This is a genomic window from Mesorhizobium sp. WSM4813, from assembly GCF_055811555.1.
The window spans coordinates 1-56237 of record NZ_JBVVQU010000040.1 but is presented as its reverse complement, the minus strand read 5'-3'; the positions used below and the strand labels follow the sequence as shown (position 1 = coordinate 56237).

Here is a 56237-nt window from a genome sequence, read left to right as displayed (position 1 = left end):
GGGCCGATCGCTCTCCATCAGCATCATCTGCTTCGCGCGGTCATAAACGGTGTCTGGTTGACGAAAAGACACGTGACTTTCCATCCCGATGGCGTCGATGCATTTATCTGGCCCCTTGCCGCCTGTAAGCTCGTTCAGCCTTTCAACAACGCTCTCCTCCAGGAAGTTGATGGTGATCGCGCCGCCCGCTCCGGCCATGGAAAGGCGTTCGGGCAGGCAATCTATGCCCACGACCTGCTTGGCACCGAGAAGAATGGCGCTGCGGATTGCCATCTGCCCCACCGGGCCACAGCCCCAGATCGCGACGGTATCGGAGGGCTCGATTTCGCACTGGACAGCAGCCTGCCAGCCAGTTGGCAATATGTCGCCAAGGAAGAGGACCTGCTCATCGGAGAGCCCGACCGGTACCTTGATGTGCGTTGCATCGGCAAATGGTACGCGAACATACTCAGCTTGTCCGCCCGGGTAACCGCCGGTCAGATGGGTATACCCAAACAGCCCAGCCGTCGTGTGACCGAACGCCTTGTCGGCGATGTTCTTGTTGCGGTTGGTACGCTCGCAGACCGAAAAGTTTCGGCGCTTGCACTGGTCACATTCCCCGCAAATGATGGTGAAGGGAACGACGATGCGGTCTCCCTTCCTAAGCGCGCCGTTTACCCCGGATCCAACTTCCACCACCTCACCCATCATTTCGTGGCCCATAATGTCGCCTGGCAGAATTGCCGGAATGAGGTTGTGATAGAGATGCAGGTCCGAGCCGCAGATCGCGCAGCTCGTCACCTTGACGATGACGTCGCGCGGGTCCTCGATTTCGGGATCTGTAACCTCATCGCAACGTATGTCTTCTTTTCCATGCCAAACCAGCGCTCGCATGCTTAATCTCCGATGAGGGGCCGGTTCGCGGCGCCGTAGCAGCTTCCGCGTCGACCCTCATTCGTGAACGGGGCCGCGGAACCACTGCTTCTTGCACGCAAGAGCCCGGCGCTTTCCTTCAGGCTGCGAATTAGCTCGGGTCCAACCCGCGAGGCAGCATCCATGTTCCCGCCTCCATTAAAAAAACTTAAGCCTGGCTTTTGAACGAGGGGGTGGTGGCCTGTCGGGCCGTCGAGAAGGTGGTGGCCGCCCTGCCGGACATAAAGGTCAAGGAAGCATCTACGTTTCCCGGCTTCGCCGTTGCGGTGGTGCATGGCGGCAGATGATCATTGACCAAGGCTATGGCCTTCGCAGCAACCGGGATGACACCCTCTAAGGTCAGCAGCACCACCATCTTCCAGGTCTCCTCGGTGTCGACGGCGATCTCGGCCACAGTGGCCGCCATCGCCATGACGAAGGATCACAGCTTCGGGCGACGCCACCATCGGCGAGCTCTTCGTTCCTCGCTCCGGCCTGCGTCCGGCGGCGGGCAGCGAGCTCGAGGATCTCGGTCCAGCGCAAGCAGATCGTCGTCCCGCGGCTGATTGGTCGGCTCGTGCTGATCTGGGGCTTTCCGCTGTCGCTGTGGCTGCCGAGAGACGCAGGGTTCGAGCGACGGAGTGAAGCCCTGGGCAAGTCCTTGGTCTATGGCGGGCGAGGGTTTCCAAGCACGTCCGGATCGGCGCGAAGACTCGATGCGGATGCATATCGCCAATGGTAGCGCCAACCCGTTTGATTGCCGATTTTGTGCCGGGATGCTTGGAGTCTAGCACGCCAACGGTGCATGAGCTTTTGGACAGCAACCGTCGAATGATTGCTGAGCCTGAGAACTTGGGGTCCATCTAATAGCGAGTCATTTGGCCAAGTCTAGCAACGGGCAATTGGAATGCCGACCACAGATGCCTAAGCCGCTATCGACCAGCCGCTGCCGTTTCGTCCCAGAAAGAATCCACAAAGCCGTAGCCCCCGGATTCGCGACTTGCTCAGGAAACCTCGCAATGCACGCATTGCTAGACAGTGCGGCACTCTATTCTCATGGCGCACGATCCGATCACACGCTGGGCAAGGCAACGGTTGCCGCTTTGCGACGTTGCTGAAAGCCGAGCGTCGGCAACTGTGCCGCCCAACGGAACACCGGGCGCGCCGCGGCCGTTTTGTCCCAGGATCGGAAGGTGAGATGTGGATAGAGTGACCTCCAATGCCGGAAAGGCTGAGCAGTGCGAACTTGCAACAGGAGGAGAAGCCGAACCGCCAGCTGCCGCGGTAGCTGCGGCATTGGTCAGCGCGTTGGAAACCACTCGAAATGGGGACATGCTCCATATCGCGAGTTCCGAACGCAGTGCCGCTGACATCACCCAGGCATTGCGCCACTTCCTCCCAGCAGCTGACATCCTGTATTTGCGGCCGTGGGATTGCCTGCCATACGACAGGGTGTGGCCCACTCGCGCCACTATGGGACGGCGGGTCAGCGTTGTTCATGCTGTTGCGGCCGCTACGAAAAGACCCCGCATCACGGTTACTTCGGTCGAATCTGCCGTGCAGAGGGTACCGCCTCCCTCGGTAATCGGCCAGGGTTTCGCCACCCTGCAGATTGGGCAAAAGGTGGACCCGAGGGCACTTCGGGAATTGGCTGAGAGAACTGGATATGTTGTCGACGATCGGGTCGATGAACCAGGCGAGATAGCCATCCGCGGCGATCTTATCGACGTTTTTCCTGCTGACCGTGATCGCCCTATTCGTGTTGTACTGGGTCCTGGCGGCACCATCTCCGAACTTAAGGCATACGACCAAATCACTCAACGAAGCGAGCGATCGCTGCACAGAGTCGTAGTTGGCCCGGCGTCCGAGCTTATGTTGGAATCCGGCAACGAGTTCGACCCTGCAGCGATGCGCACCATCCCGATGGAGGAGCGCCTGGTCTCGCTCTACTCCGACTTGCCGGCGCTCTTCGATGTCGCATCAACAGCTAACATCTGCTTCCTGGATGGATTGGAAGAAATTTCGCTCGCTCGCGTCTTGGACCTCATAGAGGAGGCGTGGCGCGGCAGGCGGCAAGTTTCCACGGTGGCACGGCCCGCGGCGAAACAATTTTATTTGTCGCGTGAGGAATGGGACGACTCGCTACGGGATCGCCAGTGCCTGCGTCTTAGGATCCCGGTTGGTCGAATTCCCAAATTCTTCCACCTGCCGCGAGCCGGGCACGAATTCGCCGAGTTCGCCCAGGCGCGCACAAGCTCGGGGTTTAGTGTGGTGGTCACGGGCGAAGCTTCGGAACTGCGCCGAGCAGAGCGGCTGCTCGACCGTAAGTTCGGTCGCAAGATGGACCCGGTCGCCGATTGGCCGCAAATCCTCTCTGTCGAAAGAGGCTCTCTTCTCAAGGCGGAATTCGATCTCACGGATGGCTTTGTCGACGGGCCATCCCGAATTGCAGTCGTTGCGGCAGCGGACATATTCGGCCCGTCATGGACTGCAAACGCGGACTCCGGCAACGGCATAGCCGAACCCGAACTGCGGCTCGGCGATCTGGTTGTCCATGAAGACCATGGCGTGGGCGTCCTTGCCGCGATCGAACAAATTGAAGTGGCTGGTCTGCAACAGGATGTTGTGAAGCTTGAATATCATGGTGGCGCTTCCTTGCTGGTTCCAGTGGAGGAGTTTGGCCGTATATGGCGCTATGGATCCGAGCCAGATGCGATAGCCTTGGACCGACTAGATGGTGAAGGCTGGAAGAAGCGGCGCAAGTCTGCAGTCCGCGAGATCGACAAGGTCGCCAAGCGGCTGGTCGCCATTGCGAAGGCCAGGTCCAGCCAGTCCGCCGAATTGATCAAGCCGCCGCGTGCCGACCTTGCTCGCTTCGCGGCGCGATTCCCTTACCCCGCGACCCCCGACCAAGCCGCCGCAATCCGAGCCGTGATGGATGACCTGTCCTCGGGCAAAACGATGAACCGGCTGGTCTGCGGCGACGTCGGCTTTGGAAAGACCGAGGTGGCGCTTCGGGCGTGTGCTGCGGCCGCGCTTTGTGGAAAGCAGGTTGCTATCGTTGCGCCTACCACCGTGCTCGCGCGTCAGCACTACGAGACGTTCTGCCGGCGTTTCGCAGGGTTCAACATCCAAGTTGCTCACCTGTCCAGGGTGGTCGGATCGACAGAGACAAGGAAAGTGAAGGATGGTCTGAGAAGCGGTAACATCGCAGTCGTCGTCGGGACCCATGCTATTGCGGCCAAAGGGGTGTCCTTTAGCCATCTCGGGCTGCTCGTAATCGACGAAGAGCATCGGTTCGGGGCCAAGCTGAAGCAATCACTGCGAGGCTTGGCGCCATGCCTCCACACGCTGACCATGAGCGCTACGCCGATACCCCGCACGCTTCAATTGGCGATGGCGGGCGTGCAGGAAGTCAGTGTCCTGAACACACCACCTGCCAAGCGGCGTCCGGTTCGCACCATCTTGGCTCCTTTCGATGCCGGTTCGGCCAAGGCTGCTCTATTGCGCGAATACCGCCGCGGAGGACAAAGCTTCTTTGTCGTACCACGCATAGATGACATCGAGACTGTCGTTGAACAACTGGGCAGGCTGGTTCCGCAGCTCTCGGTGAAAATCGCGCATGGCGAAATGAAAGGGCGTGAGCTGGACGAGGTAGTTGTCCGGTTCGCCGCAGGCGAAGGCGACATTTTGTTGGCCACTGACATCATCGAAAGCGGACTTGATATACCGCGGGCCAACACCATTCTCGTTTGGCGGGCCGACCGTTTCGGACTTGCACAACTCCACCAGCTTCGGGGTCGAGTAGGCAGAGGAAGGGTGCAAGGCATTGCACTTCTCTTGACCGAGCCCGGCAAGGAATTGGCTGAAGCCACAAGGTCCCGACTTTCGGCTCTTGTAGCTCTTGACCGGCTTGGCTCTGGCCTGGCCATCAGCCAAAGGGACCTCGACCTACGCGGCGCCGGCGATCTTTTCGGCGAAGAACAGGCGGGCCACGTCAAGCTCATCGGCGTCGGGCTCTATCATAGACTGCTCGAGCGTGCCTCATCGGTTGCTCGAGGCGGGCCCGGCTCTGACATGCACCTTCCAGACATCAACTTGCAGGCCGGAGGGTCATTTCCAGAAAGCTATGTGCGGGAGCCAGCCATACGCCTCAGCCTGTATTCGCGGTTGTTCCGCATCAGCACGCATCTAGACGTCAACGCATTTGCCGACGAGGTGGAGGATCGCTTTGGAGCCATGCCGAGCGAAGCGGCCACGCTGCTGGAGGTTAGCCGACTGCGAATAGATGCAGCGAAGTTAGGCTTGAGCCAGGTCGACGTAGGACCCGAAGCGATTGCGATCACCTTTCGCACAAAGGTCTCCGAATCAGTCCGGCAGAACATTTTAAGGCTGAACGGGTTCGAATTTCGGCGTGGCCGCTTGATCTGCAGGCCGTCAAACAAACCAGGTATCGCAAAACTCGAGGTTTTACGGAGCGTGATCGGTTCCATTCGCTCGGCACATTCGGCACGTGAGCTGAACGCGAGACCGATTACCGGTCAAAGCACAACCTGCAATGGCCCCTAGCGGTTCTCAAGCTCCCGGTCTGAGATTGAAGGCATCCGAGACGACCTGCCCCAGCGCTCTCAACGCGAGCCCTGTCGATTCTTGCCGCAGCCTGTATGCTCGCACGTAGGTGCCAAATGGTGCCCACACAGGCTCGAATTTCCCCGTCGACTGTTTTCCCGGGGGTAGGCATTCAACGCAGCCTACCACACCAACATCAACCAGCGGCGCAGCAGGTCTAGATAAACGTCGGTGAGGTCAGGTCCCGTAGGGAGGCTGTGGTGAGTGACAATTTCCCCAGATGACGCAATTGCGAGGCAATCCAGAGACCGTTTCGTAGCCTCCTCCTTGCAGACGTCTTGTGCCACCCACAACCAGGTCAACCACGGTGATGCCCTGTATCAGCCGGTCAGCGGACCTCCTTGCAGAACGGTTTTCAATTGCTTTGCAGCGGCTGTCAAAGCGTCGCGGTCATTCCCGGTGGCTTTTATTAGCTCGCGGACCTGCTCTGGCGTGATGCCGTTCTCGCGGGCGAAATGTTCCACCTCATAATGCTCGTCGACGGATACGCGGCTACGGTCGCGGAAATCACGCTTGGTCTTGTCGTCGGCCATTTCGTCCTCCTGCGGCTTCGATCAACGGCAACGCTGGCAAGTGACTTTCGTTGCGCCGGCGCGTCTGGGGAGGGCCGGTCATGACTACTTTGCCTCCTGGGGAAGGTTGTACGGCTGACGCCTATGGACATCTCTCAAGGGCGGATCATGGTGGGCAGATGGGGAGCGACTGACAGCGCGTTGGTCTAGGAATGCCAGAAAGGCACCGGTTGATGACAGCGAGCATGCTGACCACGTTGTCACCGAGGGATGGCAGGAACGTCATCAGATTTCGCAGGAACAATCGTCAATCGAGCGGGTTGGAGGGTCCGTTGGCGAAAACATGAAGGAGGACGAGATGAACATCATGAGAACGGCCATTGCGGCCGCTGCGGTCGGACTGATGGGCTCGATCGCACTTGCTCAGACGGCAAAGATATCGCCGCAGGAGTTCGCGACGATGGCGGCCAGCTCCGATTTGTCGGAAATCCGTTCAAGCGAGCTGGCGATGCAAAAGTCGCAAACAGCCGCCATCCAGGAGTTCGCGCAGATGATGATCAACGATCATACGAAAGCGTCCAAGGACCTGATGGCTGCCGCGCAGAAAGACGGCGTCACCGTCCCGGCTGAAATGACAAAGAAGCACGCCAGCAAGGTCGAGGCACTAAAGACCGCTGGCAACGAAGCTTTCGATGCAGCTTATATTGACGCTCAGGTGGCTGCTCATCAGGAAGCGCTTGCGCTGATGAGCTCCTATGCCGAAAGCGGAGACGCCGCGGCGTTAAAGGAACACACGCAGAAGACCGCTCCCATTGTCCAGAGGCATTTCGAGCACGCTCAGCAACTGGATAAGGCTAAGTGACACGGCCAAAGACGCGGCATGGGACTCTTCGGACCATGAAAAGGGATGTAGCGGGGTGGCCATGCTGGCCCCCTCGCTGCTGGTCGTCCGACATACAAACACGTCCGAGCCGAGCACCCGCCTAAGCGAAGTTCCACGCACGATTTGTCTTCTCTTCGCGATTCGATCTCTCTAGGCGTCGTTTAGCGGGAGCCAACGCTTTGCCCTCCTACACGAACGGGCGCATGAGATTCTGCCGCCAGGACCGATCGCCGCGTCCGGCGAGCAACTCGAGATAGGCCGTCCGGTTCGCAAGCGGAAGATCGGGCCGAACGGGCGAGACGAGTTCCGCCAGGCGCGCAATGCGCTCGCTTGTGCTCGGATGCGTCCGGAACCAGTGCAGCCACCGTGCCCCGCGCGAGTCGAAACGCTCCCAATCATCTCCCTGTATGGCTTCGATCCGTCGCAGAGCAAGGGCCAATGCCTGCGGATCGCCCGTGAGCTCCACGGCCCCTGCGTCGGCCAGGAACTCCCGCCGCCTTGAAAGCGAGAGCTGGAGAAGATCGCTAACAGTGGGCGAAAAGGTCAGGAGCAGAATGCCGAAGGGCGACAGAAACTCGCCCGTCGCCCAGAGCACCGGCAGCAGCGCGAAAAGCAGGAACAAGCCGACGCTTGACATCACCTGCGTCATGGCTCCAGCCGTCGCCGCGAGCCGCATGATGAAGATGTCGCCGTGGCGGATATGGGCGATCTCATGCGCCAGAACAGCAGCGAGTTCGCGCGGCGGCAGCGTCTGAAGGAGACCGCTGGTGACGGCGATGGCGGGATCTTGCCGATCGCCGGCAGCCATGGCCTGCAGGACGGGCGACGGCAGCAGGTGGAGAGTCGGCGCGCGAGGCAGGCCGGCGCGGCGCGCGAGCTCTGCGATTAGTATGACGAGTCCAGGATCGCTGTGCCGGTCCACGACGATGGCCCCATAGGCCTGCCGGAACAGGGCGCCGCCGGAGGTGGAGCCGACCAGGAGGGCGATACCGGACAGGATGAGGCCGAGAACGATGCCGTCCGACCCGCTGATCACGTACCCTGTCCATGCGGCGAGTGCCATAAGGCCGATGAGAATGATGACCGAATGAAGCCTGTTTAGCGCGCGCTGCTGCCTCAAGGCTTCGCTGTCAAGCAGGTACACTGTAGGACCGGGAGTTTGTTTTCGGCGCTGGCCCACTCTTCACCTCTTTTGCTGCGATTTCACAGCGCTCGTTTTCAGATCGAGCTTTGGACACAGTATAAAGCTCGGCACACCATTGCCCCTCCGATCGGAATGCGGATGCCAACAGACCGACAGTAAGGCGAGTACCACCCGGCCCTGGTTAAGCTAACGCGCAAGGAAGAGGATGCGAGATGGCAGGCAAAGATTGCGAGCAGTTCATCGACGATTCCGTCTACGCGGCGAACGTGGAGTCACGCGCGGAAGCGCTTGCAGTTTCGGTGCCATCCGGGGCGGGATGCGGATCGTCGAAGTGCGGCTGCTTCTGAAAATACAAATTCGACATAGGAGGGCGGCCTAGGAGCCCTCTTTTCTGAATCACTCGGCTAGCGCCTTGATAATCGGCGTGGACCATAGGATCAGTATGAACCCGATACCCGACCAAAGCATCACAGTATCCCAGTTGCGATAATCCCGGCGCATCTCAGGCGTCCCTGACAATACATCTATCTGTTACAGAATCCCGCGCTCAAAGCCAGATCCTCCGAAGTGCACGAAGGAGGGCTGTATCTGTCCCGCCGTCTGTACCGCCGGGTGACGCGCCCAGCAAAAAAGTTGGTGAAAGCTGGATCGAATTCAAGAGTTTCTGTTGCCGAGCAGTAGAAAAACCGCCGCCCCGTAGCCAGATAAGGCGCAATCACTTGCCGCCAAATCATGTTGCTCCTCCGAAGCCGCAGGCTCGCCCTCGTTTACTCCGCGACCTGTGTCGCCCTCCGCTGAAGCTCATGCAGGTGATTGAGCCGCCCGCTGGGCATGCGCTGCCGCGGCGAAGATGAAGCGGTTCTCGTTGCTGAGAATTTCGAGCCAGTTCGCAAGATAGCTTGCGTGGTCGTGCCTAGGCTCGAGCTCCGGAACGATGCCGAGAAAGCAACCGCCCAGATCGGCCAACGAGTTCTTCGTGGACCCTGAAGGAGGGATCCTTATGATAACGGGAGAGGTTGCGATCAAGCCGTTTCTCTGAGCGCAGGTTGCGTAAAGCCGCCGGCCAAGCGGGCGGCAAGCTGCGGCATAGTAAGGATTTGACGCGGTTTCGCCGTGGCGCGCGGCAGCGATTCTACGCATTCGAAACGCGAAGGGCCTTCGACGACGATGGTCCGGCGTTTCATCGAGTGCCCTTTGTTCCTCGAACGGGTAGTCGGGTATCGAAAATCTGGTCCGCGACCTCATTCCGTGCCCAAGCGACCCTTTTAGGCGCGCAATGTACATGTTGCCCCCGAACAAACACTATGAAGATTACAATGGCGCTCGTGATGAGCTCGGCTTTATTAGGGCAACGACGTCTGTGAAGAGGTTGGGCATCGCTGGAAGAAGCGGACTTATTTTGTATCGGCCGGTAGTCCGAGCTAAAAGGCTAGTGCTGCCTGAGCGCCACCGTCCTACGATTGAGTTCCAGGCTGCAATCTTATGCGACTTTCGCAGCACAGATAGAGAACATCTACTGTTGCGACCGCCCATGACATGGGCGTTGGACCGTGGATTGATCCCCAAGGCGGTCATTTGCACCAACGGAAAACGAGCACAACTATCCGAGCTCATGGATCGTCACGCTGGGAATAACTGCCTTGGCGATATCGCACGACCGGCACATCCTATCTCCCCAAACAGCTTGAAGACCTCCTCGGATAGGACGTGATCGAAGGATTCAATTAGATCGTCGGCGATAAAGGGCACAGAGGGTCCAACCGACTCGACTCGCTGTGGCTTTCGCCACATCATGTTCACGGGGGGCGCTTGGGGGATGGTATTCCGATTTCGAAAATCTGTAAGGATTGCGCCGGGAGTCCGGATAAATCTCAACGCGAAAAGTGCCAGCGTGCGGGTTGGACCGAAAGGGCTTGGATATACAGTTAGCACAACAGGCAAAAAGCGCCTCAGCACGAGCATCCCGGGCACCGGACTTTCTTATTCAGAGGTTGTTTCGTCGAAGCGACAGCCCGTGCCTCGCGCGCCGTCGCAATTAGTTGCTTCTCAAACTAAGCCGTCTTCGAAGGGCCCGCTCGCCCTTGTGCTACTCGCCATTGGCGCTGGACTGGTTTGGTGCAGCACGCCGTATAATGAAACCAAGATTACCGGAGAACGGTTATTAACCACCGGATTCGTGCAGCCGAATCTAAAGCCCGCGACAGTAGAACCGGACCCCCGGGCCTCCCAGGGTACAGACGCTTATGCCGGGCCCGCCCCTTCCGTTCAAAAGACACTTTATAGCACCGCAAATGTTCGCCTACGGACATCCCCATCGGCTGAGTCCCAGATTGTACTCACCGTCCCAGTTGGATCTGCAGTGTTGTCATCGAAGCGCGAAGGCTCTTGGCATCACGTTTCATACGGGAACTATTCGGGCTGGATTTTAGGCGATTATCTCGCGGAGCCTGGCACTGAACCAGCGGCAACTTCTTCGCCGGTAGCACCGCTGGTTTCAAGCGAACAGCCGGCCTCTGACAGCAACACAATCTCAGGCCGCGCGACCATCATCGACGGAGACACGATCGACATTGCCGGCACGCGCGTGCGTCTCAATAGCATCGATGCGCCTGAGAGTGCTCAGCTCTGCCGGAATTCAAAGGGCAAGAACTACCGCTGCGGCCAGTCTTCTGCGAAAGCGCTTGATGCCTGGCTGGCGAAATCCCGGCCCGTAACCTGCACATTCATAGATTGGGATCGCTACGGCCGCTTCGTCGGCGACTGCTATCGTTCCGACGGCACGGCGGTGGCAGGATGGCTGGTCACAGCCGGCCACGCAATGGACTGGCCGCAGCATTCGGGCGGCGCCTACGCTGGCCACCAGGACGAAGCTCGGCTGGCCAGGCGCGGGATCTGGCAAGGCGAGTTTCAGCCTCCTTGGGAATGGCGTGCCGCACAGCAGGCCCCTAAGCCTGAAACCACGAATCCAGTTCGACTGCTCTCCGGCTCATGCGACATCAAGGGCAACATCAGCAACAAGGGCGTTCGCATCTACCACCTCCCCGGCCAGCGTTTCTATGACGAGACAGTGATCAGCCCTGCCAAGGGTGAGCGAATGTTCTGTTCAGAAGATGAGGCGCGCGCGGATGGTTGGCGCCGGTCGAAAAGGTGACTATAGCTGCAACTTCGTTGGACTTTGTATAGTCCGAGCCGCTGCAGGTCGATGCTTTCAAGCGTAGCTATTCGCGACACAGGGTCTCAAGGCGAGCGCTGGTGTGGCGATAGGCGCACCACTTCCGTACAGCAGGCTCAACATATTCCAAACTTCTAGCAATGCGGTTCTGGCATGAGCTAATATAGTCGTTAATATGGTAAGTCTTTGTTCCGATCGTCTTGGACATTTGTCGTCCATGTACTCGTCAGCCCTGATGCAGTCACTTCCCTTTTTATCGGCGCTTATCCAATATGCGATAGTCCAACTTGGATTGGCCATTCTCTCCGAAAGTACAGGATAGACAGATAGATTTTTGATATCCGTGTCGTGCTGGTCGCTTCGTTGTCGCGCGGATTCTTCGGAGTGCACGAAGTAAGCGAGTGTTGCCACAAGCACAGCCCCGGCCACCACCACGCTTACCAGCAGCGAAAGAGCGATACCGAACTTCTCTTTCAGTCCATAGTAAGTAACGAACGCAGCGATGGCGGGAAACATGCCCACCGTTTTCGCCAGCACCAACGCAGCGATCCCCGGAAGAACCCAGCCGAATGATCCACCACCACTTTTCTTTGCTGTAGCGTTTATTGTCTTAGTATTTTTATCCACGATTCCCCTTAGTCTTGGAACGCTGTGACTGCTAAGCCCGCTTTCTCATGGCCGTATCCAGGCGGTCACTGCTTTCTCGTCTGACACGCCCATTTCGCCGATCCCTGAAACTTGGTTTCAGGGATACCAGATCGGCCGTTGAAGTTGTGGTGGCGGTTGCTACCTAATGGCGGGATTTTCAACCGCCGCTAAAATGCGGAAGGATCTTGGTCGTTTGCTGCTCGGACCTTTTACGAACCCGAATTTCGATACGACGCCGCGCTTTCACGTCACCCTGTTGTGCGCCGTCCGTAAGCCTGTCTCCGGGGAGGATGAGTTGGCCGCCGGACATCGGCAGAATGGTGAACCCGTCTAGTTCCGGTAGCCTTTCGAGCAATTCTGCAACCGAAATCGCTCGGGCGAGCCCCAAGCCTGCATTGTCGGCCGGGTGCAGCGACCCGATCGGCTTCTCGCCGTCGAGAACTGGCTTTAGGCCGCTGTCCATATTCGAAAAGTCACCTGCCATGACCTGTTCGTCCGTGTGGCCGATTACCTCGATGATGTCGACGCGATACTGCTTGGCGGTTTCCGCGATTTCCGCCGATTTGTCCTTAAGCTTGGTTCTGAAGGTTTCTGACAGCTCGGCGCTGCCGACCCTGAAATTATAGCCCTCGAGTTCGCTGAGACTGATGATGGGCGGCCATTCATGCGGCTTGGCGTCGCCGTCTGCGGCTTTGGACAATGCCGCCGTCAATTCCGCGGCTGTCTTCTCAGCATAGCCGCTGTCCTTGAGAGCCTTCATGGATTCGGCCATTGCCGCCGCCTGTTCCGGTGAGATGCCGTGTTTCGCCAGTTTCTTCATCGCGGACACGAGTTCTTTCGCCATCTCTTCGACGATGGCGTTGTCTCGCAGAACTTTGGTGGCGGCCGCGTACTCGACGGCTTCCTCAAGTGTAAGCCCAGTTTCGGCGATGGCGGCGGCGGCGTTCCTGGCGGTGACCAGCTTGTCCCAGTCGTCATCCGGAATCGGGCGTCCGGTTGCCGCCCGCATGAGTTTCCCCACTTCGGCAAGCAGCCGTTCCCTCTCATTTTCCGCCTTCGACTTCTCCAGTTCGGCCTGCAGGACGCGTTCCTCACCGGCCTCGACCGCCTTGAGCGCTGCCTGGGTTTCCTTTTCCTTCTTCGAGATGATCGCGCCGGCGGCCAGCAGGAGGCAGAAGACGAGCAGCAGCATCGTTTCGGCCATGGTGAGGCCGAGGATCAGGCCGCGTGCGTAGCCTTTCCTCTCGAAGTTGACTGACGTTGAACCGAGGCCGTTCATCGGCTCCACCAGGCTCTTCTCGGTGCCTCGGCTTCGACGGCAGGCGGCGCTCCGTTTAGCGTCCGGAAGGTGTCGGGATACGGCGGCGGTTCGACGGATGCGGTTCCTTGATCGACAAATTCCTGCGCGGCATCTTCGATCAGTTTTTCAGCCTCCGACGTGAGCGCCGTACCGCGTTCGCTTCTGTCCACAAGACGGGTCATCAGCTGCTTCGTCTCCTGCGACTGCTGCTGCATTAGCTTGACGACCGCTTCCATGACCCGCTGCTGGCTTGCCGCGGCCTCCATCGACTTTTCGACGGCCGCCGCGGATTTTTCCGCCGCCGCTGCGGTCCTGTCCGACTTCTCGACCATCTCGCGGACGACAGACGTGATCTCGGAAATCCGGGCCTGCTGCTCGACCGACGCGGCTTCCGTCTTGACGGCGTACTGGGCGACGGCGTCCGACAGCGACTTGACCATCGGTGCCAGTTCGTTTTTCAGGACTTCGTCAGGAATGACGACCTTCTCGAGCTTCCCGGCGACGCTGTCGGCCTGCTGGCCGAGCTTGAGGACCGACGCCGACATCGCGCCGTTCGCCCGGTCGAGCAGTTCCGCCGACGAATCCACCTTCTTCACGATCTGGGAGAACTGCGTTTCGATCCTGCCGAAGTTCTCCTCCATGGCGTTTCCCAGCTTGCCCGACGCCTCCTGCACGGGTTTTATGGCCTCCATCGCCATCTTTTCGAACGACGCCCTGATGTGCTCGCCGTTGCGGCCGGCCTGTTCAGCGATCTCCCCGAACCCTTCCTCCAGCATCTGGTTGCTGACGCGCCGGAAGTCGGCGAATTCGCGCGAGACGCTTTCAAGCTCGGCCCTGACGCGCCTTGTCATGGTCGCCAGCTCGTGCCGCGCGGAACGTTCGATGTCGGCAGGATCGCGCCGCATCTGGTTGTACAGGATCCTGAGCATGATGCCCGCGATCGTGGACGTGATCGCGACGCCGAAGTTCCTGACGATCTCATCGGTCGAGGTTTCCGAACCGAACTGGAAGAGGGCGACGCCGAGGCTGGTGAGCGTGAACAGGAAGCCCATGTAGTACAGGTTGTCGCCTGTCTGCTCGTCGTGGAGCCTGAGCCTGCCGACAAACATCGGCAGCAGGCCGTAGGCTAGCATGAGCAACACCGGAGTCGCAGTCGTGACCAGCCTGTCGATGCCGTATGTCTTTGACGCGACAATGAACAGGATTCCCGAAACCGTGACGCCGGCGTATGCGAACAGCGGCAGCCTGGGGTTCGACAGGAATGCAAAGCCTTGGCGTCTTGCCATCAGTTCAATCCTTCAAGCTTTTCGGCTTCTTCCCAGTCGCCCCCTTCGTCGCGGACCCACGTTGCCCAGAACTCCACGTGCTCGCGGCTGCTGAAGGCTTTCTTTTCGCGGTTGACGTAGAGAACCTTGACGGCAATTCCGTCGAGGCTCGTGCCGTAGATTTGCGCGGCCTTGCTCTCCTTGAACGCGCCGTAGTCCAGGCTCGACCGGTACTGCGAATAGAGGCTCGTGTGCTCGATCATGTCGGAAGCGACAATCAGGCGCTTCGCCGCCTTTCTCGATATTTCGGCGTCGAACAGCGTCAGCTTGACCTGCTGGATGGCCGCCATGATTGGCGACTGGTCCGCCGACGAGCCGTTGGCGACTTCGTCCGGGAGCTTTTCAAGCGGTTTTCCGAATTCCTCTTCCCATTTCTTCTGCTGCCGCTTCGGATTGCTGGTCCAGATGTCCACGGTTGACCCATCGCCCGGATTGCAGCCGTCGAACAAGGTGACGACTTCCCCCGGCTCCGCGGTCAAGCTGACGATGCGGATGTACCCGCCCGGCCCGACCTTCGATCCTTCGGTCCTGAAATGGTTCTTCAGGTCGCTAAGGGTGACCTCAGACAGCGGGTCCGTCGTGTCGAAAAGGAACGCCGTGGCGCTTGACGGCCCGGCGACAGGACAGTTCGTGTCGGGGTCGAGCTCCACCGTTTCGCCCGACTTGACGAAGAGGAAAATGAGGCCTGCGGCCATCGCGGCGAGCACGACGCCCAGTCCGGCGATTCCCAGGATCGTGGAACGGTGGCCTTTGCCGCTTCTTTTCCTGGCGGCGCTTCGCCTACGCGGTCGTCTGGACATTCATGCTATCCGGAAAGAGGTTGTCGAGTGCCTTGTACTGTTCGATGCCCTTCTCGCATTCCAGCCCGATCAGCTTCACCTGGGCAGAAAGCTCGTCCTGCGCCGTGCGGATGTCGGCAGACAGGTCGGCGTCGTTCCACGACCCGTCCGACGACACCTTCACCTTGACGCGTTCGAGCTTATAGGCGTTCGAGAAATGTTTCGGCGGCGGTTCGGCGCGCGCCTCAATGTTGGCCTCGCGGTATTTGGCAAGCAGCTGGTTGCAGGCGCGCTCAAGCTGGACCTGGTGCTGCTCGAACAGTGAAACGAGCCTCGCCCGGTGGTCCACTATGGCGTTGAATTCCCGCTTCCTGCTGCCGAGTTGCTTGACCACGTCCTCGACCTTTTCGTTATGGTCGTCGCGCGTATCCTTCAGCGTTTCGATCAGGTCGGCCTTGGCGTTCACGTATTCCTCGCGCGCGGAGCGGAGCCGCTTCTCGACGCTTGAGTAGCCCCAGTAGGGATCGACGATGAAGCAACCGTCGATGAACGCGATCAGGGAGAAGACGAAACCGATCAGGAACAGCAGGATCGAGTTTACGTCGGTCAGGCCCAAAAGGTTCTCCCTCATGCTGGTCAGCACGAGGGTTCCCGCGTTTCCTGTCCAGTCTTCCGACATCCTGGTGCTGACCTCGCGGTAGTGCGCGAGGAGGAGGTTCAGCCCGAATGCGAACGCCAGGTAGAGGAGGATGGCCGTGCCTCCGACGGCTCTCCTCAGCCACGACCTGTGGGTCACAAGCCGGGCGCAGAACACAGCCGCGAGCACCGCAACGACGATGTTCAGGAACGAAAACATCCACGCCAGCATGATGCCGCCGAAAAAGCCCTGCTCGCTGCCGGAGGCGAGAAGGCTGGCGTTGCCGATGGTTTCCAGCCCGAACATCACGATGAGAAGCATGAACCTGAAGATGTGCCAGGGTCCCTCGTGCAGCCGCGCGGCCCGGACAAGTCCGTGCTTCTCCTTGAACCAGGTATGTTCGGTTTCCGCCGTGTTGAGCGCCCTGCGCAGCCCGTGCAGCATGTCCAGGCCGACGGCGATCTCGCCCTTGAAATCCGCCAGTCCCGACGCGTTCGCCTGCCGTAGAGCGCTGAACTGTTCGTCGAACTCGAGGCTGCCGAGCCTTCCCGAGAAGGACTGCAGCTGGTCCTCGATCGTCTGGTGGGATTTCCGCTTTTCTTCCTCGACCAGCTCGATGACCGTGTGCTCCAGGTCGTCCGGGTTCCTGGATGCCTTGGCGGGCTGATTGCTCTCGCCGCGGCGTTTCCCTGCGGCGACGAGATCGAGATCCCGAGCGACCTTGTCGACGTTAAGGCTCGAGAAGATTTCGGTTCCTCCGCGGAAGTCGTGGTCGGACTCCCGAAGTCTTTCCCTCAGCTTTTCAAGCGCCTCGAATTTTACTGCCAAGTCCCACCCCCACAGCGAGATTCACAATGTTCTTGATGCGGCCGCTACTTGCGGGCCGGCCGCCAGCCTGCGGCAACCGCTTCGGCATCGCTGCAGAACCAGCGTTCGCCCTTGCCTTCAGAAATCCTGGTGCGGGCGTAGTGCTCCTGTCCGGGGACATGGAAGATGCGCTCGTCCTTCGCGCTGATGTTTCCCTTGATTTTGCAGCCGCTTGCGGCTGAAACTTCGGCCAGCGGGGTAAGCAGCGGGAGGGCTGTGGCAGGCTCGCTCCTGCTTGCCCGCCATTCCCAGGGAAGGTCGAAGGATCCGGACCACAGGCCGCGCTTTGAGGCGCGCGCTTCCTTCTGCTTCCCGGCATAGGTTCCGTTGCTGTAGCGCGGCCAGTCGAGAGCGTGACCGTTCGCTACGAGCCATTCCTGCACGCTGGCACCGTCTGCCCTGAAGCAGTTGCCGACAAACCGCCCGTAGCGGTCCCGTTCAACGAATTCGCAAGCGGTCGGCGAAGATTTCGAGAGATACGAGGCAAGTGCGTCGGCTGACTTCGCGCCGCAGCCGTATTTCTTCCCTTTGCCGTTCAGGCAGACCTGCGCCGATTCGGGCGCGTCGACCCCGTTGAAGCGGATGCTTTCGCCGTGGATTTCGATCGTGTCCCCGTCAACGACGGAAGCCTTGCCCTTCAGCACCTGCCCGGCGGAGGCAGCCGGCCACGCGCACGAAACCGCGCACGCCGCTGCCAGCAATGCATTCCGGACGCCCGAAAGAGGGAATCCCCCCTCACTAAAAGATTTCATTTAGCCCCCGCAGGCTGTTATGCGGCTACCTAAACGACAGCCGCCAATTATGCAATCCTTGATGTTCCAAATCGGCGAAGATCAGAAAGTCCGGTTTCTCTCCCGCTCTTCCGTCTATCTCAAAGACTAGGTTGTTCCCAACTTACAAGGACGTGCTGCCCGGTCGAGCGTGGCGGCCATCAAGGCGAGCTTTGATCACCCCCATCGACAGTTCTTCGATATGGTGGTTCATGGATTTGCCCCGTTGACCGACTGCTGCTTCATGCTCGAACATAGCGGGGGTGACTGCTTGCTGCATCGAGATGGATAATCGAATGAGAGTGCTTTTCCTTTCTTGGTTTCTCTTTGCCACACCGGCGGCTTTGGCCCAAGTAACCACCTGCTACGGCGATCAGTGCACTATCGAAGAAAATGGCACCAAGAGAGTACTGACTGTCAAAGAGGTCGGAAAAGTCAAAAGGCAAAACGCCCGGACAGCGCTGGGAAATGTCGAATGCAAAGCTGCCACTGACCCCGCTGTCTACGAAAAAATGATGACCGAGCTTTCGCCCAATTCCCCTATTAGCCCGATCGGTACGGTTCAGATGGCCCGCTAGACGCGCTCGCGCCTCAACCCACCACTCCCACGGACGAGGAGTGGGCGGACGGGCGGACGGCCATGCGCGCGGTCCTGACCGACGCGGCAGACGCGCGCGTGGTTCTCGGCGGGCGCGTGAGCGGCTACAAGGGGCGCATGCCGGGTATCGCCTGAGGAGACGCTCTTTGCGCTCCAGGCCGGACAGCCAGTTTTCCTCCTCGGAGGCTTTGGCGGATGCGCGCGCGACATCGCGCAAAAATTGAAGCTGCTTGCGCCCAAAGCCGCGCCGCTGGCTTGGCCCGGCCGAAATGCTTTTGACGGGTTCGATCCTTCCAGCTTGAACAATGGCCTGACGGAGGAGGAGAACCGCAAATTGGTACGGACAGTTCACGTTGACGAAGCGGTCGCCTTGATCCTGCGCGGTCTGCTGAGGCTGGCCGGCCGCTCGGCTGGGAGCGCCTGACATGCGCTGCTGACCGAAGCGTAGATGACGCAGAAGGCGGCCACCGCGATGGCCGGAACCTCGATGGCTAGAGCGATCAGAGGTCGGGAAATCGGAGGCAGCGGACCTGCGATTTGCTCACGCACCATGGAATGCGATCGAGAGGACTTATCTGGACCAAGCTCGAGTAACGACAGCAATGGGCTTTTGAGATAAGGTTGGGACGCGATGGCATTGAGCAAATAGAGCTATATCCGGGAACCGAAACAATCCACAGAAATATTTTGTTGGTATTTTTGTTGGCTAGTCCTGCTATAGCGTGAGTCCTAACGATTTGGAAACAGAGAGAGTTTTCCATCGTTTGGATTCCGCCTCTGGGCACCACTCCTTTCCAAAGCAAAATCAAGAGCTTGGCTGGACGCACCAACGGCGCAAGCAGCCGACGTCATGTCGCGCCATGTTGCAAACTGCTACCGTTGATTTCCAAGGGCCTCCTGCGACTATCGGCAGGTCCACGCGACATGCGCGCGACATGGGAGGGGATCATGGGCTCTCGGCAATAAGGTTCTGGGGTGGTCGACCAATGTTCAGAAGCGTGAGTTGGAGGAGTTTGTGGCCAGGCTCAGGGCGATGGATGGGTCTGAACTCGGAATGGTCGTAGCGTGCGCGACCAATCACCGGCATTTGGTTGCAAAGACAAGAGGGTGGAACCTGCTGGAGCCAGCTCTCTGCGAAATGCAAGAGCCCGCGCTTGCGCTTAAGATCGGGCAACTGATCAAGGATTTTGCAGGCCAAAAATCGCCCCGAGCTTGCTGTCGGATTTTTCGTGTGGCTGCACTCGGTTCGGGCCGCCAACAATCCAGATCTGCGGCAGCTCGGCCGAGACATGTGGAAAGAACTGGGCCGCGGCTTCGAGCACGTTGAGGATTCAGCCAAGGGCTTCGAGAGAGTCACGGGCTTCGAGTTCAACACAAGCGGTTACGACGCTTATCCCGCCGGCCTTACGCCTAGCCCAGTGTAGATGGGACTTTACATGAGAGAGAGGCGCCCCTTCTTCCGTGTCTTCACTGTCACCCAAAAGGAGGCTGCCGCTCAACAGATTGAGGCGGCGATTGCTGCTTTCCACGCAGGGGAATTTGCCGTCACCATCACGGGAGGCCTGTGGGCAAGCATCCGCGATAACCCAAATCGCCCGGTCCTGGACAACGGGAGCTGGGTCACTCGGCTCAATGAAACGAGGGATTGGCTCAAACACAAGAGACCACGTGATGACGCTAGGGCCTTGGTCGCCTTCGAAGCCGGGCTGTTCATCCTGCGGGCAATGGACAAGTGGGAGCCATGGACGCCGCCTATGCTCGCATTCAAGGATCTATGGTTTTCCTCACCTAAACTTATGCGTCCTGAGGATTATTCCCCCGAACAGTGAAAGCCCACCACCGTTGAGGAGCGGACGCGAGGAACATTCCGGCTTAACATATGTTATACGGGCTATGGCAAAGCCCCCTCCGCTCCCGCCAACCTCGTCTCGCGTCCTGATTCTCGCGCTGTGCCTTGATCTTGCCTTGCGCAAGCAGCAACAGGCCATCAAGCTAACGAGCCCGCCACCCGTGAGGCAGCGGGCTCTTGCCCTCTTTTAAGCGTGATTAGATCCAGCGGTCCCGGCGCTGGTCGCTGGCCACAACGAGGCCCACCAGCAAGCCTACAGCCGCACCGATCATGAAGGCGGCCGACACTGTGCCAGGATTTTCTTGAACGACACCGGAAGCCGTAGCCGCCCTGTTCCGAAGGGCTTGCGTTGTCCGAGACACGCTATCAGCAGCGCCCTCATACCAACCAGTAGCTTCCTCGACCACCTCTTCAGCGCGCTCGGCGAGCGTTCGATTGATCTTGTTGATCTCGCGCTTCAGTTGCGCAACCTGCTTCTCCAAGGCTTCCTGAGCTTCCCGCTGCGTCTCCGTCGGCTTTGCGGCTTCGTTTGGGTCGTCGGCCATTGTGATCTCCCTTGGGTGGGGCTCAACGGCCGCCGCAGGGTATGGTTCCTCAGCAACAAAAAAGGCCCGCCACCGTGTGAGGCAGCGGCTTGCTTGGTGTGCGGGTTAGTGCTTGTCGCTGCCGTCACTGTCACGGTCATTCCAGCGCTTCTCTGCTTCTGCCCATGTGTCAGCAGTCGGCCCCTGTGCGTCGCATTTCCTGCAGCGGACGTGATAGTCGCCGTTGAAATGCTCGACAGCGACATCGCGGCTGGCATCGAAGGGGCAGGGCTTTAAGCGGGTTGGCATCAGTGCCGCCCAGCCGGGGCATCGAGAAAGTCAAGGAATGCGTTCGCTACTTCAGTGCCGCTCGCGGCGGTGCGGGTTGTGTCGCAGCCCCGAACAATCGCAGCGGCGATCTTCAGCATGTCGGTTCGGCTTCCGACCAGCTTGGCCACCACGGCGTTTTCCGTGCCGCTGTCTTCGCTATTGCCGCATTGGTGGCTTTGACTATGTTGGCCTTTGCGCCTGGGTCCCTTGCACATAGCGGCGGCACTGACGAACGGTTTCCATAGTAACCACAAGACGGGCGACTATCACTGTCACTGAAGCAGGCAAACAATACTTAAAAGCATCCTGTCGGTGCCTCTGGGCATCGTGTTCATGCGTGGCGGGCCAATCACCTATATTTTGAATGTCGTCGACACATGGCAGAGCGATGCATCGATGGTCGTAAAGATCCTGATGAACCTGACGCTTGATGCCGTGCTGGCGTTCATTTGGCCGATCACTTGGGCACTCTGGCTTTTCAAGTACATGTCGGGCGGCGAAACGCCGCTAACATCGGTGCTTGGCTTCTGACCATGCGGCGCTCTCAATGACCCGCCTATCTGTTGCAGAAGAGCTCGAAAGCGCTGCCGATCGCATCGCCGATATGTCGCGCTCGGATCTACAGATCATCCTGCGTCGCGCTGCGTTGATGCTTAGAAACGTCTCTGGCGTGCCGCTGGAGCCCGCGACGGAGGACGCTCTAAACTCCATCGCGGCGGAAATGAAAATCGGCCGGTCGGAACTCATCCAGATCGTGCTCCGCGAATGGCTGGAAACCAACGCCTATCTGCCAGTCCGCATTATCGACGAGGAAAGCGAGACGGACGGCAGCGCTTAGGAGATAGGACGGATACCGATGCCCGCAACGAAACACCAGTGGAAGGCCTTCCGAGAAGAGCTAAGCCAGCAGCTTGAAGATGAGCGGCGGTTTATCGCGAATGCGGAAGCAGGGAAAACCGGCACTTGGAGCGTTGAGCCGGGCAAGGGAAAAGTCGACACCACGGCCGCTCATGTGGAGATATCGAGGCGTGCAGTCCAGGCCCTTGAGGGGGTCATTGCCAAGATCGATCAGGACCATCTGGCAGAATAACCATGACCTTCGCCGGCTACCGACTAAAAGTGACTATCTGGGACAGCTCGGCGATGTCGCCATAGATCATCGAACCTTTGACGAGAAAACAGCTGTCACCGAGGACTTCGAAGAGTGCGCTTGACGCCGTGCAAACCGGCAGGTTCTTCGAATTGGCGTAGGTATCGAGCGTCGCGGTTTCGACCTTACTGTCCGCGGCTTCGGCATAGCTGACGCTGATCGCAAAGATAGCGATAGCAAGGTGGCTCGGGGATAAGTAAGGTCGCGACATACATCCAAAATAGCACCGGCCCTTGATGGGCTTCGTCCATCGATTGGATGAAGCGGTCACCCATATTAGCAAGATCTTGATTAAAATGCCGCCCGCCCCAGACTCATGGGATGGCGCGAGGAATTGGGATTGGTGATCTGGTGGCAATCACGGCCACCGTCCGCAGACGGGTCACTGAGGACCGCGTCAGCGTCTTAATCTCGACCCCTACGACTTCCCGCATTCGATCATTGACCATACGAAGGTGAAGAAGGGGCAGCAGATCGAGCTTACCGGCGAGGTCACGCGCATAGAGGAGGAAGGCGGCAGGGTGACAATCGCCATGGGACCGCTGGTGACGGTCGACATCGATAAGGTCAGACTGATTGAGAAATACCGGCCGCCAAAGCGACAGAAGCCGCTGCGCGATATGGTGGATTAAGCGGGGGCGAAGCTGGCCACGGGATAACTAAGCGACGGCGGGCGCTCGCGACTAGGCTAGGCTTGGCGACGCTCTTCGGGCTCCAGCCCTGCCCTGAGTTTATCCAGGCTGTTCGCGCCATTTCTAAATAGCAACATGACTAGCCACGCGGCGTCGTCACGGCCTTGCTCGTCCGAAATCCCACAGGTGAGGCAATACTCGTCCAAAGCCTGGCGAAGAATGCTGAGCTGCTCCGGGTCAGCTATTCCTGTGAAGGGCATCGAGCCAACTCCCTTTTGCGTTAGGGCGAAAGCGATCGACACTTTCAATCGCCCCTGTGCCGTTCGAAAAGCAGGCGACGGTTCATTGTACGAGATCGGGCAGAAGAGTCTATTCGGAAGTTGGGTTAACCACAGCGGAATGATTATTTGCCCGGCGGGCGAGACGTCGTCGTTCACTAGGGCGGCGATTATATGTGACGAACCCGCCTACCGCTTGGCAGCTAGGGCCTTTGCTTCCCGGAGCAGCGATGCCCAGTGGAGCCCGAGGAAGACGATAAGCTCTCGGGCCTGTTGTTCGGTAATGCCCGTTTCTTTGACCAAGCGTCGAACGACGAAATCAACGTTGTTCGGCGCCCTATCCTGTTCGTCAGCCATAGGAGAAACTCCTTACGCTTCTAACTTCGTTGTCTGGCGCTTGTTCCTACGCGCGTGACTAAAAAAGCACCGAACTAGCCCCCTAGCCGTAGACCGCCCCTGTGCACGAACCGCTCCCGGCCGAGCAATAAGTCCCTCCCTCAGCCCATCGACATCGGCGCCGCGTGTGGTCTTCCCCAATCGGCGGGCCTGCCGTTCAACAGATTGAGCGCCGCTTCGTGTACCGATGGAAACCTTCCGCGATCACGCCATATCCACGGGCGCAAGCACTGTTAGCTTCTTGGTGCGGCGGAATCGCGGAAAATCAAATGGCATTGCGTATCAGGCTGCCTGGCGGCACGCTGAAGGTGAAGACCTATCGCGAGTTGCGTACGCGTGAGCGCGACAGGCGCGTGCCCGTCATAAAGCTAGGGTCGATTTACCTGATCTGGTGGTCCACGAAGCAACACCCCCACGACAATTAGCTGGCTTTCTCACCGGCAGCGATATCTACTCTCCGAGGGAGAAGCGCTTTCTGGGGAGGAAGCCTTGCGTGGCAGACCTCGCACCGTACTGGTAGCGGGGGTTTTTGGGTCGGTCCTTGGATTTTTACTGTTGCTACTGATCCTGCAAGCGGTAAGCAGCCTACTGCCGTAGTGCTGCCGCGCCCTCTATCGCGAGACTGACAGGCATAACTAGCTCTCCGGCCAAGTGGCTGGCCTGGCGGCCGTCGGCATTAGCACGCGCTGAATTAGTTCCGATTTTAACGAAACGTTGACCACGCTGTCCTATTCTGGGACAGCGCGGTCAACCCCAAGGGCTGCGCAGGCGGCTCCGGCAATTCAGCACCCCGCGTCACTGCCGGAGCCGCTTCCACACTCCTCTAGAATACCAGCAACGGTTGAATCAACTGTTACCGCACGTGCTTTCCAGTGCACTTTCCCAGTCGTTAAACTTTGATGGATCAGGGCCTCGCCTTCACGGTTTGACGCTGGGACACACGCCTGGGCCGCCCTCAAAATGGCATGGCTATTGAACAGACATGCCCCGCCGGCTTGCTGCCGAGCGAAGACGCCGTCCTGCTGCTATATGGATCATTAGCCGCGCACAGACCATTGCGGCGCGCGTTCCCGACGAAGACGCCACGCGGCAGTACCGTCCTGGCGATTTGTGGCGATGAGATAAGGTGAACCCAGCGCCCTCGATTAAAGACTGAAGCCGGATGTCGTATCACCGCCACTAGACCGGGCTGATGGCGATTGCCTGCGCGACCCCAGACGCATTTCCGCGCCTATCGGCAACATCAGGTGACCTGAGCGCATCATTGCGGCTTGGCCCGGCGAAACATCTTTGCTCGCATTAGGCGGATGACGGATTTGATTTGCTTGGTGATCCCCTATCCTTAGGGCAAACTGCCTGCCGGGGCTCTAGGAGGCGAAATGAGAGCACGCGCAGCAACGGTTGGAGATCTGGAAGCTCTTTTCCGTGATCTGTCCAAGCGGATATCGGACGAATACGCCGCGGCCGGCAAGGACAGCAAGATCGCCTACGACAATCTGATGATGAACTTGAAGGAAGGCCGTGCTCACGCGCTTGTGCAGGGCGAAAAGACCGTGGCGATCATCGCGTGGCACGAGAATAGCGACGCTGCTGATACGCTATTCGCGGCACAGGAGGATTTCTTCAGCGCCGCGACCGTTCGCTTCTGCAAGCGGCACATCCGCCATATCCAGGCGCTCGCCGGCAACCTCCCCATTCACTCGCGCAGCTGGCTTCAGAGACCGGACGTCGCAAAATGGTTTCGGATAATCGGCTATGTCGAGCGAGGTCAGGAGAATGGCGCCAACCTGTTCGAACTGCCGCCGGCCCCCGCCGCATAAGAAATCAGGCGTGCTGCAAAACGCTGCCATCGAGTTCCGATGGCGCCGCGCTGACATCGGCGTGCCGATGGTTGAATCCAATTATATCGCCGCTCCGATGCGCCAGCCAAAAGGCCCGCCGCTCCATTTGCGAAACGGCGAGGCCCATATTTGGGGACAACCGGGCTGTTGCCGGGCATTGCTTACGGTGCAATTCAGGTGCCAGACGGCCGACCCATAATGGGCCGCCGCCCCCGGGAAGCGCGGACCATCTTCCGCGATCACACCACTGCCATAGCTCGCCATTCCTGCTATAGTTCCTTGCGGCGGACCTGATTTCCGCCTGGCCGGCGCCCATCAGGCAATCTACCCCAACGCCCCCCCAAAGTGGCGCCGGCCAACCTTCCCCACCGACACAGTCATGCACCTCGTTGCGAGGGCGAAGCGCGCGATCGTCGTCAGGCCCGATAGTCCGGGGCAGCGGTTCGACCCCTCCAGAGCGGCGGACTTTCAACTCGAAACGCCCGGCTGGCGATTCCAATCCGGCAGATCGCCTGGAACGGCAGGGCGATCCGACATAAATCCAAAAAACCGCTAGCAAGCCGCTTCCAGAAAGTGTTGAAGATCGTGCCGATCGCATTGAACGCGTCGCGATCCAGTTGCGCTCGGCGAGGCTTGATGATTTGTTGCCCCTTCAAGGAGAATGAATGATGCGCGAGCCTGTCGGTCAAGACGAATATGGGTCGGCCAACCCCTTCGACCCGGACGACCTGACGACGTTGAACGTGATGGGTCCAGGGGTGGCCAGCAACGATTTCGAGAAATACGCGGTCGCCGTGATCATCGTTTTCGGCGCTCTCATCATTGGCGGCTTGATGGCCGCAACCCTGGCCTTGGGGCACCGTAACGGCTTCCTGTACGCGCTTGGCGGCGCCACCGCGGCGTGGATATCCGGAAATGCGCTTCTGCTCGATCGGCCGCGAATCTATGCCTTGTTCGTCGGCATCGCGGCGGTGATGCTGATTGCGTCCACCATAACGCTGGTCATCTGACCGAACAAAATCAATATCCGATCGCCTCGCCAGATGCGGCGCGGCTGTCGATGGCGCCGTTGTAGCGGGCGCCGCCGCCCTTCTCGATCTCGGCCAGGCTCTTGCCGCCGACCAGGATGCCGGCCGCCTGGCCCCAGGTCGCATCGGTGACATCGAGGTGGTAGCCCATGCCGGCAAGCAGTTTTTCGGTATCGGGCGACAGGCCGAACGGTTCGATATACACCGTGTCGGGCAGCCATTGGTGATGAATGCGCGGCGCGTCGATCGCCTCCTGGATGTTCATGCCGTGATCGACGACGTTGATGATCGCTTCAAGCGTGATGGTGATGATGCGCGAGCCGCCGGGGCTGCCGATGACCATGAACGGCTTGCCGTCTTTGGCGACGATGGTCGGGCTCATCGACGACAGCGGCGTCTTTCTCGGCTCGATCGCATTCGCCTCGCCCTGGACTAGGCCGTAGAGATTGGGCACGCCCGGTTTCTGGGTGAAATCGTCCATTTCGTTGTTGAGCAGGATGCCGGTGCCGTCGGGGACGACGCCGGCGCCGAACGAGCCGTTCAGCGTGTAGGTCACCGCGACGGCGTTGCCGTCATTGTCGACGATCGAATAATGCGTCGTCTCCTGGCTCTCGCCAAAACCCTTCGGCATCAATTCCTGCGACACGCCGGCCCGGAACGGATCGATCTTTTCGCGGATTTCTTTCGCATAATTCTTGTCGAGCAGCTTTTCGACCGGATTGTCGACGAAGTCGGGATCGCCGAGCGCCGAATTGCGGTCGACATAGGCATGGCGCATCGCCTCGACCATGACTTTGACGGTTTCGGCAGAACCCGCGCCGAGATAGGACAGCGGGTAGAATTCCAGCACGTTGAGGATCTCGCAAATGATGACGCCGCCCGAGCTCGGCGGCGGCGACGAGGTGATCTCATAGCCGCGGTAGTTGCATGTCACCGGCTCGAGTTCGCGAACCGCATAGCTCTCGAAATCCGCCTTGGCCAGAATGCCGCCCTTCTCCCCGCTCGCCCTAACGATGCCGTCGGCGATCGGTCCTTTGTAGAAGGCATCGCGACCTCGCTCCGAAATCGCTGAGAGCGAGGCGGCGAGATCGGCCTGAACAAGCCGCTCGCCAATGGCATAAGGCTTGCCGTCCGGCTTCAGGAAGATGGCGGCCGCGGCCGGGTCCTTGGCCAGCCGCTCGGCGCCGCGTTCGAGCGAGGCGACGTCGCCCTGCTCCAGCACGAAGCCGTCCCTGGCATAGCGGATGGCCGGCGCCATCAAGTCCTGCCGCGTCAGCGTGCCGTACTTTTCCCGTGCGGTCTCGAAACCGGCCACCGAGCCCGGCACGCCGACCGCGAGATAGCCGTTCAGGCTGGCGCCTTTCACCGGCTTGCCGTCCTTGTCGAGATACATGGTTTTCGTCGAGGCGAGCGGCGCCCGCTCGCGGAAATCGAGGAACGTCGAGCGGCCGTCCTTGAAGCGGATGGTCATGAAGCCGCCACCGCCGATGTTGCCGGCGTTCGGATAGACTACAGCCAGTGCGTAGCCGACGGCGACCGCCGCATCGACCGCGTTGCCGCCCTTCTTCAGCACCTCGACGCCGACTTCAGACGCGAGATTCTGGGCGGTCACCACCATGCCATGCTCGCCCTTCGCCGGCTGCGGCGAGGCGGCGAATCCGGCCAACAGCGGCGCAAAGGTCAAGGTGAGGGAAAGACTGACTGCGATTAGGGTGCGGCGGTGCATGGCCGTTCTCCGAGGCGTGGGATCCGCCTAGAAAAGCCGGTTGGTGAGGTTGAGTCCATGGCAATAGAACAGAAAGGGATTGGTGCAGCCCTCACCGGCCGCTTCGCAAGCCGCCGTTGCGATCTTCGGCTGATGTAACGGCATGGATCCTTAGGGTCTCCGCGTTGACGGCAAGCCCTATGCTTCACGCTTCAGTCGTTTCGTTCTTGCTTTGTTCCGCGATTATCCTAGTGATTCAAACATAATGCTGATTTGCGCCGCGACCCGCCTCAGGCGGGTTTTTTCGTTTCAGGCCGACATCAAACAATCCCGCCGCTGCCGCCGGCAACCGCCGGCCGTTCCGCCGCGACCTTGGCCCGATAGCCGGCGGCGCGGTAGGCGGCGACCGGATCGATGGCGCCGCCCGTGTTCAGGCGCGCCATCGCGAGGATCGGCTCGACATCGGTGCGATAGGCGGCTTTCAGCGTCTGCGTCGCCATCAGCGCGTCATTGGCGTCCTGATAGGCTTCCAGCGCCGTGCGGTCGACCAGCAGCGCCTGCGCATAGGCGCGCTGCACCTCGACCGCCGACAGCATCAGGCTTTCGATCGGGTCGCTGACGTTGTGGCTCTGGTCGAGCATGTGGGCCGGATCAAAACCTTCGGCACCGGCAAGCTCGGCATCGACCAGTTCGTTGAAGACGAGGAAGAGCCGGTAGGGATCGATGGAGCCGGCGTCGAGATCGTCGTCGCCATATTTCGAATCGTTGAAATGGAAGCCGCCGAGTTTCTTGAACTGGATCAGCCGCGACACGATCATCTCGATGTTGACGTTGGGCGCATGATGGCCGAGGTCGACCAGGCAGAACGCCTTGTCGCCGAGCTCTCTGGCGATGATGTAGTTGGTGCCCCAATCCTGCACGACCGTGGAATAGAAAGCCGGCTCGTACATCTTATGCTCGGTGAACAGCTTCCAGTCGCCCGGCAGTCCGGCGTAGATCTCCTTCATCGCGTCGAGATAACGCTCGAACGCCTTGGCGAAATTGACCTGGCCGGGGAAATTCGAGCCGTCGCCGATCCATACGGTCAGTGCCTTGGAGCCCAGCGTCTTGCCGATCTCGATGCATTCGAGATTGTGCTCGACCGCCTGCCGGCGCGTTGCGGCATCGGCATGCGACAGCGAGCCGAACTTGTAGGAAAGTTTTTGGTCCCTGGCGTCGGAGAACGTGTTCGAATTCATGGCGTCGAAGCCGAGGCCGAAGCGGGAGGCCGCCTGCTTCAGCCGGTTCGGATCCGCCTTGTCCCACGGAATGTGCAGCGAGACGGTCGGCGTCGCCTGCGTCAACTGCCGGATGACGGCGCAGTCCTCAATCTTATCGAAAATGTCGCGTGGCTCGCCGGCGCCGGGAAAGCGGGCAAAGCGGGTGCCGCCGGTGCCGACGCCCCAGGACGGGATCGCGACGGCAAATTTTTCGACTTTGTCGCTAATAGCGTCGATGGCGATGCCGCGACGGTCGAGGCGCTCGCCGAGCGAGTCGTAGTCGCGCTTAAGGTCGGCCTCGCGCGTGGCATTGTCCTTGTCGACGATGTCGGCGGAGATGATCTGTTCCATCGCCCGTCCCCGCTCAGCGCGTGAACGACTGGGCGTTGCCCGCGTCGACATTGACGATGTTGCCGGTCGACTTGGCCGACATGTCGGAGGCGAAGAAATAGATCGCCTCGGCGATGTCTTCGGGGAACACCGAACGCTTCAGCATCGAGCGCGAGCGGTAATGCTCCTCGAGATCATCGGTCGACATCTTGTAGGCGGCGGCGCGCTGTTCCTTCCACTCGCCGGTCCAGATCTTCGAGCCGCGCAGGACGGCGTCGGGATTGACGACATTGACTCTGATCTGCGCTTCCGCGCCTTCCAGCGCCAGGCAGCGCGCCAGGTGGATTTCGGCGGCCTTGGCCGTGCAATAGGCGGCGGCGTTGGGCGACGCGGCAAGCCCGTTCTTGGAGGCGACGAAGACGACGTTGCCGCCAATCCTTTGCGCGCGGAACAGCCGGAATGCTTCGCGCGAAACGAGGAAGTAGCCGGTCGACAAGATGTCCATGTTCTTGTTCCACAGCGCCAGCGTCGTCTCCTCGATCGGCGCCGAGGTTGCTAGGCCGGCATTGGACACCAGAATATCCATGCCGCCGAACTCGACAGCGGTCTCAGCGAAGCCGGAGATCACCTGGTCCTCAGCGGTGACATTGATGACCAGCGGCCGCACGAAATCCTTGCCATAGGCTTTGGCCAGCTCGTCATTGGCGCTGGCAAGAGCGGCCTCGTCGATGTCGGCCAGCACGACGCAGGCGCCTTCGCGCAGCAGCCGGTTGGCTGTCGCCCGGCCGATGCCGCCGGCGCCGCCGGTGACCAGCGCGATCTGACCGGCAAGAGCCTTCGGCTTCGGCAGGCGCTGCAGCTTTGCCTCCTCGAGCAGCCAGTACTCGATGTCGAAAGCTTCCTGCTCGGGCAGGCCGACATAGGTCGACACCGTCGAGGCGCCTCGCATGACATTGATGGCGTTGACGTAGAATTCGCCCGAGATGCGCGCCGTCGCCTTGTCGCCGGCGAAGGTGAACATGCCGACGCCGGGCATCAGATAGACCACGGCGTTCGGATCACGCACCGGTGGCGAATCCGCATGCTTGCACCTGTCATAATAGGCCTGATAGCCAACGCGATACTCCGCTACGTCGTTGGCGAGCCGGGCGATGACGGCATCGACGTCGGGGGCCTTGGGATCGAACTCGATGACCAGCGGCCGGATCTTGGTGCGCAGGAAATGGTCCGGGCAGGATGTGCCGAGTGCCGCCAGCGGGCGCAAATCCTTCGAATTGACGAATTCGAGCACGGCGGGCGAATCGTCGAAATGGCCAACCTTGTGGCTTTTCTCCGAAATCAGGCCGCGGATCCTCGGCATCAGCTTCGCCGCCACGGCGCGACGCGCCGGCGCGTCGAGCGATTTGACGACTTCGCCACCGAAGATCGGCTTGCCTTCAGACTGGCGCTCGAACCATTCGATCGCCTGATTGATCACCGAGATCGTCGTCTCGTAGCATTCCTGAGGCGTGTCGCCCCAGGTGAACAGGCCATGGCTTGCCAGCACGACGCCCTTGGCTTCAGGGTTCTCGACGCAGAATTTTTCCAGCCACAGGCCGAGCTCGAAGCCCGGACGCTTCCATGGCAGCCAGCCGATCGTCTCGCCGAAGATCTCCTTGGTCAGCGCCTTCGAATCCTTGGCGGCGGCAATCGCAATGATCGCATCGGGATGCATGTGGTCGACATGGGGCTTCGGCACGAAAGCGTGCAGCGGCGTGTCGATCGAGGCCGCGCGCGGATTGAGGTTGAAGGTGCAGTGAGGCAGATAGCCGACCATCTCGTCTTCATGCTCGAGGCCGCGATAGAGGCCCTTCAGCGCGCGCAGCTTGTCCATGTAGAGCGTGGCGAAGCCGTCTGTTCTAATCGAGGCGCTGTCGCCGCCCGAGCCCTTGACCCACAGCACTTCCACGCTCTCGCCGGTGAGCGGATCCTTTTGCCAGATCTTGGAAGAGGTGTTGCCGCCGCCATAGTTGGTGACGCGCTTGTCGGAGCCGAGAACATTCGAGCGATAGACGAGACGTTCCGGCTCGCTCATTGCTTGGGCTTTCGCCTCATCCCAAAGATTGGCAAGGCGCGTGCTGGAGCGCTTGTCGAGCATAGGTAAATCCTCCCGTGACGTGAGACGCGCAAACGGTGCGGTCAATGCCACCGCTTCGCGGGCCAGATGCCACCGCATAGCGGGTCAGCTTTGGTCGAATGTCAACGGAAGCGGCGACATTGTCAATCATAAACGATCAAGATTGATCATATTGCGCTGCACAATGGAAATATATGATCGGAAATGATTGACACTGCGCGTTTTGGGTGCCTAGATGCTGCGGCAGGGAGGAACCATGCACGAGAAAGAGCGCCACAGGATCATCTTGTCCGCCGTCCAGGAAAAGCCTGTGGTGACGGTGCAGGAGATGGTCGACCTGACGGACTCGTCCGAGGCGACGATCCGGCGTGACATTGCGGCGCTGCATGTGCAAAAGCGCCTGCGCCGCGTGCGTGGCGGCGCCGAAGCGATCACGCCACCGCAGTTCATCGGCCTGGCCGGCCGGCCCTTTTCTGTCAACGAGACGATGAACGCTTCGCAGAAGCGGGCGATCGCGCGGGAGGCCGTGGAACTCTGCAAGGACGGCGAGCCGATCATCATCAATGGCGGCACCACCACCTTCCAGATGGTGCATTTTCTGACCGGCCGCCGGATGCCGATCTTCACCAATTCCTTTCCGATCGCCGAGCACCTGCTCAAGCACTCCAAGAACACGGTGATGCTGTCGGGCGGCACCATCTACCGCGAGCAGAACATCATCCTGTCGCCCTTCGAGAATGACGTGACGCGCAATTTCTATGCGCGTCGCATGTTCATGGGCGCGCAAGGGCTCGGGCCACTCGGCTTGATGGAAGGCGATCCGCTGCTGATCCAGGCCGAGCAGAAACTGATCGATCAAGCCGACGAACTGGTGGTGCTGGTCGACTCGTCGAAATTCCGCAAACGCTCGAGCCTGATCCTGTGCGGCCTGTCGCGCATCGCCACCGTCATCACCGACGACGGCATCGAGGACCGCGAGGCCAAGATGTTGGAGGCCGCCGGTGTGACGCTGATCGTCGCCCGCACAACGCTTGGCAATAAGGAAGAATCTTCGCTGCAGGCCTGAGACGCCCGCAGCGGCGATGGAATGCAACGCTCAAGGGAGGATATTCGATGAGCTTTCTGAAGAAATTGATGGTTACGGCGGCGTTCTCCGCCGCCATGTTCGTGAATGCCGCCTATGCCGAGAACGTCAAGATCGCGCTGGTGGTCAAGTCGCTCGGCAACGGCTTCTTCGATGCCGCCAACAAGGGCGCCGAAGAGGCGGCCAAGGAACTCGGCGGCGTCGACATCATCTACACCGGCCCGACCAAGGCGACCGCCGAAGCCCAGATCGAAGTGATCAATTCGCTCATCGCCCAGAAGGTCGACGCCATCGCCATTTCGGCCAATGACGCCGATGCGCTGGTTCCGGCGCTGAAGAAGGCGATGGATCGTGGCATCACCGTCATCTCGTGGGATTCGGGCGTCGCTCCGGAAGGCCGCCAGCTCCACCTCAACCCCTCGGACACCAACCTGATCGGCGAGACCATCATCAAGCTTGCCGCCGACTACCTGCCGGAAGGCGGCGATGTCGCCATCCTGTCGGCTTCGTCGACCGCGACCAACCAGAACGCCTGGATCGACGCGGCCAAGAAGGTGCTGCCGGAGAAATTCCCGAAGATCAACCTCGTCGCCACCGTCTATGGCGACGACGACTCGGCCAAGAGCACCGACGAGGCCAAGGGTCTGCTGAAGTCCTATCCGAACCTCAAGGCGATCATCGCACCGACCACGGTCGGCGTCGTGGCCGCCGCCCAGGTGGTGACCGACCAGGGCCTGATCGGCAAGGTCAACGTCACCGGCCTGGCGCTGCCGTCGGAGTTCAAGAAGTTCATCGACAATGGCGCCAGCCAAGCGGTCGCGCTGTGGAACCCGATCGACCTCGGCTACTCGGCCGTCTACCTCGCCTATGACCTGGCGGTGAAGAAGGAAGAAGCCAAGCCGGGTGCGACGCTGTCGATCGGCCGCGTCGGCAAGGTCACGCTCGACGACACCAATTCGGCTGCGATGGCTCCGCCCTTCAAGTTCGACAAGTCGAATATCGAAGAGTTCTCCAAGATCTATTGATCCTGGAGCGCTTGCACCCTCCCCCTTGTGGGGAGGGCAATTGCATATGCCCCCTCACCCGGATTGCCAACCGAATTGCGAAGGGCAATTCGGGGCAATCCGACCTCTCCCCGAGGGGAGAGGAGGTCGCCAGCGTTGATGCAAGCACCTTCTCCCCAGCGGGGAGAAGGTGGCCCGAAGGGCCGGATGAGGGGGCCTCATATGCGACAGCCCTGCCCTTATGGGGGCGGCGAGACGGCTTCGCGAAGCGATGCAGGCGAGACGGGGTGGGGTGGCGACACCTCAATACACCAGGACCAAATATGCTAATAGACCCCCACCCCGCTCACTTCGTTCGCGACCCTCCCCACAAGGGGGAGGGTGAAGTGGCTCCGCGCCTGACCCTGTCCAGCATCTCGAAGAGTTTTCCCGGCGTGCGCGCGCTGCATGATGTCAGCCTGTCGCTCTATCCCGGCCAAGTGACCGCGCTGATCGGCGAGAACGGCGCCGGCAAGTCGACGCTGGTCAAGATCATGACCGGCATCTACCAGCCCGATGCGGGCGCCATCAGCATCGACGGCCAGGCCGTCACACTGCCCAGCGCGCATGCCGCCTTCGGGCACGGCATCACCGCCATCCACCAGGAAACCGTGCTGTTCGATGACTTGACGGTGGCCGAGAACATCTTTCTCGGCCATGCGCCGCGGTCGCGCTTCGGCACCATCGACTGGCGCACCATGCGCAGACAAGCCCGTGAAGTATTGAACACTATGGGTGCCGGCCACATCGACGCCGACGCGCGGCTGAAGGACCTCGGTATCGCCAACAAGCACCTCGTCGCAGTCGCCCGCGCCATGTCGATCGACGCCCAGATCGTCATCATGGACGAGCCGACCGCAGCGCTGTCGCTGAAGGAGATCGAGGAGCTCTTCCTGCTCATCGAATTCCTCAAGAGCGAAGGCAAGGCGATCCTGTTCATCAGCCACAAGTTCGACGAGATCTACCGCATCGCGGACCGCTATACGGTGTTCCGCGACGGCGAGATGGTCGGCGAAGGCCTGATTAGGGATGCCGGCCAGAGCCAGATCGTGCGCATGATGGTCGGCCGCGCCGTCGACCACATATTTCCGCAACGCAAGGCCGAGATCGGCGCGCCGGTGCTCACTGTCTCCGGCCTGTCGCATCCGACTGAGTTCGACGACATCGGCTTCGAGCTGCACAGAGGCGAAATCCTCGGCTTCTACGGCCTCGTCGGCGCCGGCCGCAGCGAGGTCATGCAGGCGATATCAGGCATCACCCGCACCAGCAGCGGCACGATCACGCTGGAAGGCAAGGCGATTACCCCAAAGTCGGCAGCGGATTCGATCGACGCCGGCATCGTCTACGTGCCGGAAGAACGCGGCAAGCAAGGCGTAGTGATCGGCCTGCCGATCTTCCAGAATATCTCGCTCCCCTCACTTAAGCGCACGTCCAAATCCGGTATGCTGCGGCTGGCGGAGGAGTTCGCGCTGGCCCGTTCCTACACCGAGCGGCTCGACCTGCGCGCCTCTTCGCTCAGCCAGGATGTCGGCACCCTGTCGGGCGGCAACCAGCAGAAGATCGTCATCGCCAAATGGCTGGCGACCGCGCCCAAGGTGATCATTCTCGACGAGCCGACGAAAGGCATCGACATCGGCTCGAAAGCCGCCGTGCACGGCTTCATGGCCGAGCTCGTCGCGCAAGGCCTGTCGGTGATCATGGTGTCGTCCGAACTGCCCGAGATCCTCGGCATGTCCGATCGCGTCGTCGTCATGCGGGAGGGCCGCATCGCTTCGGTCTATGACAACAAGGGGCTCGACGCCGAAACGCTGGTCAAGACGGCAGCGGGGATCGCAGCATGAAGGCTCTTCCTAGATATCGCGAAGTCTGGCTGCTCGCCGCCATCGTCGTGCTGATCGGACTGATCTCGATGCGCTTTCCGGGCTTTGCCGCCCCCGGCAATCTGCGCCAGGTATTCAACGACACCTCAATTCTGATGATCCTGGCGCTGGGTCAGATGGTGGTAATCCTGACCCGCTCGATCGACCTGTCGATGGCGTCCAATCTCTGCTTCACCGGCATGGTGGTGGCGATGCTGAACGCCGCGCATCCGGCAATCCCGATCCCGCTGCTGATCGTCGTCGCACTGCTGGTCGGCCTGGTGCTCGGCGCCATCAACGGCCTGCTGGTATGGCGGCTGAACATTCCCTCGATCGTGGTAACGCTCGGCACGCTCACCATCTATCGCGGCGCAACCTTCGTCATATCGGGCGGCGCCTGGGTCAATGCCGATCAGATGAGCCCTGATTTCATCGGCCTGCAGCGCGCGGCGTTTCTTGGCATCCCGCTCCTGTCGTGGATCGCCATACTGGTCATCGCTTTGTTCTTCCTGTTGATGACGCGCACCGCGCTCGGCCGCTCGATCTACGCCATCGGCGTCAACCCGACGGCGTCGGTCTATGCCGGCATCGATGTCGGCCGCACCAAATTCATCGTCTTTTGCATCTCGGGGATGACCGCCGGGCTTTGCGGTTATCTCTGGATCTCGCGCTACGTCATCGCCTCGGTCGAGGTCGCCAATGGCTACGAGCTCAACATCATCGCTGCCTGCGTCATCGGCGGCATCTCGATTGCTGGCGGCATCGGCTCGGTGGGCGGCGCGGTGCTCGGCGCGTTGTTCCTCGGCATCATCTCCAACGCGCTGCCGGTCATCAACATCTCGCCGTTCTGGCAGATGGCAATTTCGGGCAGCGCTATCATTCTTGCAGTGGTGCTCAACGCACGCGGCGAACGCCGGCAAGGCCGCATCATCCTCAAGAAGGCGGAAGCGGCATGACCGACACCCCTGCCCCACGCCACATTCCCGACCGGCTCGACAAGCCGTTCAGCTCGGCGATCTTCTCCTGGGAGGCGCTGCTGGTCGCGGTAGCGGTCGTCATCTTTGCCGTCAACAGCTTCGCCTCACCCTATTTCCTCGACGCGTGGTCGCTGTCGGACCTGACATTCAACTTCACCGAAAAGGCGCTGATCGCGCTCGCCATGGCCCTGCTGATCATTTCAGGCGAGATCGACCTCTCGGTCGCCGCCATCATTGCGCTGGCCTCGACGATGATGGGCATGGCGGTGCAGGCCGGCGCCGGGACGCCGGTGCTGGTGGTGATCGGCATCCTGGTCGGGCTCGGCTGCGGCGCCTTCAACGGGCTGCTCGTGACCAGGCTCGGTCTGCCGTCGATCGTCGTCACCATCGGCACGATGAGCCTGTTTCGCGGCATCGCCTTCATCGTCCTCGGCGACCAGGCCTACAAAGGCTATCCCCCGAGCTTCGCCTTCTTCGGCCAGGGCTATGTCTGGTGGGTGGTGTCGTTCGAACTGACGCTGTTCCTCGTCGCGGCCGTCATCTACTGGTTCGTGCTGCACCGGACGAGCTTCGGCCGCCGCGTCTTCGCCATCGGCAACAACCCGGTTGCAGCGCAGTTTTCCGGCGTGCGTGTCGACCGCATCAAATTCATCCTGTTCTGCCTGACCGGGCTGATGGCGGGCATCGCCTCAGTGCTGATCACCTCGCGGCTCGGCTCGACCCGGCCATCGATCGCGCAAGGCTACGAATTGGAAGTCATCACCATGGTGGTGCTCGGCGGCGTCAGCATCCTTGGCGGCGCCGGCAGCATAGTGGGCGTGGTCCTCGCCGCCTTTATCATGGGGCTGGTGACCTTCGGCCTCGGTCTGCTCAATGTGCCCGGCATCGTCATGTCGATCTTCATCGGCCTGCTGCTGATTATCGTCATCGCGCTGCCGATCGTCTGGCGGCGGGTGCGAAGGGAGCGCTTCACCTGATGCCCGAAAAATACGCGTTCAAGATGAAGCTCAATCCCGGCATGAAGGCCGAATACAAAAGGCGCCATGACGAGATCTGGCCGTCGCTGGTGGCGCTGTTGAAGCAGGCCGGCGTTTCCGACTATTCGATCCATCTCGACGAAGAGACCAACATACTGTTCGGCGTGCTGTGGCGCCGCGACGGCCACGGCATGGACGAATTGCCGAAGCATCCAGTGATGCAGCGCTGGTGGGCCGAGATGGCCGACATCATGGAGACCAAGCCTGATAACGAGCCGGTGGCGGTGCCGCTGGAAACAATGTTCCATATGGAATGACCCGCCACGTCGCCGTCATCGATATCGGCAAGACCAACGCCAAGGTGGCACTGGTCGATCTGGCCGATATGCGTGAAGTCGCGCTGCGCCGCATGGCGAACGCACCCGTCGCCGACGGTCCCTACCCACACCACGATGTCGAGCTTCTGTGGTCGTTCATCCTCGACAGCCTCGCCGGGATCAATCGCAAACAGCGCATCGACGCGATATCGATCACCACCCACGGCGCGACAGGCGTGCTGGTGGACGCTGCCGGTGAACTGGCGCTGCCGGTGCTCGACTATGAATTTACCGGACCGGATGCCGTTGCCGAGGGCTATGACGCGATCCGTCCGGCCTTCGCCGAGACGGGCACGCCGCGCCTGCCGGTCGGCCTCAATCTCGGCGCACAGCTGTTCTGGCAGCAGAATCGTTTCCCACTGGAGTTCGCCAAGGCCGCGGCGATCCTGATGTACCCGCAGTACTGGGCCTTGCGTTTGACCGATGTCGCTGCCAACGAAGTGACCTCGCTTGGCTGCCACACCGATCTGTGGAACCCGTGGAGAGCGGATTTTTCGTCGCTGGTCGACAAAATGGAATGGCGGCGCCTGATGGCGCCGGTGCGGCCGGCGAAGCATCGCCTCGGCCCGATTCTGCCCGCCCTTGCCAAGCTAGCCGGGCTCGACGCGCAAACGCCGGTGTTTTGCGGCCTGCATGATTCCAACGCCTCGCTGCTGCCGCATCTCCTGTCCGACAGACCGCCTTTCTCCATCGTCTCGACCGGCACCTGGGTGGTGTCGATGGCGGTCGGCGGCAACAAGATCGCGCTCGACCCGGCCCGCGACACGCTGGTCAACGTCAACGCGCTCGGCGATCCGGTTCCCTCAGCGCGTTTCATGGGCGGCCGCGAGTTTTCGCTGCTGACGGAAGGCCAATCGGGAGACTGGACCGAAGAGGACGTTGAGGCGGTGTTCACCAGGACGGCTCTGCTGCTACCGGCAACGCAACAAGGTTCGGGGCCGTTTCCCCATCACACCGCCGCATGGCTCAACGCCGACGGCATCAGCAACGGCCAGCGCTTTGCCGCCATCTCTTTCTACCTGGCGCTGATGACCGCGACCTGCCTCGATCTGATCGGCGCCGACGGTCCGACCATCGTCGAGGGCCCGTTCGCACGCAACCGGCTTTTCACGCAGACGCTGGCTGCGGCGACGGCACGTGCCGTCATTGCGTCCGAGGCCGCGACCGGCACCAGCATCGGCGCTGCCTTGCTGGCGTCGGACCAAGGAAAAATCCAAGGCAAAGGCGAAAGGATCGAACCGCCAGCCGACCCAGCCTGGACAAACTATGCGCGCTCATGGCGCGCGGCAGTCGATACGCGAGGCTGATCACAAAATCCGCTTGCCGAAAGCCGACATGACGAAGTTGACGGTGTCTGTCGCAATCCGCGGTTCCAAACCTGATGTCAGGCCGGAAACATCCATCGACAACAGCCCGCCGGACAAAGCGATGGCCTCCATCGCCTGATGCGTTTCGCGCACCGTGATGCCACCGGAGCCAGCCGCCCAGCCGGCGAATTCGGTCACATCAGGGGAATAGCTGACATGGAAGCCTTGCGTTCCGGAGGTGGCGATGCGGATCGCCTCGTGCATCAGGTCGCGCATGCCCATGGCATCGATGTCGGTCATGGTGAAGGCGGAGACGCGCGAATCCTTCAGCACCCGGGCCTCGGCCGGATCGGCATGGCGCAGCCCGACGATGACGACGTTTTCCGGCGACAGCTGTGGCTGCAGCGCGCCGGGCTTGTGATCGAGACCCAACGCCCGCGCCAGCACCGAGCGTTCCGGCAGATCGATGCCGTCCTCGTCTTCGGGCATAAGTGCGGCGATGGAATCGATCCAGATCAGGCCGAAGGAGTGTGTCGCCCGCGCGGTCGTCGTCAGCGCCTTGTGGGCGATGCGCCGGTCACTGCCGGCGGTGAGCCGGATCAGGCCGGATGGCGGCCGCTCGATATCGGCCAGTTCGACGACATCGAAATTCATCGCCTCCAGCCGGGCGCCGGTCGCCTCCCTAGCGAGGATGCCGGCGGCCGCCGGTTCGGCTGATATCGACACCATCTTGCGGCCGGAGAAATCCTCGACATCGTGCATTGGGGCCTTTTCGACATATTCCGAGGTCATCGCCAGCAGCATGGCGCCATAGCTCATGCGGAAGGCGACACGGTCGCCAACGGCGGGTGGCGGGTTGGCGTCGGTTACATCGAGGAGCAGATGATCGCTGGAGGCGCCGAGCACCCGCACGCCCTTAGCAATCGGCGTCAAACCTTCGATCAGGACGTCCTCGCGGCCGATATTGGCGATGGCACGCAACCTGTCGCCCTCATCGGGAAACACCGGCTGGTTGCCGAAAGCGTCGTAGCCGGATTGGCCGATCGGCCGCGACGGCTTCAGCTTGACCTCGATGATGTCGCTGGTCAGCCGGCAGGCATCGGGTTCGAGTTCGGCCCACGGCGTCTCGCGGAAGGTTTCAACGCCGCCCTGCAGGATTGCCTCGCCGACCCGCAGAATGTTGATGCCGGCGGGCAGCCTGCCTTCGAGCAGCAGCGTCAGCGACGATGACGCCCCGCCTGAGATCCAGTCCAGCCTTGCGCCGGACAGGCGCTCGGTCTTGTAGGCGTGGGCGACGAGCTGCCCGAGATTTTCCTCCGTCGGCATGATGGCGCCGAAGCAGCCAAGATTGGTGCCGATGCCGGCGATGCGAACGCCCTTGAGTGCCAGTATCTGCTCGACCGTCGGAATGAGGTCGTTCGGCCAGATGCCTTCCCTGAGGTCGCCAAGATCGATCATCAGCATGATATCGTGCACGCGGCTCATGCGCTCGGCGATGCGCGATATCTCGCGGATGGTGGCGAGCTCGGATTGCAGGCTGATGTCGACGGTGCGCACCACTTCTTCGACGCGCGCCATCGGCGGGCTGCGCAGCAGCATGATCGGCGCATTGATGCCGCTGTCGCGCAGCCGGCGGATGTTTTCGAAGCGCGATTCGGCGATGCCGGCGACGCCGCCACGGAGCATGGCGCGCGCCACCTGCGGCATGCCGCAAGTTCCCTTGGTGACGCCGAAAACCTTGATACCGGACAGGGCGCATCGATCGACGATCGTGCGTGCATTGCGCTCGATACGGCCAAGGTCGATGGCGACTTGCGGTCCTGACATGATCTAGCCCCTGTAGACCAGACCTTGCGGGTCGATCTCCGGCTTGCGGCCGGCGACCACATCGGCGAGGAATTTTCCGGAACCGCAGGCCATTGTCCAGCCGACATGGCCGTGGCCGGTATCGAGGTAGAGATTTTTGTAACGCGCCCTGCCGATGACCGGCACCGAGTTCGGCATCATCGGCCGCAAGCCGGCCCAGAGCTCGGCCTTGTTCTCGTCGAAGGCGCCCGGGAAAAGCTCCTTGCCGGTCCTGAACATGGCGGCGAAATCGCTCGGCTTATGGCTGCGGTCGAAGCCGGTGAACTCGGCGGTCGAAGCAAGCCGCAGCCGGTTGCCGAGCCGCGAATAAGCGATAAGCTGATCCTCGTCGGCACCGCCCATGGTCGGCCCCTTGCTCTCGTCCTCCAGCGGCACGGTCGCGGTATAGCCCTTCACGGGATAGACCGGCAGGTCGATGCCGTAGCGGCGGCCGAGCAGGCCGCTCTCCGGCCCCATCGAGATGACCACGGCATCGCCTATTACCGGGCCGGCCGAGGTCATCACCGCGCGCACCCGATCGCGTTCGATGTCGAGGCCCTCGACGGTCGTGCCATAGAGAAATTGGACGCCGAGTTTCTCGGCGGCATAGGCAGCGAGGTTTTGGGTGAATTGGCCGGAATCGCCGGTCTGGTCGATAGGCGAATAGACGCCGCCGGCTATTCTGTCCCTGGCTCCGGCAAGGCCGGGCTCGATCTCGACCAGCCGGTCGCGGCCGACGATCTCGATCGGCAGACCGTGCTCGGCCAAATAGCGGTAATTGTCGGTGCCGGCATCAAAACTCTGCTGCGAGCGGAAGAAATAGAGAATGCCCTTCTTGCGCTCGTCGTAGCGAATGCCGGTGTCGGCGCAGATGGCATTGATGCACTCGCGCGAATAGAGCGCCAGGCGCAGCTTGATGTCGGTGTTGGCGCGCAGGCGCGCGTGCGTGCACTGGCGCAGGAAGCGTAGGCTCCAGGCGAAGAAATAAGGATCGAAGCGCAGCCGCACCTTGATGCCGAGATCGTGGTTGTAAAGCGCGCGCAAAAACGTCTTCAGCGCAGCGGGCGAGGCCCAGGCGGTAGCGTCGCCGGGCGACACCAGTCCGGCATTCGATTGGCTGGTGCCGCGCGCCGCCATCGGATGGCGCTCGACCACGGTCACCTCATGGCCGTCGCTCGCCAGATAATAGGCGGCAGCCGTGCCGACCACACCGGCTCCGAGCACCAATATTCTCATGCCGCCCCCAAAGTCACACGCGGCCAAATGCGTCCACGCCGCGCAGCACCTTCAATAGCGCTTCTGCGTGGAGCTTTCGAGCCAAGAACTTGGTCTCAGCCGCGCGACGAATTCTTGCCGGTCAGAATGCGCTCCCACGCCAGCGCGTCGGCGACGATCAGGTCGAGGTCGTCGCGCTGTGGCGTCCAGCCGAGTTCGCGGCGCGCCAACTCCGAATTAGCGACCACCGCCGCGGCGTCGCCCGGACGGCGCTCGCCCATCCGCACCTCGAGATCGTGACCGAAGACGCGCCGCACGCTGTCGATCACCTCGAGCACCGAATAGCCGTGGCTGTAGCCGCAATTGGCGACGAGGCTTGTCCCGCCGGCGCGCAGCCGTTCCAGCGCCAGCCGATGCGCCGCCGCCAGATCGCTGACATGAATGTAGTCGCGCATGCAGGTACCGTCGGGTGTCGGATAGTCGGTGCCGAACACCTGCATGAACGGTCGCTTGCCGAGCGCCGTCTCGCAAGCGACCTTGATCAGATGCGTGGCGCCCGGGGTCGACTGGCCGGTGCGGCCCTTCGGATCGGCGCCGGCGACGTTGAAGTAGCGCAGCGCCGTATAACGCAAGCCATGGGCAATTGCGGCGTCGCGCAGCATCCATTCGCTCATCAGCTTGGACAGGCCGTAGGGCGATTCCGGTGCAAGGCGGGCATCCTCGCGCACCGGCTCCAGCCCGGCACCGCCATAGACGGCGGCGGTCGAGGAAAAGATGAAATTGGGCACGCCTTCGTGCACTGCGGTCTCGATCAGCGTGCGGGTCTTGCAGGTGTTGTTCTCGTAATAACCGAGCGGGTCGGCGACCGATTCGGGAACCACGATGGAGCCGGCGAAATGGATAATCGCATCGACCTTGTTGTCGCGGATGATCGAACCGACCAGCTCCTTGTCGGCGACATCGCCGACGACCAGCTTTGCCTCCGGCGCCACCGCCCACTCGAAGCCGGTCGAAAGCCGATCGAGGACGACGACGCTGTCGCCCGCGTCCAGCAGCTCCCAGACCATATGGCTGCCGATATAGCCGGCGCCGCCTGTCACCAAAACCGTCATCCGTGTCCTCGCTGCTCAAGATCTATCGAAACTGTCTCAACACCCGCCTTACTGGAAAGCCTGCCGCTAGGTCATTAGTACCATTCGTGCCTGCGGTAACCAGTCTCATCGGCGCGTGGCATCGTCCTGAAACAAAATTCATGCACATCAAGGGAATAGGCCATGATCCGTGGCCGTTAGGAACAGGCTTGGGGCGTGGCATTTTGACCAAAAAGGCCAAGTAGACGTCGAATAGGGCAATGATTATGATCCCACGCAAAAATTGGGAAGCCGAAATGAACTATCAGCGGTTCTTCGAAGACGCGATCGACCAGCTCCACGCAGAGCGTCGCTATCGCATCTTCGCCGACCTCGAGCGCATCGTGGGGAAATTCCCCCGCGCCATCTGGCGCGCCAACGGCCGCGCCCAGGAAATCACCGTCTGGTGCTCCAACGACTATCTCGGCATGGGCCAGCATCCAGACGTCATCGCCGCGATGCAGAACGCCGCCGGCAAGATGGGATCCGGCGCCGGTGGCACCCGCAACATCTCCGGGACCAGCAATCCGCTGGTCGAGCTCGAACTGGAAGTGGCCGACCTGCACGAGAAGGAGGCCGCCCTCGTCTTCACCTCCGGCTTCGTCTCCAACGAAGCCTCGATCTCGACCATTGCACGGCTTCTGCCCAACTGCCTGATCGTTTCGGACGAGTTGAACCACGCCTCGATGATCGAGGGCGTGCGGCGTTCGGGCGCCGAGAAGAAGATCTTCCGCCACAACGACGTTGCGCATCTCGAAAGCCTGCTGCAGTCGGCAGGCCGCGAACGCGCCAAGCTGATCGTCTTCGAGAGCGTCTATTCGATGGACGGCGACATCGCGCCGATCAAGCAGATCGTCGATCTTGCCGAGCGCTACAACGCCATGACCTATATCGATGAGGTCCATGCCGTCGGCATGTACGGACGGCGCGGCGGCGGCATCACCGAGCGCGAAGGGCTGGCCGACCGTATCGACATCATCGAAGGCACGCTGGCCAAGGCGTTCGGCACGCTCGGCGGCTATATCACCGGCACAAGTGCCGTGATCGACGCCGTGCGCTCCTATGCGCCGGGTTTTATCTTCACCACCGCGCTGCCGCCGGCCATTGCCGCCGCGGCGACCACCTCGATCCGCCATCTGAAGCGCTCACAGGCCGAACGCGACGCGCAGCAGCGGCAGGCGTCGCGGACCAAGCAGGTTCTTACCGCCGCCGGCCTGCCGGTGATGGACTCCGCTACCCACATCGTGCCGCTGCTCGTCGGCGATCCCGAGCTCTGCAAGATGGCCAGCGACCGCCTGCTCGGCATCCACGGCATCTATATCCAGCCGATTAACTACCCGACCGTGCCGCGCGGCACCGAACGGCTGCGCATCACGCCGACGCCATTCCATTCGGATCAATTGATCGCGGAACTTCAGGATGCGCTGGTCGAGACCTGGGATGCTTTGGGTATCTCGTACGGTTCGGCGGGCCGGCCGGCCGTGAGGGAAAGCGATCGCGTCATTCCGCTGCTGGTGCCGAAGTCCGGCGGCTGAAGCCCGAGTTTCAACTGGGGCTTCAGGCAGCTCACACGCTCGTCATCCACTTCGCCAGCCGGTGTGCGGCTCCCTCGAGCTGGTCGAGGCGGCGGTGGAAGCATAGCCTGAGGAAGGCTTCGCCGCCGGGACCAAATGCGGTTCCGGGCGCCAGGCCGACATTGGCGCGGTCGACGATGTCGAAGGCGGCGGCGCGTGAATCGGTGATGCCGTCGACCGCGAAGAACAGATAAAACGCGCCCTGCGGCACGGCAAAGCGAGCCCTGCCGGTCGCAGCCAGAATGCCGCAGACCAGGTCACGCGCCGCCCTCGCCCGCTCCACCTGCTCGGCGATGAAGGCATCGCCTTCGTCGAGGGCGACGACCGCGCCGCGCTGCATGAACTGGGCAACGCCGGAGGTCGAATACTGAACCAGGTTCTCGAACACCTGCTGCAGCGAGGGATGGGTCTTGATCCAGCCGACCCGCCAGCCGGTCATCGCCCAGTTCTTGGAAAAACTGTTGACGAACAGAATGCGATCCTCATCGGCCATGATGTCGATGAAGGACGGCGCGCGACTATCGCCGTAGTGGAACAGCGAATAGATCTCGTCGGCGATGATCCACAGGCCCCTTTCGCGGGCGAGGTCGAGGATCGCCTGCAGCGTCTCCCTGTCGGCGGTCCAGCCGGTCGGGTTGGACGGCGTGTTGACGAACAGCGCCTTTGTCCTTGGCGTGATCGCCGCCTCGATCTTGCCGACGTCGCAGGACCAGCCATTGCCGGACTGATCGAGCGTGACAGCGACCGGAATAGCGCCCGCCAGGCAGGCGGCAGCGGCGAAGTTGGGCCAGGCCGGCGACAGATAGACGACCTCGTCGCCGTTGCCGGCGACGGCGTCGAGCGCCAGCTGGATGGCATGCATGCCCGAGCCGGTGACAATGAATTCTTCCTCGACGAAACTCTTGCCGAAATGCCTGATGTAATAGCGGGCGAGCGCCTGCCTCAGGTCGGGGATGCCTTTCTGCCAGGTATAGAAGGTCTCGCCGCCGGCCAGCGCCTGGGCAGCGGTATCGGTGATGAAGGCGGGTGTCGGCAGATCGCCCTCGCCGGCCCAAAGCGGGATCATGCCGTCGCGGTCGCGGCCGCGGTTCATGACGGCGACAATGCCGCTTTCCGGCGCGGCCCGGGCCTCGGCGCGCAAATTCTCGATCAAGGTCATGGATAAATCCGTTTTCGTCTTCTGGACTGCTAGCGTGTTTTACGACAGGCGAGAATAGAAAACCCCGGCCGAAATCGACCGGGGTTTTGGTCCAGGGAAACTGTCTTCGGACTATTTCCTGGCGAGGAGATCGCGAATTTCGGTGAGCAGCGCAACGTCGGCCGGCGGCGGAGCGGCAGGCGCGGCTGGCTTCTCACGCTCCAGTCGCTTGCGCAGATTGTTCACGGCCTTGACCATCAGGAAGATAATGAAGGCGAGGATGATGAAGTTCAGCGCGACGGTGATGAAACTGCCATAGGCGAAGACTGCGCCCTGTTTCTTGGCGTCGGCCAGCGATGTGGCGTTGACGGCTGAGGACAAAGGCAGGAAATAGTTGTTGAAGTCGAGTCCGCCGAAAATCGCCCCGATTATTGGCATGATAATCTCATTGACCAGCGAATCGACGATCTTGCCGAAGGCAGCGCCGATGATGACCGCGACGGCCAAGTCCATGACATTGCCCCGGGAAATGAATTCCTGGAATTCTTTCAGCATTCGACCCTCCTTGTCCTGGCGGCCAGGCCGCCGCCTCTGCACGCTTCGTTCGCCAAGCGGCACAATAGCAAAAAACCTGCGGTTGCAGCATTGGCAAAAGACGGTTTCAACCGGCCAAAATTTCTCCGAAGCCGAGTCATCCTGCGCCGAAAGCCGCGATGGACTTGATCGCCAAGCTGTGATTGCGTCTCAGCAGGCCGGATGCAAAACCGGCAAGGAAGGATTTTCGGGCCGTGCAGGGCTGGTTCATCGTCATCATCGCGATCGCCTATGTGACGTTGCTGTTCGTCATCGCCAGCCTCGGCGACCGGCGTTCAACGACATCCGGGCCTGACCGGGCCCGGCCCTTCATCTATGCGCTCAGCCTGGCGATCTACTGCACCTCCTGGACGTTCTTCGGTTCGGTCGGCCTTTCCTCCGAGCGCGGCCTCGAATTCCTCGGCATCTATATCGGCCCGGTTCTGGTGTTCGTGTTCGGCTTTCCGCTGCTTCGGCGCATCGTCAGGCTGGCCAAGACAGAGAAGATCACTTCGATCGCCGACTTCCTCGGCGCCCGCTACGGCAAGAGTTTTGCCGTTGCAGCGATCGCCACGCTGATCGCGACGATCGGCGCGGTACCTTACATGGCGCTGCAGTTGAAGGCGATTTCCGGTTCTGTCAGCCTGATGGTCGAGCATTACACCGGCTCGCCACCTTCGTTCGATCCCTTCGTCAGCGACATCTCGCTGGTCGTCGCCATGCTGCTTGCGCTGTTTGCGGTTTTGTTCGGCACGCGCCATGCCGACGCCACCGAACACCAGGATGGGCTGGTGCTGGCGGTAGCGGTCGAAACCGTGGTCAAGCTCGCCGCCTTCCTGGCGATCGGCCTGATGGTGACGTTCCTGATCTTCGGCGGCCCGGGCGATATGGTCGACAAGCTCGCCGAGAATACGCAAGTGCAGCAGGCGATGGGCTACAGTACATCGCTCGCCACATGGCTAGTGCTGACATGTTTGAGCGGTTTCGCCATCATCATGCTGCCGCGCCAGTTCTACGTCACCATCGTCGAGAACCGCAGCGAGGCCGAACTGCGCACCGCGACATGGGTGTTTCCGCTCTATCTGGTGGCGATCAACCTTTTTGTGCTGCCGATCGCGCTCGCCGGTTTGGCGCTGGTCGGCACCAGAACCAGCAGCGACCTCTATGTCCTGTCGCTGCCGCTGCTCAGCGGTCACGATGTGTTGGCCATGGCCGCTTTCATCGGCGGCCTGTCGGCGGCGACCGCGATGGTGATCGTCGAAAGCGTCGCGCTGTCGATCATGATCTCCAACGACCTCGTCATTCCGCTGTTTGTGCGTCGCCTTCTCAAGACCACGACATCCGAGAACGACGACTGGTCAGCGCTCATCCTCAACGTGCGACGTGCGGCGATCTTCATCATGCTGTTCATCGCCTTCCTCTACTATCGCGAGAGCACCGACAGCGCGCGGCTCTCCTCTATCGGCCTGATGTCCTTCGCCGCCATCGCGCAGTTCGCGCCGGCCTTGATCGGTGGACTGATCTGGCGCGGCGCCAACGGCAGGGGGGCGGCACTCGGCATGGTCGCCGGCATCGTTGTCTGGAGCTATACGCTGCTGCTTCCTTCGCTCGCCGCGTCCGATACCGGCATCGTCGTCCACGGCCTGTTCGGTTTCGAAGCATTGCGGCCGCAAGCGCTGTTCGGCACCGTCGCCGAGCCGCTGAACCACGGTGTCCTGTGGAGCCTGTCGGTCAACACGCTGTTCTTCGTGTTAGGCTCGCTGTCGCGCGCGTCGGTACCGCTGGAGCGCATCCAGGCGTCGATTTTCGTGCCGCGCGAGGCGAGCCCGATGCCGAGCCTCCGCCGGTTCCGCACCACCGTTACCGTCAACGACCTGAAGGACACCATCGCGCGCTACCTCGGCGTCGAACGCACCGAACGGTCCTTTCAGTCGTTCGAAAAGAGCAACGGCGCTTCGCTGCACGGCAACGAGCAGGCCAGCATGGACGTCATCCGCTTCTCCGAGCAGCTTCTGGCAAGTGCCGTCGGCTCCTCCTCAGCGCGGCTGATCCTGTCGCTGCTGCTGCGCCGCAACGATCGCGAATCCAAGGACGCCTTCCGCCTGCTCGACGACGCCACCGAGGCGCTGCAGCACAACCGCGACCTGCTGCAGATCGCGCTCGACCAGATGGAACAGGGCATCACCGTCTTCGACAGGGATTTCCGGCTGATCTGCTGGAACCGCCAATATCGGGCGCTGTTCGACCTGCCCGACGAGATGGGGCAGGTCGGCGTCTCGCTCGACGGCATCTTGCGCCATTTGGCCGATCGTGGCGACATTCCGGCCGACCAGCGGGTGGTGATGCTCAACCGCCTCACCAGCTTCGTCAGCCCCTGGCAGATGGAGCTGAAGACCAGCGGCCGCATCCTGGAATTGCGCTCCAACCCGATGCCGGACGGCGGCATCGTCGCCACCTATGCCGACATTTCCGGACGCGTCGAGCAGGACCTGGCGCTGAAGCGCGCCAATGAAACGCTCGAACAGCGCGTCAAGAACCGCACCGTCGAACTGACGCGCGTCAACGAGGAACTAGCCCAGGCGCAGATGCTGGCGGAGGAGGCCAATCTCGGCAAGACGCGCTTCCTCGCTGCCGCCGGCCATGACATCCTGCAACCGCTGAACGCTGCTCGTCTCTATTGCTCATCGCTGATCGAAAAGGCCGGCAAGGGACCTGCGGGCAAGGCTGCGACCAACATCGAATCCGCGCTGGAATCGGTCGAGACTATTCTCGGTGCGGTGCTCGACATTTCCCGTCTTGATGCCGGCGCGATGAAACCGGACGATACGGCCTTCAGCCTGGACGAAATGCTGCGCCAGATCGGCAACGACTTTCAGCCCCTTGCCGCCGAGAAGAAACTCAGCCTGACGATCATGTCATCGTCGCTCAGCGTGACCACTGACCGCAATCTGTTGCGCCGCCTGATCCAAAATCTCGTATCCAATGCCATCAAATACACCAGGCATGGCCGCATCTTGGTCGGCGTGCGGCGTCGCGGCGAACTGGCCGAGATCCAGGTGATCGATACCGGCATCGGCATTGCCGCCGACAAGCTGAACACGGTCTTTCACGAATTCACCCGGCTCGACGAGGGTGCGCGCGAAGCTGACGGCCTTGGGCTCGGCCTTTCCATCGTCGATCGCATCGCTCGCGTCTTGCGCCTCGAAATCCGGATCTTTTCAAGCCCGGGCAAGGGCACGCGCTTTTCCGTCATCCTGCCGGTAGCGGCAGTGCAGCAGCCGCGGCGCGAGGTCGAGGCGAAGACGCCGGTCCGCACTGCTGCTTCGCTTGCCGGGCTCCGCGTGCTCTGTATCGACAACGACGCCCGCATCCTCGACGGGATGCGACTGTTACTCGAAGGCTGGGGTTGCAGCGTCGACACGCTTGCCGGATCGGGGGATATCGAGCGTTCCGGCATGCGACGACCCGACATCGTGCTTGCCGACTACCATCTCGACGGCGAGACCGGCCTTGATGCGATCGCCAAACTGCGCACGATCCACGGCCAGGACATGCCGGCCGTGCTGGTCACCGCCGACCGCTCGAGCGAGGTGCGCGCCAGCGCCGGCAGGCTCGACGTGCCGGTGATCAACAAGCCGCTCAAACCAGCGGTGCTGCGCTCGATGATGGCCAGGGTCAGGCCGTTAGCATCGGCGGCCGAGTTGCGGTCAAAATCTTCCTGTTGACCCGGAGCCAAAGGTTCAGCTGGCTGCCGGCAGCGGGTCGCTGCCGATCTTGGACAGCAGGATCACCGCCTGGGTGCGGCTGTCGACACCAAGCTTCTGCAAAATGGCCGAGACATGCGCCTTGATCGTCGCTTCGGAGACACCGAGTTCGTAGGCGATCTGCTTGTTGAGCAGCCCTTCGCCCAGCATACCGAGCACACGCGTCTGCTGCGGCGTCAGTGTCTGCAGCCGCTTGATCAGATCGGATATCTCGGGATCGCGCTCGACGCCGAGATCGATGCCGGTGGGCGCGGCGATATCGCCGGCAAGCACCGACTGCACAGCGCTGCGGATCTCCTCCATGCTGGCCGATTTGGAGATGAAACCCGAAGCGCCGAGATCGAGCGCGCGCCGGATGGTCACCGGGTCGTCATGCGCCGACACCACCACCAGCGGCACCGTCGGATGGATGCCGCGCAGCGAGATCAGACCGGAAAGGCCGCTCGCGCCCGGCATGGACAGGTCGAGCAGCACCAGATCGACGTCCTCATTGGCCACGACCAGCGCCTTGGCGCTTTCGAAATCGCCGGCCTCGTGAATGCCGGCGACGTTGCCGATGCCGGCAAGCGCCTCTCTCAGCGCGCCGCGAAAAAGCGGGTGGTCGTCGGCGATGACGAAAGTGTAGCCTGACGGCACATGGCCCTCCCCAAATCCCATTATCTTACGGGATCAGTCGAACGATTATGCGGCGATACCAGCCGTTTTCAAGCGGCAAAGGCTATGCGCCGGGGTTTCCCCCGGGTGAATGGTGCTCAGGTTTTTTGTGAATTGGGCTTGGCGCCATCCTCGCCGCTGTCCTTTTCCATGTCCTTGACGATACCCATGAAGCTGCGCAGGAAGCGCTCCATGTAGCTCATCGTCTTGTTGAAATCCTCCTCGCTGGGCAATGTCGACTCAAAGCGGGCGGCAAGTGAGTTCTCGAGCTTGACGACCCGCTGGTCGAGCGCGTTCACCGAATTTTGCAGCCGGTCGATCTCGTCCTGGAAGGCGGCGCGTTCATCGGCCGCCATCTTGCAGACGAGCTGGCCGGTACGCTCCTCACAGATCGACATCGCACCGGTCTGCGTGTCCATGCGGACATAGCCGTTGGCCGACTTTTCCAGCCGGTAGCGGTCTGCTTCCTCGGAAAAGGCCGATGCAGCGACGAGCGAGACGAACGCTGCGGGGATTAAGACGTGCTGCGGACGCATATTGTCCTCCATAGGCCAGTGAGCGCAATTTATCGCATGTTTGCGCCGGAAATGGGGAAGAATCCTGGCCTTTATCTTGACGCAGGTTTTGTCGGAAAACCGTGTGACACTTTTCCGGAACCTGCTTGCCTCTTCCCCGTACGGTTGGTTCGGACTATAGCGCAACCATGTCTCAGATTATCTACAAGATAGTACCTGAACCGTTGTGGCGCGAGGCCGAAAGAGATGGCCGCTTCACCGGCGCGCCGATCGACGTCGCCGACGGCTTCATCCATTTTTCCACCGCCGACCAAGCCGAGGAAACGGCGGCAAAACACTTTGCCGGCCAGACCGGGCTGCTGCTCGTCGCCGTCGATGGAGCCAGACTCGGTAATGCGCTGAAATACGAGGTCTCGCGCGGCGGCGCGCTGTTCCCGCATCTTTACGGCCCGCTCGATCTCAAGGCTGTCGTCTGGGTCCAACCGTTGCCGCTCGGCACCGATGGCCTGCACCAATTCCCGACGTTGGAGGCCGAATGAGCGTGCTCGACCGGCTCGGCCAGAGGTTCCTGTTCGCATTCGATCCGGAAGCCGCCCACGGCCTGTCGATCGCCGCACTGAAATGCGGGCTGCCGATAGCCGGGAAACCCGTGCGCGACGACAGGCTGAAAGTCAGCGTCTGCGGCATCGATTTCCCCAATCCGCTCGGCATGGCTGCCGGCTACGACAAGAATGCCGAGGTTCCCGATGCGCTGCTTGGCCTCGGCTTCGGCTTTGCCGAGATCGGCACGATCACGCCGCTGCCGCAGGCCGGCAACCCGAAGCCGCGTATCTTTCGGCTGACATCGGACGAAGCGGTGATCAACCGGCTTGGCTTCAACAATGAGGGTCACGAGGCCGCCGAAGAACGGCTTGCCGCCCGCAAGGGCCGCGCCGGCATCGTCGGCGTCAATATCGGTGCCAACAAGAACAGCACCGACCGCGTCAGTGACTATGAACGCGGTGTTGTCAGGTTTGCGCCATACGCCAACTATCTGACGGTCAACATCTCCTCGCCGAACACGCCGGGTCTGCGCAACATGCAGGCCCGTGAACAGCTTGGCGAGCTCCTATCGCGCGTCATGGTCGCCCGTACGGCAGCGGCAGCGCAGCCGCCCGTCTTCCTCAAGATCGCGCCGGATCTAGTCGAGGCCGAACTGGAGGATATCGCCGCCGAGGTCACCGAGAAGGCAATAGACGGTGTCATCGTCTCCAACACCACCATCGCGCGGCCGGGGCTGCGCAGCGCCGGTCTTGCCGGCGAGACCGGCGGGCTTTCGGGAAAACCGTTGTTCGAGCGTTCGACCATCGCGCTGGCAAAGATGCGGAAACTGCTTGGCCCGGACCGCGCCATCATCGGCGTTGGCGGCGTCGATTCTGCTGATACGGCACTGGAAAAGATCCGCGCCGGCGCCGATCTCGTCCAGCTCTACACCGGCATGATCTACGCCGGCCCTACGCTGCCGGGCCGCATTCTTGCCGGGATGGTCCGGTTCGCGGACAAGCAACGGCTCAAGTCGCTGCGCGAGTTGCGCGATAGCAGCCTCAATCAATGGGCGTCCAAGCCGCTCTAACCCGAAGTCGCTCTAAAACGCCGTCCGCATCCGCACGCGCAAAATGGCAAGCAGGCTGAAGCCGCGCACCAGCAGGAAGACGTGCAGCGCCGCCCACAGGCCGTGATTGCCAAAGGCCGGCGCCAAGATGAGCAAGGCCGCGCTAAAGACAAGGAACGACAAGAGCATCATGTTGCGCATGTCGCGCGACCAGGTCGCGCCAATGAAGACGCCATCCATCTGAAACGCCAGCACGCCGCTGAGCGCGGTGAACGCCGCCCAGGGCAAATAGATGTCGGCAACGGCGCGAACGTCTTCCGAGGTCGTGATCAGCGCGACCAGATCAGTACCGCCCAGCAAAAGGACAAGCGTCGCCGTGGCCGCCAGCCCTAAGCCCCAGAACAGGGTCAGCCGCACCGCCTGCCGGAATTGCATCCCGGCACGCGCGCCCACGGCACGCCCGGCGAGCTGTTCGGCCGCCGTGGCGAACCCGTCGAGGAAATAGCCGGCGATGAGGAAGAAGTTCATCAGCACCGCGTTGGCGGCCAACGTCACCGTGCCGAATTGTGCGCCCTGGCGGGTGAACAGCGCGAAAGCGGCGAGCAGCGAAAACGACCGGATCATGATGTCACGGTTGAGCGACATCATGCGCAGGAATGCCGACAGGTCGAGGATGCGATGGCGCGGCAGCCGGGGCGCTGCCCAGAAACGCCGGCCGATGATCGCCAGGCCGAGCAGCATGGCGACGAATTCACCGGTGACGGTCGCCCAGGCGACGCCGGCGACGCCCCAGCCGAGCTCCAGCCCCAGCAGGATGCAGAGCGCAATGTTGATGCCGTTCAGCACCAATTGCAGCATCAGTCCCAGCCCGCCCTCGCCGCGCCCCAGCACATAGCCGAGGATGGCGTAGTTGATCAGCGAGAACGGTGCGGCGAGCAATCTGATGCGGATATAGACGGCCATCGCCTCGCTGACGCGCGGCTCAGCATCCATAAACCATTGTCCGGCGATGGCGACCAGTGGCGCAAGTGCGGCAAACACAATGCCGGCGACGACCGCGATCAGCACGGCACGCCAGAACACCGCCTGTTCCTCCAGTTCGTCGCCGCGTCCGAGAGCCTGGGCGACGAGACCGGTGGTGCCGGAGCGCAGGAAATTGAAGGAGGTGAAGACGACGTCGAAGACCAAGGCGCCCGCCGCCAGACCACCGAGAAGGGCAGCGTCGCCCAACTGCCCGACCACGGCCGTGTCGACGATGCCGAGCAGCGGCGTCGTCAGATAGGCAAGCGTCATCGGCACCGCGATGGCGAGCACCGAGCGGTTGGTGACGACGAAAGACCGGCCGTTGGCCGCTGCTGACACCTGATCCAGGACCCGATTCCCCATCGTGGCTTGATCGAACGGCCGATGTGGCCCAGTTTCCGGACGCCGCGCAACCACTCATCCCGCCACGGCCAACCGAAACCCGCCTCTGGCGCACCCGCCGTAAACCACCCAAATGCCCCTGCAGATCGTTCATCATCCCGACTACGACGCCGGCTTCGCCGTCAACCATCGCTTCCCCATGAGCAAATACAAGCTGCTGATGGAAGCCTTGGGCGCGCGCGGCCTGACCGGTCACGCCGCTCTCAACGTGCCCGAACCGGCGCCGGCATCATGGCTGAAGCTTGCCCATGCCGCCGGTTATGTCGATCAGGTGCTGGCCTGCGAAGTGCCTGAAAAAATCGAGCGCGAGATCGGCTTTCCGGTGGGCCCGCGCGTCTCGCTCAGGGCGCAGCTCGCAACGGGCGGCACCGTGCTGGCAGCGCGGCTGGCGTTGCTGAACGGCATCGCCTGCAATACCGCCGGCGGCAGCCATCATGCGCGGCGCGCGCAAGGCGCCGGCTTCTGCACCTTCAACGATGTTGCCGTGGCTTCACTGGTGCTGCTTGCCGAAGCTGCCGTAGGCAACATCCTGATCGTCGATCTCGACGTGCATCAGGGCGACGGCACGGCGGACATTGTTGGCGAGGAGCGGCGCGTGTTCACCTTTTCCATGCATGGCGACCGCAACTATCCGACGCGAAAGATCGCTTCCGACCTCGACATCGCTCTGCCCGATGGCACCGGCGATGCGGCCTATCTCGAAAGATTGGGCGGCGTCCTGCCGGAACTCACCGCCAAGGCGCGGTGGGACATCGTTTTCTACAATGCCGGGGTTGACGTTCATGCCGAGGACCGGCTTGGCAGGTTGTCGTTGTCGAACGAGGGGATGCGCGCCCGCGACGACATGGTGATCCGCCATTTCCGCGCGCTCGGCATCCCGGTCTGCGGCGTTATCGGCGGCGGCTATTCGACTGATGTGGCGGCCCTCGCCGCGCGCCATTCCATCCTGTTCGAAGTGGCGTCAGGCTTCGCCTGACGGCCTTCTAGGATTTCCCTGCCAAACCACAGGTCAGCGGAGCTTTGCTACACTGACCTTCGGCTCGGGGTCATGCTCTATTTCCGATAGTTGGCGATCCTGAGCAGGATGAAGGCCGGAATGACGATCGCCGCGCCCAGCAGGATATAGCCGAGAAAACGGTCAATGGCGCGGAAGCCCAGATTCCAGAGATCGACGAAGAAATTCCGGATACCGTAGAGCACATCCATCGGCGACCAGCCGAATGCGTTCATGACAAGGCCGACGAGGAACGATACCACCAGCAGCTTCAGGAACACCCGGAGCGGCGAATCGCCGAGAAAGCGCGTCAGTGCGGACAAGGGATGTCTCCAGATTCGGTTGCCCGATTCGGGCACAGGTCCAGAAATACGCACTTGCCGCGCTGGCATCAAGGCGGGTCGCCGACTCCCAGCTGCTCCGGATGGCGGGTTGTCCGGATTGTCTGCTGGCCAACTATGTTGCAACGCCGGCGTCCTTGCCACGACGGAGTAACAGTCGGATAGCTGGCAAGGCACGAGTGCACGCAGGGCTCCGAATCCAGGTTAACGGCGTAGGTCGCCGAGGATTGCGGCGAGGTAGTCGGTGCTCCAGCCTGCCTT

The 56237-nt window shown here is 61.4% G+C and carries 54 protein-coding genes and 3 pseudogenes (1 of these 57 running past the window's edge); 26 read left to right on the top strand and 31 right to left on the bottom strand.

All coding sequences use genetic code 11. From position 1 onward, the window contains the following. Positions 1-873: the 5' portion of a zinc-dependent alcohol dehydrogenase gene (locus tag AC0L25_RS22075; protein WP_473597453.1), read on the bottom strand. The gene continues 303 nt to the left of window position 1, outside the view; only the first 873 of its 1176 coding nucleotides appear in the window; the start codon lies at positions 871-873; its stop codon lies off the left edge, out of view. A 187-nt stretch (positions 874-1060) separates the two neighbouring features. Continuing rightward, positions 1061-1324, bottom strand: a complete 264-nt coding sequence (locus AC0L25_RS22070) for a hypothetical protein (RefSeq protein ID WP_473597452.1) — start codon at positions 1322-1324, stop codon at positions 1061-1063. Between the two features lie 776 nt (positions 1325-2100). On the opposite strand from AC0L25_RS22070, the gene AC0L25_RS22065 reads away from it, so the two are divergent. Continuing rightward, entirely contained in the window at positions 2101-5460 is a 3360-nt protein-coding gene (locus AC0L25_RS22065; protein WP_473597451.1) for a DEAD/DEAH box helicase, read from the top strand. Between the two features lie 380 nt (positions 5461-5840). Here AC0L25_RS22065 and AC0L25_RS22060 read toward each other — a convergent pair whose 3' ends face one another. After that, complete coding sequence (locus AC0L25_RS22060; protein WP_473597450.1) at positions 5841-6053, bottom strand: DUF3606 domain-containing protein; 213 nt, start codon at positions 6051-6053, stop codon at positions 5841-5843. A 337-nt stretch (positions 6054-6390) separates the two neighbouring features. On the opposite strand from AC0L25_RS22060, the gene AC0L25_RS22055 reads away from it, so the two are divergent. Continuing rightward, positions 6391-6894: a DUF4142 domain-containing protein gene (locus AC0L25_RS22055; RefSeq protein ID WP_473597449.1), complete on the top strand. Its 504-nt coding sequence runs from the start codon at positions 6391-6393 to the stop codon at positions 6892-6894. Between the two features lie 208 nt (positions 6895-7102). Here AC0L25_RS22055 and AC0L25_RS22050 read toward each other — a convergent pair whose 3' ends face one another. Both AC0L25_RS22050 and AC0L25_RS22045 read right to left on the bottom strand, forming a co-directional pair. After that, a complete protein-coding gene (locus tag AC0L25_RS22050) occupies positions 7103-8059 on the bottom strand; it encodes a zinc metalloprotease HtpX (protein ID WP_473597448.1) in 957 nt (318 codons plus the stop codon). A gap of 767 nt (positions 8060-8826) precedes the next feature. Beyond that, positions 8827-9098 (bottom strand): annotated as a pseudogene (locus tag AC0L25_RS22045) (zincin-like metallopeptidase domain-containing protein); the annotation flags it as partial. 753 nt (positions 9099-9851) lie between these two features. Here AC0L25_RS22045 and AC0L25_RS22040 point away from each other — a divergent pair. After that, complete coding sequence (locus tag AC0L25_RS22040) at positions 9852-11210, top strand: DUF4236 domain-containing protein (RefSeq protein ID WP_473597447.1); 1359 nt, start codon at positions 9852-9854, stop codon at positions 11208-11210. A 57-nt stretch (positions 11211-11267) separates the two neighbouring features. Here AC0L25_RS22040 and AC0L25_RS22035 read toward each other — a convergent pair whose 3' ends face one another. The 6 genes from AC0L25_RS22035 to AC0L25_RS22010 form a co-directional block, all read right to left on the bottom strand. Next, complete coding sequence (locus AC0L25_RS22035) at positions 11268-11858, bottom strand: hypothetical protein (RefSeq protein ID WP_473597446.1); 591 nt, start codon at positions 11856-11858, stop codon at positions 11268-11270. A 178-nt stretch (positions 11859-12036) separates the two neighbouring features. Beyond that, the gene (locus AC0L25_RS22030; RefSeq protein WP_473510100.1) at positions 12037-13158 is read right to left on the bottom strand and encodes an OmpA family protein; all 1122 of its coding nucleotides are present in this window, start codon (positions 13156-13158) and stop codon (positions 12037-12039) included. Beyond that, positions 13155-14465, bottom strand: coding sequence for a hypothetical protein (locus AC0L25_RS22025; RefSeq protein ID WP_473510102.1), 1311 nt, complete (start codon positions 14463-14465; stop codon positions 13155-13157). Before AC0L25_RS22025 ends, AC0L25_RS22030 begins: the two co-directional genes overlap by 4 nt. Continuing rightward, complete coding sequence (locus AC0L25_RS22020; protein WP_473597445.1) at positions 14465-15304, bottom strand: hypothetical protein; 840 nt, start codon at positions 15302-15304, stop codon at positions 14465-14467. Before AC0L25_RS22020 ends, AC0L25_RS22025 begins: the two co-directional genes overlap by 1 nt. Then, complete coding sequence (locus AC0L25_RS22015) at positions 15285-16748, bottom strand: hypothetical protein (protein WP_473597444.1); 1464 nt, start codon at positions 16746-16748, stop codon at positions 15285-15287. Before AC0L25_RS22015 ends, AC0L25_RS22020 begins: the two co-directional genes overlap by 20 nt. Before the next feature lie 44 nt (positions 16749-16792). Beyond that, entirely contained in the window at positions 16793-17539 is a 747-nt protein-coding gene (locus AC0L25_RS22010) for a thermonuclease family protein (RefSeq protein WP_473597443.1), read from the bottom strand. A gap of 314 nt (positions 17540-17853) precedes the next feature. Between AC0L25_RS22010 and AC0L25_RS22005 the strand changes: the two genes are divergently transcribed. From AC0L25_RS22005 to AC0L25_RS21995, 3 genes and pseudogenes are all read left to right on the top strand, one after another. Further along, a complete protein-coding gene (locus AC0L25_RS22005) occupies positions 17854-18135 on the top strand; it encodes a hypothetical protein (RefSeq protein WP_473597442.1) in 282 nt (93 codons plus the stop codon). A gap of 26 nt (positions 18136-18161) precedes the next feature. Beyond that, positions 18162-18290 (top strand): annotated as a pseudogene (locus AC0L25_RS22000) (hypothetical protein); the annotation flags it as partial. Between the two features lie 10 nt (positions 18291-18300). Beyond that, positions 18301-18579, top strand: a pseudogene (locus tag AC0L25_RS21995) (hypothetical protein); the annotation flags it as partial. A gap of 754 nt (positions 18580-19333) precedes the next feature. Here the strand turns inward: AC0L25_RS21995 and AC0L25_RS21990 are convergent. Beyond that, a complete protein-coding gene (locus tag AC0L25_RS21990; protein WP_473597441.1) occupies positions 19334-19477 on the bottom strand; it encodes a hypothetical protein in 144 nt (47 codons plus the stop codon). Positions 19478-19591: 114 nt separating this feature from the next. On the opposite strand from AC0L25_RS21990, the gene AC0L25_RS21985 reads away from it, so the two are divergent. After that, positions 19592-19984, top strand: coding sequence for a hypothetical protein (locus AC0L25_RS21985; RefSeq protein ID WP_473597440.1), 393 nt, complete (start codon positions 19592-19594; stop codon positions 19982-19984). A 217-nt stretch (positions 19985-20201) separates the two neighbouring features. Here the strand turns inward: AC0L25_RS21985 and AC0L25_RS21980 are convergent, their stop codons facing one another. From AC0L25_RS21980 to AC0L25_RS21970, 3 genes are all read right to left on the bottom strand, one after another. After that, on the bottom strand, positions 20202-20549 hold the full coding sequence (locus AC0L25_RS21980) for a hypothetical protein (RefSeq protein WP_473597439.1): 348 nt from the start codon (positions 20547-20549) through the stop codon (positions 20202-20204). A gap of 105 nt (positions 20550-20654) precedes the next feature. Further along, the gene (locus AC0L25_RS21975) at positions 20655-20837 is read right to left on the bottom strand and encodes a Lar family restriction alleviation protein (protein WP_473597438.1); all 183 of its coding nucleotides are present in this window, start codon (positions 20835-20837) and stop codon (positions 20655-20657) included. Beyond that, entirely contained in the window at positions 20837-20986 is a 150-nt protein-coding gene (locus tag AC0L25_RS21970) for a hypothetical protein (protein ID WP_473597437.1), read from the bottom strand. The genes AC0L25_RS21975 and AC0L25_RS21970 overlap by 1 nt, the downstream gene beginning before the upstream one ends. A 184-nt stretch (positions 20987-21170) precedes the next feature. On the opposite strand from AC0L25_RS21970, the gene AC0L25_RS21965 reads away from it, so the two are divergent. From AC0L25_RS21965 to AC0L25_RS21955, 3 genes are read left to right on the top strand one after another with little or no spacing between them, the layout of a single operon-like run. Beyond that, positions 21171-21389 carry a hypothetical protein gene (locus AC0L25_RS21965; RefSeq protein WP_473597436.1) on the top strand — a complete coding sequence of 73 codons (219 nt, stop codon included), beginning with the start codon at positions 21171-21173 and terminating at the stop codon, positions 21387-21389. Positions 21390-21405: 16 nt separating this feature from the next. After that, entirely contained in the window at positions 21406-21696 is a 291-nt protein-coding gene (locus tag AC0L25_RS21960) for a hypothetical protein (RefSeq protein ID WP_473597435.1), read from the top strand. An 18-nt stretch (positions 21697-21714) separates the two neighbouring features. Next, positions 21715-21948 (top strand): hypothetical protein, encoded by a 234-nt coding sequence (locus AC0L25_RS21955; protein ID WP_473597434.1) that lies wholly within the window; start codon positions 21715-21717, stop codon positions 21946-21948. 16 nt (positions 21949-21964) lie between these two features. On the opposite strand, the gene AC0L25_RS21950 is transcribed toward AC0L25_RS21955, so the two are convergent. Beyond that, on the bottom strand, positions 21965-22219 hold the full coding sequence (locus AC0L25_RS21950) for a hypothetical protein (RefSeq protein WP_473597433.1): 255 nt from the start codon (positions 22217-22219) through the stop codon (positions 21965-21967). A gap of 244 nt (positions 22220-22463) precedes the next feature. On the opposite strand from AC0L25_RS21950, the gene AC0L25_RS21945 reads away from it, so the two are divergent. Next, the gene (locus AC0L25_RS21945) at positions 22464-22640 is read left to right on the top strand and encodes a hypothetical protein (RefSeq protein WP_473597432.1); all 177 of its coding nucleotides are present in this window, start codon (positions 22464-22466) and stop codon (positions 22638-22640) included. A 56-nt stretch (positions 22641-22696) separates the two neighbouring features. On the opposite strand, the gene AC0L25_RS21940 is transcribed toward AC0L25_RS21945, so the two are convergent. Together AC0L25_RS21940 and AC0L25_RS21935 are read right to left on the bottom strand one after the other, a co-directional pair. Next, positions 22697-23077, bottom strand: coding sequence for a hypothetical protein (locus AC0L25_RS21940; protein ID WP_473597431.1), 381 nt, complete (start codon positions 23075-23077; stop codon positions 22697-22699). 30 nt (positions 23078-23107) lie between these two features. Beyond that, positions 23108-23275 carry a hypothetical protein gene (locus AC0L25_RS21935; protein WP_473597430.1) on the bottom strand — a complete coding sequence of 56 codons (168 nt, stop codon included), beginning with the start codon at positions 23273-23275 and terminating at the stop codon, positions 23108-23110. Between the two features lie 308 nt (positions 23276-23583). On the opposite strand from AC0L25_RS21935, the gene AC0L25_RS21930 reads away from it, so the two are divergent. Beyond that, positions 23584-23739 (top strand): hypothetical protein, encoded by a 156-nt coding sequence (locus AC0L25_RS21930; protein ID WP_473597429.1) that lies wholly within the window; start codon positions 23584-23586, stop codon positions 23737-23739. Between the two features lie 954 nt (positions 23740-24693). After that, positions 24694-25134: a hypothetical protein gene (locus tag AC0L25_RS21925; protein WP_473597428.1), complete on the top strand. Its 441-nt coding sequence runs from the start codon at positions 24694-24696 to the stop codon at positions 25132-25134. Between the two features lie 437 nt (positions 25135-25571). On the opposite strand, the gene AC0L25_RS21920 is transcribed toward AC0L25_RS21925, so the two are convergent. Next, on the bottom strand, positions 25572-25844 hold the full coding sequence (locus AC0L25_RS21920; RefSeq protein ID WP_473597459.1) for a hypothetical protein: 273 nt from the start codon (positions 25842-25844) through the stop codon (positions 25572-25574). On the opposite strand from AC0L25_RS21920, the gene AC0L25_RS21915 reads away from it, so the two are divergent. Further along, positions 25821-26165 carry a hypothetical protein gene (locus AC0L25_RS21915; protein WP_036267505.1) on the top strand — a complete coding sequence of 115 codons (345 nt, stop codon included), beginning with the start codon at positions 25821-25823 and terminating at the stop codon, positions 26163-26165. The two genes, AC0L25_RS21920 and AC0L25_RS21915, sit on opposite strands and share 24 nt — an antisense overlap. A 10-nt stretch (positions 26166-26175) precedes the next feature. Here the strand turns inward: AC0L25_RS21915 and ggt are convergent, their stop codons facing one another. From ggt to AC0L25_RS21900, 3 genes are all read right to left on the bottom strand, one after another. Beyond that, positions 26176-27909 carry a gamma-glutamyltransferase gene (gene ggt, locus AC0L25_RS21910; protein ID WP_473597427.1) on the bottom strand — a complete coding sequence of 578 codons (1734 nt, stop codon included), beginning with the start codon at positions 27907-27909 and terminating at the stop codon, positions 26176-26178. A 299-nt stretch (positions 27910-28208) separates the two neighbouring features. Continuing rightward, on the bottom strand, positions 28209-29498 hold the full coding sequence (gene rhaI, locus AC0L25_RS21905; protein ID WP_473597426.1) for an L-rhamnose catabolism isomerase: 1290 nt from the start codon (positions 29496-29498) through the stop codon (positions 28209-28211). A 13-nt stretch (positions 29499-29511) separates the two neighbouring features. Then, the gene (locus tag AC0L25_RS21900; RefSeq protein WP_473597425.1) at positions 29512-31614 is read right to left on the bottom strand and encodes a bifunctional rhamnulose-1-phosphate aldolase/short-chain dehydrogenase; all 2103 of its coding nucleotides are present in this window, start codon (positions 31612-31614) and stop codon (positions 29512-29514) included. A gap of 235 nt (positions 31615-31849) precedes the next feature. On the opposite strand from AC0L25_RS21900, the gene AC0L25_RS21895 reads away from it, so the two are divergent. The 7 genes from AC0L25_RS21895 to AC0L25_RS21865 all read left to right on the top strand — a co-directional run bounded on the left by AC0L25_RS21895 (position 31850) and on the right by AC0L25_RS21865 (position 39217). Further along, positions 31850-32659, top strand: coding sequence for a DeoR/GlpR family DNA-binding transcription regulator (locus AC0L25_RS21895; RefSeq protein WP_473597424.1), 810 nt, complete (start codon positions 31850-31852; stop codon positions 32657-32659). A gap of 47 nt (positions 32660-32706) precedes the next feature. Next, positions 32707-33702, top strand: a complete 996-nt coding sequence (gene rhaS / locus AC0L25_RS21890; RefSeq protein ID WP_473597423.1) for a rhamnose ABC transporter substrate-binding protein — start codon at positions 32707-32709, stop codon at positions 33700-33702. A 302-nt stretch (positions 33703-34004) separates the two neighbouring features. Continuing rightward, the gene (locus tag AC0L25_RS21885) at positions 34005-35561 is read left to right on the top strand and encodes a sugar ABC transporter ATP-binding protein (RefSeq protein WP_473597422.1); all 1557 of its coding nucleotides are present in this window, start codon (positions 34005-34007) and stop codon (positions 35559-35561) included. Beyond that, the gene (locus tag AC0L25_RS21880) at positions 35558-36535 is read left to right on the top strand and encodes an ABC transporter permease (protein WP_473597421.1); all 978 of its coding nucleotides are present in this window, start codon (positions 35558-35560) and stop codon (positions 36533-36535) included. Before AC0L25_RS21885 ends, AC0L25_RS21880 begins: the two co-directional genes overlap by 4 nt. Beyond that, a complete protein-coding gene (locus AC0L25_RS21875) occupies positions 36532-37533 on the top strand; it encodes an ABC transporter permease (RefSeq protein ID WP_473597420.1) in 1002 nt (333 codons plus the stop codon). The genes AC0L25_RS21880 and AC0L25_RS21875 overlap by 4 nt, the downstream gene beginning before the upstream one ends. Next, positions 37533-37850: an L-rhamnose mutarotase gene (gene rhaM / locus AC0L25_RS21870; protein WP_473597419.1), complete on the top strand. Its 318-nt coding sequence runs from the start codon at positions 37533-37535 to the stop codon at positions 37848-37850. The genes AC0L25_RS21875 and rhaM overlap by 1 nt, the downstream gene beginning before the upstream one ends. Further along, on the top strand, positions 37847-39217 hold the full coding sequence (locus AC0L25_RS21865) for an FGGY-family carbohydrate kinase (RefSeq protein ID WP_473597418.1): 1371 nt from the start codon (positions 37847-37849) through the stop codon (positions 39215-39217). The genes rhaM and AC0L25_RS21865 overlap by 4 nt, the downstream gene beginning before the upstream one ends. Here the strand turns inward: AC0L25_RS21865 and AC0L25_RS21860 are convergent, their stop codons facing one another. The 3 genes from AC0L25_RS21860 to galE all read right to left on the bottom strand — a co-directional run bounded on the left by AC0L25_RS21860 (position 39218) and on the right by galE (position 43389). Further along, entirely contained in the window at positions 39218-41044 is a 1827-nt protein-coding gene (locus AC0L25_RS21860) for an alanine racemase (RefSeq protein WP_473597417.1), read from the bottom strand. It lies immediately after the preceding gene. A gap of 3 nt (positions 41045-41047) precedes the next feature. Further along, positions 41048-42298, bottom strand: a complete 1251-nt coding sequence (locus tag AC0L25_RS21855) for a D-amino acid dehydrogenase (protein ID WP_473597416.1) — start codon at positions 42296-42298, stop codon at positions 41048-41050. Positions 42299-42393: 95 nt separating this feature from the next. Further along, on the bottom strand, positions 42394-43389 hold the full coding sequence (galE, locus tag AC0L25_RS21850) for a UDP-glucose 4-epimerase GalE (protein WP_473597415.1): 996 nt from the start codon (positions 43387-43389) through the stop codon (positions 42394-42396). A gap of 275 nt (positions 43390-43664) precedes the next feature. Between galE and hemA the strand changes: the two genes are divergently transcribed. Next, entirely contained in the window at positions 43665-44942 is a 1278-nt protein-coding gene (hemA, locus tag AC0L25_RS21845) for a 5-aminolevulinate synthase (RefSeq protein WP_473597414.1), read from the top strand. Positions 44943-44973: 31 nt separating this feature from the next. On the opposite strand, the gene AC0L25_RS21840 is transcribed toward hemA, so the two are convergent. After that, positions 44974-46140 carry a pyridoxal phosphate-dependent aminotransferase gene (locus AC0L25_RS21840; RefSeq protein WP_473597413.1) on the bottom strand — a complete coding sequence of 389 codons (1167 nt, stop codon included), beginning with the start codon at positions 46138-46140 and terminating at the stop codon, positions 44974-44976. 111 nt (positions 46141-46251) lie between these two features. Further along, entirely contained in the window at positions 46252-46674 is a 423-nt protein-coding gene (gene mscL / locus AC0L25_RS21835; protein ID WP_473597412.1) for a large conductance mechanosensitive channel protein MscL, read from the bottom strand. Positions 46675-46907: 233 nt separating this feature from the next. Here mscL and AC0L25_RS21830 point away from each other — a divergent pair, with 233 nt between their 5' ends. Then, complete coding sequence (locus tag AC0L25_RS21830) at positions 46908-50417, top strand: NahK/ErcS family hybrid sensor histidine kinase/response regulator (protein WP_473597411.1); 3510 nt, start codon at positions 46908-46910, stop codon at positions 50415-50417. Positions 50418-50432: 15 nt separating this feature from the next. Here AC0L25_RS21830 and AC0L25_RS21825 read toward each other — a convergent pair whose 3' ends face one another. Both AC0L25_RS21825 and AC0L25_RS21820 read right to left on the bottom strand, forming a co-directional pair. Beyond that, positions 50433-51092 (bottom strand): response regulator transcription factor, encoded by a 660-nt coding sequence (locus AC0L25_RS21825; protein ID WP_473597410.1) that lies wholly within the window; start codon positions 51090-51092, stop codon positions 50433-50435. 116 nt (positions 51093-51208) lie between these two features. Continuing rightward, positions 51209-51646 (bottom strand): hypothetical protein, encoded by a 438-nt coding sequence (locus AC0L25_RS21820; RefSeq protein WP_473597409.1) that lies wholly within the window; start codon positions 51644-51646, stop codon positions 51209-51211. 167 nt (positions 51647-51813) lie between these two features. Between AC0L25_RS21820 and AC0L25_RS21815 the strand changes: the two genes are divergently transcribed. Both AC0L25_RS21815 and AC0L25_RS21810 read left to right on the top strand, forming a co-directional pair. Next, positions 51814-52164, top strand: a complete 351-nt coding sequence (locus AC0L25_RS21815; RefSeq protein ID WP_473597408.1) for a DUF952 domain-containing protein — start codon at positions 51814-51816, stop codon at positions 52162-52164. Next, positions 52161-53237 (top strand): quinone-dependent dihydroorotate dehydrogenase, encoded by a 1077-nt coding sequence (locus tag AC0L25_RS21810; RefSeq protein ID WP_473597407.1) that lies wholly within the window; start codon positions 52161-52163, stop codon positions 53235-53237. The genes AC0L25_RS21815 and AC0L25_RS21810 overlap by 4 nt, the downstream gene beginning before the upstream one ends. 12 nt (positions 53238-53249) lie before the next feature. On the opposite strand, the gene AC0L25_RS21805 is transcribed toward AC0L25_RS21810, so the two are convergent. Then, on the bottom strand, positions 53250-54602 hold the full coding sequence (locus AC0L25_RS21805; RefSeq protein ID WP_473597406.1) for an MATE family efflux transporter: 1353 nt from the start codon (positions 54600-54602) through the stop codon (positions 53250-53252). A 112-nt stretch (positions 54603-54714) separates the two neighbouring features. Between AC0L25_RS21805 and AC0L25_RS21800 the strand changes: the two genes are divergently transcribed. Beyond that, entirely contained in the window at positions 54715-55617 is a 903-nt protein-coding gene (locus AC0L25_RS21800) for a histone deacetylase family protein (RefSeq protein WP_473597405.1), read from the top strand. A 77-nt stretch (positions 55618-55694) separates the two neighbouring features. Here AC0L25_RS21800 and AC0L25_RS21795 read toward each other — a convergent pair whose 3' ends face one another. Further along, positions 55695-55958, bottom strand: a complete 264-nt coding sequence (locus AC0L25_RS21795) for a DUF6460 domain-containing protein (protein WP_135933443.1) — start codon at positions 55956-55958, stop codon at positions 55695-55697. Positions 55959-56237 lie beyond the last annotated feature (279 nt).

Coding starts and splice junctions, on each gene's coding strand:
- AC0L25_RS22070 (WP_473597452.1), bottom strand. CDS start 1,324: ATGGCGATGGCGGCCACTGTGGCCGAGATCGCCGTCGACACCGAGGAG.
- AC0L25_RS22060 (WP_473597450.1), bottom strand. CDS start 6,053: ATGGCCGACGACAAGACCAAGCGTGATTTCCGCGACCGTAGCCGCGTA.
- AC0L25_RS22055 (WP_473597449.1), top strand. CDS start 6,391: ATGAACATCATGAGAACGGCCATTGCGGCCGCTGCGGTCGGACTGATG.
- AC0L25_RS22040 (WP_473597447.1), top strand. CDS start 9,852: ATGTTCACGGGGGGCGCTTGGGGGATGGTATTCCGATTTCGAAAATCT.
- AC0L25_RS22030 (WP_473510100.1), bottom strand. CDS start 13,158: ATGAACGGCCTCGGTTCAACGTCAGTCAACTTCGAGAGGAAAGGCTAC.
- AC0L25_RS22025 (WP_473510102.1), bottom strand. CDS start 14,465: ATGGCAAGACGCCAAGGCTTTGCATTCCTGTCGAACCCCAGGCTGCCG.
- AC0L25_RS22020 (WP_473597445.1), bottom strand. CDS start 15,304: ATGTCCAGACGACCGCGTAGGCGAAGCGCCGCCAGGAAAAGAAGCGGC.
- AC0L25_RS22010 (WP_473597443.1), bottom strand. CDS start 17,539: ATGAAATCTTTTAGTGAGGGGGGATTCCCTCTTTCGGGCGTCCGGAAT.
- AC0L25_RS22005 (WP_473597442.1), top strand. CDS start 17,854: ATGAGAGTGCTTTTCCTTTCTTGGTTTCTCTTTGCCACACCGGCGGCT.
- AC0L25_RS21985 (WP_473597440.1), top strand. CDS start 19,592: ATGAGAGAGAGGCGCCCCTTCTTCCGTGTCTTCACTGTCACCCAAAAG.
- AC0L25_RS21980 (WP_473597439.1), bottom strand. CDS start 20,549: ATGGCCGACGACCCAAACGAAGCCGCAAAGCCGACGGAGACGCAGCGG.
- AC0L25_RS21975 (WP_473597438.1), bottom strand. CDS start 20,837: ATGCCAACCCGCTTAAAGCCCTGCCCCTTCGATGCCAGCCGCGATGTC.
- AC0L25_RS21960 (WP_473597435.1), top strand. CDS start 21,406: ATGACCCGCCTATCTGTTGCAGAAGAGCTCGAAAGCGCTGCCGATCGC.
- AC0L25_RS21955 (WP_473597434.1), top strand. CDS start 21,715: ATGCCCGCAACGAAACACCAGTGGAAGGCCTTCCGAGAAGAGCTAAGC.
- AC0L25_RS21950 (WP_473597433.1), bottom strand. CDS start 22,219: ATGTCGCGACCTTACTTATCCCCGAGCCACCTTGCTATCGCTATCTTT.
- AC0L25_RS21935 (WP_473597430.1), bottom strand. CDS start 23,275: ATGGCTGACGAACAGGATAGGGCGCCGAACAACGTTGATTTCGTCGTT.
- AC0L25_RS21930 (WP_473597429.1), top strand. CDS start 23,584: ATGGCATTGCGTATCAGGCTGCCTGGCGGCACGCTGAAGGTGAAGACC.
- AC0L25_RS21925 (WP_473597428.1), top strand. CDS start 24,694: ATGAGAGCACGCGCAGCAACGGTTGGAGATCTGGAAGCTCTTTTCCGT.
- AC0L25_RS21915 (WP_036267505.1), top strand. CDS start 25,821: ATGATGCGCGAGCCTGTCGGTCAAGACGAATATGGGTCGGCCAACCCC.
- ggt (WP_473597427.1), bottom strand. CDS start 27,909: ATGCACCGCCGCACCCTAATCGCAGTCAGTCTTTCCCTCACCTTGACC.
- rhaI (WP_473597426.1), bottom strand. CDS start 29,498: ATGGAACAGATCATCTCCGCCGACATCGTCGACAAGGACAATGCCACG.
- AC0L25_RS21900 (WP_473597425.1), bottom strand. CDS start 31,614: ATGCTCGACAAGCGCTCCAGCACGCGCCTTGCCAATCTTTGGGATGAG.
- AC0L25_RS21895 (WP_473597424.1), top strand. CDS start 31,850: ATGCACGAGAAAGAGCGCCACAGGATCATCTTGTCCGCCGTCCAGGAA.
- rhaS (WP_473597423.1), top strand. CDS start 32,707: ATGAGCTTTCTGAAGAAATTGATGGTTACGGCGGCGTTCTCCGCCGCC.
- AC0L25_RS21885 (WP_473597422.1), top strand. CDS start 34,005: ATGCTAATAGACCCCCACCCCGCTCACTTCGTTCGCGACCCTCCCCAC.
- AC0L25_RS21880 (WP_473597421.1), top strand. CDS start 35,558: ATGAAGGCTCTTCCTAGATATCGCGAAGTCTGGCTGCTCGCCGCCATC.
- AC0L25_RS21875 (WP_473597420.1), top strand. CDS start 36,532: ATGACCGACACCCCTGCCCCACGCCACATTCCCGACCGGCTCGACAAG.
- rhaM (WP_473597419.1), top strand. CDS start 37,533: ATGCCCGAAAAATACGCGTTCAAGATGAAGCTCAATCCCGGCATGAAG.
- AC0L25_RS21865 (WP_473597418.1), top strand. CDS start 37,847: ATGACCCGCCACGTCGCCGTCATCGATATCGGCAAGACCAACGCCAAG.
- AC0L25_RS21860 (WP_473597417.1), bottom strand. CDS start 41,044: ATGTCAGGACCGCAAGTCGCCATCGACCTTGGCCGTATCGAGCGCAAT.
- AC0L25_RS21855 (WP_473597416.1), bottom strand. CDS start 42,298: ATGAGAATATTGGTGCTCGGAGCCGGTGTGGTCGGCACGGCTGCCGCC.
- galE (WP_473597415.1), bottom strand. CDS start 43,389: ATGACGGTTTTGGTGACAGGCGGCGCCGGCTATATCGGCAGCCATATG.
- hemA (WP_473597414.1), top strand. CDS start 43,665: ATGAACTATCAGCGGTTCTTCGAAGACGCGATCGACCAGCTCCACGCA.
- AC0L25_RS21840 (WP_473597413.1), bottom strand. CDS start 46,140: ATGACCTTGATCGAGAATTTGCGCGCCGAGGCCCGGGCCGCGCCGGAA.
- mscL (WP_473597412.1), bottom strand. CDS start 46,674: ATGCTGAAAGAATTCCAGGAATTCATTTCCCGGGGCAATGTCATGGAC.
- AC0L25_RS21820 (WP_473597409.1), bottom strand. CDS start 51,646: ATGCGTCCGCAGCACGTCTTAATCCCCGCAGCGTTCGTCTCGCTCGTC.
- AC0L25_RS21815 (WP_473597408.1), top strand. CDS start 51,814: ATGTCTCAGATTATCTACAAGATAGTACCTGAACCGTTGTGGCGCGAG.
- AC0L25_RS21810 (WP_473597407.1), top strand. CDS start 52,161: ATGAGCGTGCTCGACCGGCTCGGCCAGAGGTTCCTGTTCGCATTCGAT.
- AC0L25_RS21805 (WP_473597406.1), bottom strand. CDS start 54,602: ATGGGGAATCGGGTCCTGGATCAGGTGTCAGCAGCGGCCAACGGCCGG.
- AC0L25_RS21800 (WP_473597405.1), top strand. CDS start 54,715: ATGCCCCTGCAGATCGTTCATCATCCCGACTACGACGCCGGCTTCGCC.